Here is a 55988-nt window from a genome sequence, read left to right on the forward strand (position 1 = left end):
AGGGCGAGTTCTTCGGCGGCCGCCTGAACAGCAGCCTTGCCTACTTCGAAGTGCATGAAACCAACCGGCCCGTTGCAGACCTGCTGTTTAACTCCACCCCCGGTGCGGAATACTCCTACATCGGCACCAAGACCACGACCAAAGGGTACGAGGCAGAAATTTCCGGAGAGCTCAGCCCCGGCTGGCAATTGCAGGCCGGTTACACGCACAAAATCAGCCGCGACGACGACCACATAAAAGTCGCGACCTGGGAGCCGCAGGACCAGGTCAGCTTTTACAGCAGCTACAAACTCAAGGGTAATCTGGACAAACTCACCCTCGGTGGCGGCGCACGTTGGCAAGGTGCTGGCTGGCAGACGGTCTACAACTGGGGCTACGACAACCGCGCGGGACGCTACGAAAAATTCACCCAAGACCCGTACTGGCTGGTGGACTTGATGGCGCGCTACCAGTTCACCGACAACCTGTCGGCCACCGTCAACGTCAACAACCTGTTCGACAAAGCGTACTTCACCAACATCGGTTTTTATGACTCCGCCTACTACGGCGACCCGCGCAACGTGATGGTGACCACTCGCTGGGATTTTTAAGGCGGTAGGGCCCCACAAAAATCGGTACAAAAAAAACGCCCCGAACCAAACGGTTCGGGGCGTTTTTTATTCAGATGTCAGACCTGACTGGCAGGCCCGCGGCATCAGAAAATGCTGATTGGGTAATCAACAAATACACGGACTTCGTTACCGCCGACGTTGTAGTCGCTGGCGTTGTTGGAAACGCGCAACCACGAACCGCGCAGACGCACGCTCAGGTCTTTAACCGGACCGCTTTGTACAACGTACTTGGCCTGGTTGTAGATTTCGCGCTCGGTACCACGACCACGGCCTGAACCGTCGTCGATGTTGGTGCCGCGTACGTAGGCGATGTTGTAGGTCAGGCCTGGAATGCCAACCGCGCCGAAGTCGAAGCCGTAGCCCAACTGCCACGAACGCTCGTCTTTGGCGTTGAAGTCAGACCAGTAGGAGTTGGCCAGCAAGATAGTGTTGCCGCCGTCGCCCACGCCGCCCGCATTACGGTAGCCGCCGTATGGGTAGCCGATTTCGCCGGTGCTGCTCTGGTAAGCCAGAACCAGCGAGTGCGCGCCGAACGCGTAGGTGGTTGCCAGGCTCCAGATCTTGTTGTCGGTGCCGTCAACCTTCAGCACGTCACGCGCGTAGCCAGAATCTACGTGGGTGCGGTAGCCGTTGAAGTCAAACGTCAGGGACTGTTTGTCATCCAGTGGCAGGGCGTAGGTCATGCCCAGGTATTGCTTGCGCAGCTCGTCTTTCATCTCGGAGCCGTACAACGAGGCCGAGAAGCGCTCGGTGAACTTGTAGCTACCGCCGAACACGTTGATGCTCTTCAGGCCGCCGCTGTTACGCGCTTCAGCACTTTTACGCGACTCTTCGGTGAAACGACCCACGTTCAGTTCCAGGCCGTCGATCTCTTTGGAGGTCAACAGGGTACCGGTGAAGCTTTCTGGCATCAGACGGGAGTTGTCGTACATCAGTACCGGCAGAGCAGGCATTTGGTCACCGTATTTCAGCACGGTGTTGGAAATGCGGAACTTCACTGCAGCGCCAGCCTTGGCGATGTCGTGAGCGGCTTTGCCGTTATGGTCTTGCTTGAAGAAGTCGATGCCGCCTGCGCCGCTGCTGCCCTTGCCGCCGTCCAGACGCAGTGCGTAGATGCCGAAAGCATCCACACCCACGCCCACGGTGCCTTGGGTGAAGCCGGAGGTGAAGGTGCCGAGGAAGCCTTGGCCCCATTCAGCTTTGTCTTGCTGGTGATGTTTGTAGTCACGGCTGATGTAGGCGTTGCGCGCCAATACGTTCAGGTGGCTGTCTTCTACAAAACCTTTTGCGTCAGCTTGATCGTTAGCCATGGCCTGGGTAGCACCGAGTACGCCCAGAGCGAGTAGACCTATCCGTGTTTTTAACATTTTATTTTCCTTATTTCAGAATAGAGGCGCGCTGTGGGTTTCAAGCTGAAACATTGAGTGGTGGTTGCTTCACATAACAAAAAAGACCCACACGAGACACCGCGCGGGTCATTTAGAAAGTTGGTGCATGGCTTATCGCCACAGGCGTAGGCAGGGATCCTATCCGCCGTTAAGGCAAAGTGTCAATTTCGTGAAAAAATTGTTAATTGCCAGATATTCAAAGACCGTTGATCGCCCCTTAACCTTTTACTCGTCGCAGCCATTCAGGCCGCAGGCGGGCGCTGAATCGTTTGGGCTTTGGGCGGGTGCTCGCAACCATCGCGCAAAGGCATCTGGCTTACCGATAAACGCCCCAAAATCGACCACTTGGTAGCGCCCGTCGAGTTCCAGAACCAGGGTCGGAAAGCCCTGGCCACCCACCTGCCCGAGCAGTTTGCGGCTGTCTTTGATGTGAGTGTGGGTCGGTTCGCCACGGACCGCCTGGTAGGCCGCAACAAAGGCCTCGGTGGGCAGGCCGATTTCAGTGGCCAGTTCCACCAGCACATCCTTGTCGCTAATCCGCCGCCCTTCGACATAGTGCGCCGTCTGTAAACGCCCCAGCAGTTCAAGGCCACGCCCGGCCAGTTGCTCGGCGGCCAACACGGCAGTGATGGGCGGCGCCGAATCAAAGACCGCCGTGGTGTCGCGCAGCAGCCCTTCAAAGTAAGCCTCGCCAAACGGCTGGCCGGTGTATTCGGCAATCCGCTGGTCATGGGGCATGACGTAGTCACGCAGTTGCGCAGACACAGGGCGGCGCTGGGCGCCGGTCATCATCCCGCCGCCATGGGCCACCACCGGCACAATGCCGCGGGCAGCGTCAATCAGCGGCTTGGCGCCATAGCACCAACCGCACAGCGGGTCATAGATGTAATGCAGAACGGGGGTGGTCATGGAGCGCTCCGAAGGTTCAATCAATCAGAGCGTCAGACTAGCGGTAAGGCAAGAACAGAAAAACGCTGCCAGCGCTTTTAGTGTGTTGCGTGAACCGGGCAAATAAAGGACTTGTAGGAGCTGGCGCAGGCTGCGAGCTTTTTAGAAGATCAAAAGATCGCGAGGCGAGCTCGCTCCTACAGTTTTGGGTGGGGTCAGGCTTTGCGTGGGGCGGGTTGTTGCTGGGTCAGGCAGTGGATGTTGCCACCGCCCAGCAGCAGTTCACGCCCCGGGACCATCACCACTTCGTGCTGCGGAAACAGGTTTTGCAGGATGTCTTTGGCCTCTGCGTCCATCGGGTCGTCAAAGCTTGGGGCGATGATGCCGCCGTTGACGATCAGGAAGTTCACGTAAGATCCGGCCAAACGCTCCGACGGATTGCGGTCCTGGCTGCCAGCGACTTTATCCACACCGTCGCACTCTTCCTGGGTGGCGTACATCGGCCCCGGAATCGGCATTTTGTGCACAACAAAAGAACGGCCCTGGGCATCGGTGCTGGTGGCCAGCACTTTCATCGCTTCGTGGCAACGCACGTAGTTGGGGTCGCGCTCGTCGTCGGTCCAGGCCAGCAGCACTTCACCCGGCGCCACGTAGCAACAGAAGTTATCCACATGGCCGTCGGTTTCATCGTTGTACAGGCCATCGGGCAGCCAAATGATCTTATCCACAGCCAGTTGCGCGCGCAGCACGCTTTCAATCTCTTCACGGGACAGGTGCGGGTTACGGTTGCGGTTCAGCAGGCATTCGCCGGTGGTGATCAATGTGCCTTCGCCATCGACGTGAATAGAACCGCCTTCCAGCACAAAACCTTCGGTGTAGTAGCGCGCCGAGCGCTCGATTTCGAGGATCTTGCTGCCCACTTGCTGATCGCGGTTCCACGGGAAGTACAGCCCGCCGTCAAACCCGCCCCAAGCGTTGAAGTCCCAGTTCACGCCGCGCACTTCACCGGTGTCGTTGATCACGAACGTCGGCCCGCTGTCGCGCACCCAGGCGTCATCGTTGGAAAGCTCGACCACGCGGATGTTCGGCACATCGAGCTGTGCGCGTGCGTTTTCGTACTGTGCGGCCGACACCCCGACGGTCACCGGCTCGAAGCGGGCAATGGCCTTGGCCACCGCGGCGTGCGCGGCTTGCGCAGGCTTGCCGCCCAAACGCCAGTTATCCGGGCGCTCAGGCCAGATCATCCAGACTTGAGTTTGTGGAGCCCATTCGGCCGGCATGTGAAAGCCGTCAGCGCGGGGCGTGCTGTGCAAAGTAGTCATAACCGTCAGGACTCCAGGGAACCAAAAAAAAGGGGGATGGGCGCATCAATCAGGCTGGCCGGAAACAGTGGACGCCCGCCTGCCTTTCGTCAAGAAAGGCCCGCTTTATAGCCGATAAATATCCACAATAAAAACCATTTATCGGATTTAACCCCGACAAAAGCATTTTTAATACAGATATAAATCGAGATTTAAAATAGCGCTTGTAGCCTCGCTCCTACGGGGTTTAAGCGTAGGTATACTGCGCCCTATGAACTCGACTCCTGCAACTCCTCGCCGCCCCCGCTGGCGCAGCCTGGCCTTACTGGCGCTGTGCCTGGCGCCTTTGTTGTGGCCGCTGCAACACTTGGCCGAGCGCTATTACCGTAGCGAACTGGCCGGGCAGAACCGCCAGACCCTCGACCTGTACGTGGCCAACTTGCTGGGCACGCTGCACCGCTATGAGGTGCTGCCACAAATTCTGGGCGAGTTGCCCGCGCTGCGTAATTCGCTGGCCGACCCGGAAGACCCGCACACCCTAAGCACGGCCAATAAGTTGCTCGCGGAGATCAACAGCCAGACCGGCGCCGAGGTCATGTACCTGATTGATGCCGATGGCAACACAGTGGCGACGTCGAACTGGGACAAGCCCGACAGCTTTATCCGACGCAACTTTGCTTTTCGTCCGTACTTCAGCGAAGCAATGGACGGCAAGTTGGGGCGCTTTTTCGGCTTGGGCACTACGTCCGGCAAGCGCGGCTATTACTTTGCCGCCCCGGTGACCGAAGGCGATAAAAAGCTCGGCGTGCTGGTGGTCAAGGTAGACCTGGATCACACCGAGCGCTTGTGGGGCAACACCCCGGAGCAATTGCTGACAACCGACGACAACGGCGTGGTCATTCTCACGTCCCGCCCGGATTGGCGTTTCAAGGCCACGCGCAAACTGTCGCCGCAAGAGCAACAAGACATTTTCGCCATCCTGCCCTACCCGACGCGCAACCTGCAGCCGCTGAACATCAACCCGGATTCGTGGGTGGTACAAACGCAAAAAATCGACGAGACCGGCTGGAGCGTGAACATTCTCGCGCCCCGCACCTTGATCGATCGCCCGGTGCGGACCGTACTGGCCATTGGCGCGGCCACCCTGCTGGTGGTCATGCTGCTGATCAGCTTGATGATGCAACGCCGCCGTCATTACCTGGAGCGCATCGCCTTCGAAGCCAAGGCCCGGCGTGAACTCGAAGGCCGGGTGGCCGAGCGTACCAGCGACCTTGAAGGCCTCAACCAGCGCCTGCGCAAAGAAGTGCTGGAGCGCGAGCATGCCCAGCAAGAACTGGTGCGCGCTCAGGATGATCTGGTGCAGGCCGGCAAGCTGTCCGCACTGGGCACCATGTCGGCCAGCATCAGCCACGAACTCAACCAGCCGCTGGCGGCCATCCGCAGCTATGCGGAAAACGCCGAAGTGTTGCTCGACCATCAACGCACTGAAGACGCGCGCAGCAACCTCAAGCTGATCAACGAACTGACCGGGCGCATGTCTTCGATCATTGCGCACCTGCGCGCCTTCGCCCGGCGCGATCGCCATGCGCCTGAAAGCGTGGCGCTGCAACCGGCGCTGGACGATGCCCTGGCCTTACTGGCCAAACGTCGGCGCAGCATGGAGGTCGAACTGATCCGCGACCTGCCTGCGGCCACGCTGTGGGTCGAAGCCGGTGAAACCCGTTTGCGTCAGGTGCTGGGCAACCTGCTGGCCAACGCCCTCGATGCGCTCACCGAAAAAGGCCCGCCCCGGCGGTTGTGGCTAAGTGCCCAATCCACGCCCGAGGGCGTCACTGTGTACATTCGCGACAACGGCCCGGGCTTTTGCATGGAAGCGTTGGGCCGCGCCGGTGAACCGTTTTACACCACCAAAACCCGCACCCAAGGGTTGGGCCTGGGGCTGGCCATCTGCGACACATTAATCCGTGCGTTTGGCGGCGAATTGTTGTTCGCCAACCATAAAGAAGGCGGCGCCTTAATTACCCTACGACTGCGCGCCGGTGCACCGGGCGTAAGCTTACAAGCTTCAGAGGACTCCAGGTCATGAGCCAACCCATTGATCCGCGTGTACAGGTCATCTTGATCGATGATGATCCGCACCTGCGCCAGGCGCTCTGCCAAACCCTGGACCTGGCCGGGCTTAAAGTGCTGCCGCTGGCCGAAGCCAACGGCCTGGCCGAGCGCATCTCACGAGACTGGGCGGGCGTGGTGGTCAGTGACATCCGCATGCCGGGCATGGACGGGCTGGAGCTGCTCACCCATCTGCACGCGCAAGACCCCGAGCTGCCGGTACTGTTGATCACCGGCCATGGTGATGTGCCCTTGGCGGTGCAGGCCATGCGCACGGGCGCTTACGACTTTCTGGAAAAACCCTTTGCCAGCGACGCCCTGCTCGACAGCGTGCGCCGTGCCCTGGCCCTGCGCGCACTGGTGCTGGACAACCGCAGCCTGCGCCTGGCGCTCAGCGATCGCCAGCAACTGAGCGCACGGCTGGTGGGGCAATCTTCGGCCATGCTGCGCCTGCGCGAGCAAATCGGCGCCCTTGCCGGGACCAAGGCAGACGTATTGATTCTGGGCGAAACCGGCTCCGGCAAAGAAGTCGTCGCACGGGCACTGCACGACCTGTCGAGCCGCCGCAACGGCCCGTTCGTGGCGATCAACGCCGGGGCGCTGGCCGAGTCGGTGGTCGAAAGCGAATTGTTCGGCCATGAACCCGGCGCGTTTACCGGCGCGCAAAAACGCCGTATCGGCAAATTCGAGTTCGCCAATGGCGGGACATTGTTCCTCGACGAAATCGAAAGCATGAGCCTGGATGTACAGGTCAAGTTGCTGCGTTTGTTGCAAGAGCGCGTGGTTGAGCGTTTGGGCGGCAACCAGCTGATCCCGCTGGATATCCGGGTGATCGCCGCCACCAAGGAAGACCTGCGTCAGGCCGCCGACCAAGGGCGTTTTCGCGCCGACTTGTACTACCGGCTCAACGTCGCGCCGCTGCGTATTTCGCCATTGCGCGAACGCGGTGAAGACGTGCTGGTGCTGTTCCAGCACTTTGCCGACGAGGCCAGCGCCCGCCACGGTCTGGCGCTCAACGTGTTGCAACCGGGCCAGCGGGCGCAGTTATTGCGCCACACCTGGCCGGGCAATGTGCGTGAACTGCAAAACGTCGCTGAGCGCTTTGCCCTGGGTCTGGAATTGGCCCTGGACGAAGGCGCTAGCGACGGCACAACGTCGTCTGAACATGAAGTGTCTGGCAACTTGAGCGAGCAGGTCGAACACTTCGAAAAGAGCCTGATTGCTGCCGAGCTTGAGCGCTCACACAGCTCGATGCGCAGCCTCGCCGAAGCGCTGGGCGTGCCGCGCAAAACCCTGCACGACAAATTGCGCAAACACGGCCTGCACTTCGAGAGCGGCAGCCACCCTCACACCGATGAACTTGATTGACCTGAACAGGATCCGCGCATGAACCGCGACAGTCGTTATCTGGAATCCATCCTTCATCACGACATTCCGCTGACCCGTGAAATGGGCCTCAAAGTGGTTGGTTGGCAGGATCGGCAATTGCGTTTGCACCTGCCGCTGGACGCCAACATCAACCATAAAAGCACCATGTTTGGCGGCAGCTTGTATTGCGGCGCGGTGCTGGCCGGTTGGGGCTGGTTGCATCTGAGCCTGCGTGAGGCCGGGATCGAAGACGGGCACATCGTGATTCAAGAAGGCCACATCAGCTACCCGCTGCCGGTGATCCAAGACGCCATCGCGCTGTGCGATGCGCCAACAGACGCCGCGTGGAACAAGTTCCTGGCCATGTACAAACGCCACGGCCGCGCTCGTTTAACCCTTGAGACGCGGATGATCAACGCCGACGGCGGGGACGATGCGGTGCGGTTTAACGGGCAGTATGTGTTGCATCGCTAGCTTGCTGTTCGCCAACACCTTGTAGGAGCGAGCTTGTCTCGCGATCTTTTGATCGTTTAAAAGATCGCGAGGAGAGCTCGCTCCTACAGAGGGGTGGCTTTTAACCTTGCGCCAACGCCAACAACTGCTCACGCCATGGCGCTTTTGCAGGCAACGCCAAAAAATGGCCATTGAGCAGCGAGTCCCGCGCCGGATACGTGAACGGCTGGCCATCGAGCTGCAACACCACCCCGCCCGCCCCTTCAAGCACGCCTTGTGCGGCGGCTGTGTCCCATTGCGAGGTCGGCGCCAGACGCGGGTAACAATCTGCCGCGCCTTCGGCCAGCAAACAGAACTTCAATGAACTGCCAATGTTGGCGGTTTCTACCTTCCCGACGGCCGTCTCCAGCCCGGCCAGCAAGCGCTCTTGCTCGGGGCTTGAATGCCGGCGGCTGGCGACCACGATCAGCGGCTCACCGGCGGGCGGCACGTCGCGCACATTGATCGGCACGATCACGTCCGCATCCACCCGCCAGGCGCCCAGGCCCGTGCCACCGTAGTAGCAACGACCACTGGTGGGCATTGAAACCACGCCGAACACCACGCGACCGTCCTCGATCAGGGCAATGTTGACGGTGAATTCTTCGCTGCCGGAGATGAACTCCTTGGTGCCGTCCAACGGATCAACCAGCCACCAGCGTGTCCAGCCAGCGCGCACGCTCTGCGCGATGTTAGCGTCTTCTTCCGACAGCACCGGGATGCTCGGGTCCAACGCCGTCAGGCCATCAAGCAAAATGTGGTGCGCCGCAAGGTCAGCTGCGGTGACTGGAGAGTTATCGTCTTTGGCGGTGACGGCAACATCCGCACGCCAAAACGGCAAAATGGCCTCGCCCGCACGGTGCGCGAGTTCAATCACCGGGGCCAACAAAGGGTGGGCAAGGCTCACGGTTTGAACACTCCGCGCTGGGTCAACAGATCACGCGCCAGGTACAGCGCGGCCAAGGCACGGCCTTCGCTGAACTGCGGGTTTTGCACCAGGGCCGACAGCTCTCGCAAGTTGACGCGGTCAACCCGCATCGGCTCCGGCTCGTCGCCTTCGAGGTGGGCTTCATACAGGTCAGAAGCCAGCACCACCTGGATTTTCTGGCTCATGTACCCCGGCGACAACGACAGCTCAGTCAAATGCTCAAGCTGGCGGGCGCCAAAACCTGCTTCTTCTTTCAATTCACGCTCAGCGGCCGCCAGCACGTCTTCGCCCGGCTCGATCAAGCCTTTGGGCAACGAGACTTCATATTCGTCGGTGCCGCCACAATATTCTTCGACCAGGATGGCGTGTTCGGCATCGATCATTGCCACGATCATGACCGCGCCATAGCCGTTACCGCGCCCCACCAGCCGCTCGTAAGTGCGCTCAACGCCATTGGAAAAGCGCAGTTGCACTTCTTCGACCCGAAACAATCGGCTACTGGCAACAATTTCACGGGCAAGTACGGTGGGTTTTTGGCGCATAGCGGCTCCTCAATATGAACGGGTTACTATACCCCGGCTTTTCCGATTGTCTGTGTCGGATGTTTTTCTACTGTGGGAGAAGTTTTGCATGACAGCGTTACCTTGGCGCGACATTGATACCGTTCTGCTGGACATGGACGGCACACTGCTCGACCTGCACTACGACAACCACTTTTGGCTCGAACACCTGCCGCAGCGCTATGCCGAGCTGCATGGCATCAGCCGCGCCATGGCCGACCTGGAACTGACGCCGCTGTTTGAAAACAACGCAGGCCAGTTGAAGTGGTACTGCCTGGATTTCTGGAGCCGCGAGCTAAAGATCCCGGTGCGTGAGCTCAAGCTCGAAACCGCGCACCTGATTGCCCTGCGCCCGGATGCAGATACATTTTTAGCGGCGATCAAACAGGCTGGCAAGCGGGTGATTCTGATCACCAACGCGCACCGCGATTCGCTGTCATTGAAGCTGGAGCGCATCGAACTGGCGCCATATTTCGAGCGCCTGATCAGCTCCCACGATTACGGCTTCCCCAAGGAGAGCCCGGCGTTTTGGGATGCCCTGCAAGCTGATATCGGCTTTGACCCGAGCCGCAGCCTGTTTATCGACGACACCTTGCCGATTTTGCGCAGCGCCCGTGCATTCGGCATCGGTCACTTGCTGGCGGTCAAACAGCCAGACAGCAAAAAAGGCCCGAAAGACACCGAAGAGTTCGCAGCACTGGGGGATTATCGCGAGTTGCTGGAAGGGCTTTGAGTAACATACAAAACGTGTAGGAGCGAGCTTGCTCGCGATCTTTTGATCTTTTAAAAAGATCGCGAGCAAGCTCGCTCCTACAGTTTGTGCGGGGGTTACTCAGGAATACGCAGTGTCTGGCCCGGGTAGATTTTGTTCACGTCTTTGAGCAGCGGTTTGTTGGCTTCAAAGATTTTGTTGTACTGGTTGGCGTTGCCATACACCCGCAGCGAAATCGCGCTCAGGGTGTCGCCTTTTTGCACCACGACAAAACGCGAAGCCACAACAGCCGGTCCAGTCACGGTGATCTGGTCGTCAACACTGGCCACGCCTTCAATGTTGCCAGCCGCCAAGACGATTTTTTCTTTCTCTTCTTGCGACGCGGCTTCGCCGGTGAGGGTTATCTTGTCGCCCTCTACCTCGGCTTTGATATTAGGATTGCCCAAGCCCACGTCCGCTACGTGCTTTTTGAGTTCGTCCGAGGCATTGGCATTACCCGGTGTAAACAGGTGGGCTAGCTTTTCACCTGCTTCTTTCACAAAGCTTAAAAGGCTCATCGGTCACGCTCCTAAAGGTTGGAATATCCAGAGACCTAAGCGTAGACCATCATTCCTGGAGCAACGATGGACATCAAACAGCTGAAATTCCTCATTGCCCTGGATGAAACCCGGCATTTCGGCCAAGCCGCTGCCCGTTGCCACATCACCCAGCCCACGCTGTCGATGCGCCTGCGCAGCCTTGAACAAGAGCTCGACCTGCAACTGGTCAACCGTGGCCAACGCTTCGAAAGCTTTACCGCACCGGGTGAGCGCGTGCTCGCCTGGGCGCGTACGGTACTGGCGGCCTACGACGGCTTGCAGGCCGAAGCGGCGGCCTGTCGCGGCAATTTGATCGGTACGTTGCGCCTGGGCGTAGTGCCGCTGTCGAGCTTCGACCCGCTGCCTTTATTGCAGCGCCTGCACCAGCAACACCCCGAGCTACGCTTTGAGCTGTCGGCCCTGAGTTCGGAACATATCCTTGAGCAACTGGCCAGCAACCAGCTCGACATTGGTGTGTCGTATCTGGACCGCCTCGACCACGAACGCTTTGACTCACTGGCACTGGGCATCACCCGGATGGGCTTACTTTACGACCAACGGCATTTCAACTTTGGTGAACAGCCCCTGAGCTGGGAGGCGCTGATTGAGTTACCGCTGGGGCTGCTCAGCGGCGGTATGCACTTTCGCCAATCCATCGATCACAACTTCCACAGCCGTGGCCTCACACCCCGCCCTTTGTTACAAACTGATGCCGTGCATCAGTTGCTGCAAGCGGTCCACGCAGGGCTCTGCTGCGCAGTCATGCCGCTGGAAGGCGGGCTTGAGGCGCTGACGGACACCCTGCGCCTGCACCCCATTGAAGACGCACAAACCTTGTCCCAGCTGGGTTTGATCATGCGCCGGGAGGCGCCGCGTTCGGCGTTGGCAGAAGCCTGTTTTGCACTGTTTCAGAAATCACTCAACCCGTCTTGATCGACGCCCTCTATCAGCAGATCAACGCTAGCGATTAGACGCGACTTAGTGTCGCGCCTACGCTTAGGGTCATAGACCACGTTGGTAAAGCCCTATGAACGCCAAGCGCCCTTTGTGCGCGGCGCCCGCTCTCAGTACGCCCGCGCCTGCTGCCAGCCAGACTTATCAGTACGTCACGCTCGACCACGACAGTGGCGCAGAAACGGCGCTGGCTGAAGAAGTGGCCCTGGCGATTGCCTACAACGGCATCAGCCAGGCCGTGATGCTGGTGACGCCGACCGACCTTGAAGACTTTATCGTCGGCTTCAGCCTGGGCAGCGGCATCATCCATGACGCCAGTGAAATCTACGACCTCAAGCTCAGCGGCTCAGGCTCGGCGCAGTACGCGCAGGTCGAGATCGCCAGCCGGGCGTTCTGGAACCTCAAGCAGCAACGCCGCCAACTGGCCGGCACCAGCGGCTGCGGGTTGTGTGGCGTCGAAGCGGTGGAGCAAGCGTTGCCGGACCTCAAGGTGCTGCCCGGTGCGCCATTGCCGCCCGCCCAGTGGCTCGACGGTTTGCGCCAGCGCATCAGCGAATTCCAGCCCTTGGGCCAACACTGCGGCGCGGTGCATGCGGCCGTGTATATGGACGCCAAGGGCGAACTGCTGATGGGCCGCGAAGACATCGGCCGGCACAACGCCCTGGACAAACTGATCGGTGCGCTGGTGCGCCAACACATCGACCTGAGCGGCGGCGCAGCGATTGTCACCAGCCGCTGCAGCCTTGAGCTGATTCAAAAAGTGTTGCGCGCCGGGATCCAAACCCTCATCAGCCTGTCCTCGCCCACGGGCCTGGCGCTGCAATGGGCCCGGCGTCACAACCTCAACCTTATTCATCTGCCACAAAAAAGCGCGCCACGGGTGTACAGCCCTGCGCAGGAGATTCAATCGTGAGCCTTCATCATCAAGCCGACCAAACCCCGACTCCGCGCTACAAGCCTTACAAAGGCCCGGCCGGTGGTTGGGGCGCACTGATCAGTGTGGCGCAGGCCTGGTTGACCAGCGACAACGCACTGAAAAACCTGCGCATGATGCTCAAGACCAACCAGAACGGCGGCTTCGACTGCCCGGGCTGCGCTTGGGGCGACTCGCCCGAAAGCGGCATGGTCAAGTTCTGCGAGAACGGCGCCAAGGCAGTGAACTGGGAAGCGACCAAGCGCCGGGTAGATGCGGCCTTCTTCGCTAAATACAGCGTTAGCGCGTTGCTGGAGCAAAGTGATTACTGGCTGGAATATCAGGGCCGCCTGACCGAGCCAATGCGCTACAACGCCGAAACCGATCATTACGAGCCCATCAGTTGGGACGCGGCCAACAGCGTGATCGCCCGTCATCTGCTGAACCTGTCGAGCCCCAACGAGGCCGAGTTCTACACCTCGGGCCGCGCCAGCAACGAAGCGGCTTATCTGTATCAACTGTTTGTACGGGCGTTCGGCACCAACAACTTCCCGGACTGTTCGAACATGTGCCACGAAGCCAGCGGTGTGGCGCTGGCGCAAAGCATCGGGGTCGGCAAAGGCACCGTGACGTTCGACGACTTTGAACACGCCGACGCGATTTTCGTGCTGGGGCAGAACCCCGGCACTAACCACCCGCGCATGCTTGAACCGCTGCGTGAGGCGGTCAAACGCGGCGCTCAAGTGGTGTGCGTCAACCCGTTGAAAGAGCGCGGCCTGGAACGCTTCCAGCATCCGCAACACCCGCTGGAAATGCTCACCAATGGCGACCGCCCGACCAACACTGCCTACCTGCGCCCGGCGCTGGGCGGCGACATGGCGTTGCTGCGCGGCATGGCCAAGTTCCTGCTGCAATGGGAGCGCGATGCACAGGCGGCGGGCGAACCGGCAGTGTTCGATCACGCGTTTTTGAATGAACACACGGCGGGCATCCTCGATTACATCTCCAGCCTGGACGACACGTCGTGGGAGCATATCGTCGAGCAGTCGGGCCTCACCCTGGTGGACATCGAGCGCGCTGCGCGCATGTACCTCAAGGGCAAGAACGTGATCATGTGCTGGGCGATGGGCATCACCCAGCACCGCCATTCGGTCCAGACCATTCAGGAAATCGCCAACCTGATGCTCCTGCGCGGCAATATCGGCCGCCCCGGCGCGGGCCTGTGCCCGGTGCGTGGCCATAGTAACGTGCAGGGCGACCGCACCATGGGCATCAATGAACGCCCACCGGTGGCCTTCCTTGATGCGCTGGAGCGCCGCTTCAATTTCAAAGTACCGCGTGAAAACGGCCACAACGTGGTCGAAGCGATTCACGCCATGCTCGAAGGCCGGGCCAAGGTGTTTATCGGCCTGGGCGGCAACTTTGCCCAAGCCACGCCCGACAGCCCGCGCACGGCCGAAGCGCTGCGCAATTGCGACCTGACGATGCAGATCAGCACCAAGCTCAACCGCAGCCATTTGATGCATGGCAAAGAGGCGCTGATTTTGCCGTGCCTGGGCCGTACCGACATCGACCATCAGGCCGAAGGCCCGCAAGCGGTCACCGTTGAAGACTCGTTCAGCATGGTCCACGCCTCCAATGGCCAGCTCAAGGCACTGTCGAATCAAATGCGTTCGGAGCCTGCCATCATCGCCGGAATCGCCGCTGCCACATTGGGCACGCACCCTATCGACTGGAACTGGATCGTGGCCGACTACGGCCGCATTCGCGAGCTGATTGCCGACACCATTCCAGGGTTCAAAGACTTCAACACACGCATCCAGAACCCTGGCGGTTTCTACCTCGGCAACTCGGCCGGGGCGCGCCAGTGGAACACCCCGACCCAGCGCGCCAACTTCCGCATCAATGCGTTGCCGCAAGACCTGATCGACGCCCGCACCCGCGCCACGGGCAAGCTGCCAGACCTGATCCTGCAATCCATGCGCTCCCACGATCAGTACAACACCACCATCTACGGCCTCGACGACCGTTATCGTGGGGTCAAGGGCCAGCGCGACGTGCTGTTCGTCAACGAAGCCGACATCATCCGCCTGGGCTTCAAGCCGGGGCAGAAGGTCGACATCGTTTCGATTTGGGATGACCAGCATGAACGTCGGGTGAAGAACTTCACCTTGTTGGCGTTTGATATTCCGGCCGGGCAAGCCGCGGCTTATTACCCGGAGGTCAACCCGCTGGTGCCGCTGGAAAGCACCGGTGATGGCAGCCACACGCCAACGTCTAAATTCGTCGCGATATGCCTGGAAGCAGCCAGCCCGTCGAGATTGATCATGGCGAAGGCGAGCTAACCCCCGACAGGGGTTTCAAACTATTTCTTCAGACACAAAAAAAGGCTGCTTTGGTTAAAAGCAGCCTGTCTGAACGAGAGATAGACTCTCGAAAAGTTATTAAGTTCCCCATCAAAAACAATAACTTAGGTAATTGTGTACAACTCGTGTTACTGGTCGGATTCCGATTGTAACCAACCCTTTTGAGCCTCAGGATCGCCCCGTCATTCTTTTGAGGCTCACCCATGAAGCTCACCTCCATTCTCTTGTTGTCCCTTGGCCTGGTCAGTGGCGTAGCCTCGGCCGGTGGCACCACCGAAGCCGGTGTAGGCGGCGCATTGGGCGGGGTGCTGGGCGCCGTGGTCGGCCAGCAACTGGGCGGCTCTACCGGTTCAACCATTGGTGCTGGCGTAGGCGGCGCAGCAGGCAGCGCAGTGGGTGCAGACAAGCGCAGCCGTGGCGAAGCAGCCATTGGCGGTGCTTTGGGCGCAGCCGGCGGTAACGTGTTGGGCCGTGGAGTGGGCGGCAGCACGGGCGCTCTGGTCGGTTCTGCCGCAGGCGGCGGCGCGGGCGGCGCACTGGGCAACTACATGGGCAACAAAAGCGATGCCGATGATCGCCGCGCCCGTGACCGCGACGACCGCCGCTACTATCGTGACGACCACCGGGGCCGTGGCCATGCCTACGGTCATCATCAGAAAAGAAAGCACCGTCATCACTGATACCCCACAAACGGGAGGCCAAGGCCTCCCGTTTTGTTTGGCTCACCGCGTACGCCGGCAAATTGTTTCAATGCATTACGCCCGTCTTTATTTGCCCGAATCATGCAGGCTGCATGATTGTACGTTTTACTCAAAAACCTATCTTGTTGATAAACAAAGAGTTATTCACAAAACCCGGCTTGGCATGGCCCCTGCAATTCCCTGAATGAAGGCTGCACCTCATTTCATTTCAGGAGCACAACAATAATGATCGGGACGACAGAGCACTATCCTCCTGCCCCGCAGGATTCCTCCAACCAGTCAGGCGTGTCCTGGGCCGCTATTTTTGCGGGCGCCGCGGCCGCGGCTTCACTCTCTTTGCTGCTGATTTTGCTGGGTGCCGGATTGGGTTTTTCGGCCGTTTCACCGTGGGCAGATGAAGGCGTTGGCGCCAAGGCGCTGGGCTTTACTGCGATTATCTGGCTGGCCGTGACGCAAATCATTGCCTCAGGCATGGGCGGTTACCTGGCCGGTCGCCTGCGGGTCAAATGGTCCAGCATGCACGGCGATGAAGTGTACTTTCGCGACACCGCGCACGGCTTCTTGTCGTGGGCAGTGGCCACGCTGGTGTCTGCGGTACTGATCGCAAGCTCCTTGAGCAGTGTTGTCGGCAGCGGCGTTCAGGCGACGGCTAACGTGGCTTCCGGTGCGGCCTCAGCTGTCACCAGTGCAGCCGGTGAGCACATGCGCAAAGGCGGCGGCGATAAAGGCCCGGAATATTTCATCGACAGCCTGTTTCGCAATGACCAAGGCACAGCCCTCAGCGAGCAAGATGTGCGCAGCGTCGTAAGCCGCATCCTGGTGCGCGGCCTGCATGACGGCGAGCTGAACGCCGAGGACCGCAGCTACCTGGCGCAGATCGTCGCCCAGCGTACCAACCTGACTCAGCCAGAGGCCGAGCAACGGGTTGACCAAGTCTACGCCAAAGCCCATCAAGCCATTGAAGACGCCAAGGTCAAAGCCAAAGAAGCTGCTGACATGGCTGCCAAAGCGGCTGCCTGGAGCACCTTGTGGGCCTTTATCACACTGCTGCTCGGCGCGTTCTTTGCCAGCCTGTGTGCAACCTTTGGTGGTCGCCGTCGTGATGCCGTGACCTACCTCACCCCCACTGACCGTTAATTCTGGAGAATAAAAATGCGCTCGATTCTGTTGTTTTTTCTCGGCATCCCAATCCCGATCATCATCCTGATTGCGCTGTTTGTTCACTGACAGCCTGAACGATGGCCTTCCTCGCGAAGGCCATTTTTTTGCTTTGATTTAAACCGGCAGGCACGTGGTGGATTTGATTTCAGACAGCGCAACGATTGAGTTCACCTCCTGGATACCCGGCACCATCGACAGCTTTTCGAAGAAGAAGCGCTCATACGCCTCAATGTCAGCCGTGACGATACGCAGCAAAAAGTCCACCGCCCCCATCAGCACATAACACTCCAGCACTTCAGGAAACCCGCGAATGGCGTCGGTGAATTCGGTGAAGTTGGAGCGCCCGTGCGCGTTGAGTTTGATCTCGGCAAAGATCTGCGTGTTGAGGCCGATTTTCTTGCGGTCCAGCAAGGTCACTTGCCCGCGAATAATGCCCTCGTCTTTCATCCGCTGAATGCGCCGCCAGCACGGTGATTGCGACAACCCCACCTGTTCGGCGATCTGTGCGCTGGACAGCGAAGCGTCTTCTTGCAGCAGCGCGAGGATGCGCCGGTCGTAAGCGTCGAGTTCGCCTTGCATAAAAATACCTGTGGATAAGTTATTGACGATCTGAATAAGTCTTTATTTCGCGTAATCGCTGCATCTTAGATAAAAAAAACCGCGCCCGACGTGTAAATATTTCTCCAGCCTAATCAGGAGTCATCCCATGCCGCCGCTGGAAGCCGTCCCCCCCTCAATCCGCCCCGATGTCTGGGCCAACAATGCTGCTCCGTGTGCGGTGCGGTTTTGTATTCAGGCCGAGGCCGAGGCGGATGTGTTGTGCAGGGTGCTCAACCTGTTCGCCTTGCAGCAGCTCGTGCCCCGGCACGTTGAAGTACTGCGCGATGACGACAGTTTCAGCATCAACATCGTCAGTGACGAGCAAAGCTGGCACCGCGCCCAGGTGATTGGCGAAAAATTGCGCAACTTGGTCAGCGTCTTCGACATGACGCTCGAACTCGACCAGCCTGCAAGGTCGGCATTGACCGGGTAATAGCTGGCAACCATTGCGCAAGCCTTCATCAGCTCCAGGTGGCTAGGCTTCAAACACGCAGACAAGGATCCGTCTGCGCAGTGATTGAAGTCGCCCCAGGAGCTGTCTATGCGCAATGCCCCGCCTCATGACCAATGGCTTACCCTCAAACAGCTGCTGCCCGTATTGCTCGCTCAAGGTCGCCTCAAGCAAAGCTGCGCCGAACACGCCTTGATCAGCAGCCGCGAGCCACTCAATGCCCCGTTGCATCCGCTGGTGTTTCTGGCCAATCAACAGCTTGCAGACCCCACCCGCCCCGGCAAACACCTGGACCTCGAAACCCTGACCGCGTGGCTCGCTGAAGAATTCGGCCAACCGTACCTGCGCCTCGACCCGCTCAAGATCGACGTGGCGACGGTCACCGGGCTCATGTCATTTGCCTTCGCCCAGCGCCATCAAATCCTCGCCGTGGCCGCCGATGAACACACCATCACCATTGCCAGCGCCCAGCCTTGGGTCAGCAGTTGGGAGGCCGACCTCAAACAGGTGCTCAAGCGCCCCATCCGGCGGGTGATTGCCAACCCTCAAGAGATCCAGCGCCTGAGTGTGGAGTTTTTCAACGTGGCCAAATCGGTGACGGGGGCGGTGCTGAATGATCAAAAAACCAGCAACCCGGCCAACCTTGAGCAACTGTTAACGCTGGGCAGCGCCAGCCAGGAGCCCGACGCCAACGACGCGCACATTGTGAATATCGTCGACTGGCTGTTTCAGTACGCCTTTGAACAACGGGCCAGCGATATCCATATCGAGCCGCGCCGCGAACAGGGTGGCGCGCGTTTTCGTATCGACGGCGTGCTGCACACCGTTTACCAATTCCCGCCGCACGTCACCATGGCCATTGTCAGCCGCCTCAAGAGCTTGGGCCGGATGAACGTTGCCGAAAAACGCAAACCCCAGGACGGCCGTCTCAAAACCAAAACCCCGGCCGGGGCTGAAGTCGAACTGCGCCTCGCCACCTTGCCGACGGCTTTCGGCGAAAAGATGGTCATGCGTATTTTCGACCCGCAGGTCTTGCTCAAAAGCTTCGACCAACTGGGCTTTGACGGCGAAGACCTGCAGCGTTGGGAACACATGATCCGCCAGCCCAACGGCATCATCCTGATCACCGGCCCCACCGGTTCAGGTAAAACCAGCACCCTGTACGCCACGCTCAAGCAACTGGCCACCCCGCAAATCAACCTGTGCACCCTCGAAGACCCGATCGAAATGATTGAGCCCGCGTTCAACCAGATGCAGGTGCAAACCAATATCGACCTGACCTTTGCCAACGGCGTGCGCGCCCTGATGCGCCAGGACCCGGACATCATCATGCTCGGCGAAATACGCGACCTCGAAACCGCCGAAGTGGCCATTCAGGCGGCGCTGACCGGCCACTTGGTGCTGTCCACTCTGCACACCAACGACGCGCCCAGCGCCATCAGCCGCCTGCAAGAACTGGGCGTTGCGCCTTACTTGATCAAAGCCACGCTGCTGGGCGTGATGGCCCAACGACTGGTGCGCACCCTGTGCCCCGAGTGCAAGACCGAGCAGCCCGTTCAGGCACACGACTGGCAGCACTTCGCCCCCGATTGGCGCCACCCGCCTCCCGCTCATACCTACAAGGCCAATGGCTGCATGGCGTGCCGGGACACGGGGTATTGCGGGCGCTCCGGGGTGTACGAAATCATGCTGATGAACGACCGCCTGAGGGCGCTGATCAACCCGCAAACCGACATCAACGCCCTGCGTCGCGACGCCTGCACTGAAGGAATGCGGCCATTAAGAATCGCGGCTGCACAAAAAGTGACCAGCGGCATGACCACGTTGGAAGAAGCCTTGCGTGTAACCCCGGCGTGATGGACTTATCTTGACTAAAATTTAAACAGTTAAGCCGTTTGCAAGCAGGTTACCCTGCGTTCGGGCTCAGCTTTTATGAGTCGATCCATCACAAACAAGGAAGGGTTATGCAAGTAGGTACAGTGGTTCTGTTGTTTGTCGTACTGGCTATCGCGGTGCTCTTCATGGGCTTCAAGGTTGTCCCGCAGGGTTACCAGTGGACAGTGGAGCGTTTTGGCCGATACACCAACACCCTTAAGCCCGGCCTGAACATCATCATCCCGGTGATGGACCGCATCGGACGCAAGATCAACGTGATGGAAAGCGTGCTGGATATTCCGCCGCAGGAGGTCATTACCGCCGACAACGCCACCGTTCAAATTGATGCCGTGTGTTTTTTCCAGGTGGTCAATACGGCTCAGGCAGCGTACGAGGTTAACAACCTTGAGCACGCCATTCGCAACCTGCTGCAGACCAACATCCGCACAGTGCTCGGCTCTATGGAGCTAGACGCCATGCTCAGCCAGCGTGACGGGATCAACGAAAAGCTGTTGCGCACGGTCGATGAAGCAACTGCACCCTGGGGCATCAAAATCACCCGGATCGAGATCAAAGACATCAGCCCGCCCGCGGACCTGATGGCAGCAATGTCAGGGCAGATGAAAGCAGAGCGCATCAAGCGTGCACAGATCCTTGAGGCCGAAGGCCTGCGAGCCTCTGCGATCTTGACCGCCGAGGGTAAAAAACAGGCGCAGATCCTCGAAGCCGAAGGCGGTCGTCAGGCAGCGTTCCTGGAATCCGAAGCCCGCGAACGTCAGGCCGAAGCAGAAGCCCGCGCTACACAAGTGGTTTCCGAAGCCATTGCCACCGGCAACGTTCAAGCGATCAATTACTTTGTGGCGCAAAAGTATATTGATGCACTGGGCAAGCTCGCCTCTGCTGACAACAGTAAAGTTATCCTCATGCCACTGGAAGCGAGCCAGGTGATTGGCGCTGTAGGCGGCATCGGCGAGATCGTCAAAGCCACTTTCGACAACAAAAAGGCCTGAGGTATGTGGGAGTTCATGCAAAACCTCAGCTATTGGGACTGGTTGGCACTGGGCACCGTCCTGCTGATTCTGGAAGTGTTCGGCGCAGGCGGTTATCTGCTGTGGGTGGGCATTGCCGGGATTATTGTCGGTGTGGTGACCTTCCTGATACCCGCATTGTCTTGGGCGTTGCAACTCCCACTGTTTGGCATACTGGCGATCCTGACGGCGGTGTTCTGGTGGAAACGCCAGCGCAACATCGTCGCCAGCAGCGATCAACCTGAACTCAACAGTCGCGGCCACGAATTGATCGGCCGCACATTTGTTGTTCAACAAGCCATTGTGGAAGGTCGGGGCAAAATCAAGGTGGGTGACAGCGTGTGGATGGCGGTCGGTCCGGATGCTGAGGTAGGCACGCCGGTACGCGTTACGGGTCAGCATGGAACCGTGTTAAGCGTTGAAATTGTGACATGAGGTAACGGAACTCCCTGTCGGTTACTACAATCAAACAGGTAGCTAACCTCTTTGGAGTACCTCTCATGCGCCTCAAATATGCTGTCGCCGCTGCTGCACTGTTGTCCCTTCCTGTTTCAGCCATGGCCGACGGCTTTTGGCGTGATGTTTTGTCTTCTGGGGCGACGACCGGTTCGACATACCTGACCTTCAAAAAAGACCGCAAAGTGATTGCCGCGCAAGATGACGCGGGCAGCTTTGTCGCCAGCAACGGCGAAATCCGTGGGCCTTATCTGGAGTCGGCAATGCAACAAGTGCGCTCTGACAACCCGAACTTGAAGGTCAGCGATATGGACCTGGCGAACGCGATTCTGGTCAAGAACGCTACAGCTGAGTAAAGACGCACGCCACCTGTAGCCGCTGCCGAAGGCTGCGATAAGCTCCGCAGGAGCTTCACCCTTGGGGGTTCTGCGCAGCCCATCGCAGCCTGCGGCAGCGGCTACAAGTCTTCGCCTCGTACTTTTTCATTCAGCCTCTGTACAGAATTTTCACCGGCTGTGAACAACGCGCTGGGTATGCTTTACTCACCCAAATTCACATCGGACGTCTAGCCTCTATGAGTTCCCTGCCTTTCCTGCCGTTTTCCAAACCCACCATTGATGAAGCCACTATTGCTGCCGTCGGCGACGTGTTGCGCTCGGGCTGGATCACCAGCGGGCCAAAGGTTCAGGCGTTCGAGGCGCAGCTGTCCGAATACTTTGGCGGGCGCCCGGTGCGCACGTTCAACTCCGGCACCTGCACCATGGAAATCGCCCTGCGTATCGCCGGTATCGGTGCGGGCGACGAAGTGATCACCACGCCTATTTCGTGGGTGGCCACCGCTAACGTGATCATCGAAGTCGGCGCCACCCCGGTGTTTGCAGACATCGACCCGGTGACCCGCAACATCGACCTGGCCAAGGTTGAAGCGGCCATCACGCCACGCACCAAAGCCATTATTCCGGTGTACCTGTCGGGCTTGCCTGTCGACATGGATGCGCTCTACGCACTGGCGAAAAAACACAACCTGCGCGTTGTCGAAGACGCCGCTCAAGCCCTGGGTTCGAGCTGGCAAGGCCAGCGCATTGGCGCTCGCGGTGATTTCGTGTCGTTCAGCTTTCAGGCCAACAAGAACATCACCTCGTCCGAGGGCGGTTGTCTGGTCTTGAACAACGAAGAAGAAGCCCGTCTGGCCGAGAAGTATCGCCTACAAGGCGTGACCCGCACCGGTTTTGACGGCCTGGATGTGGACGTACTGGGTGGCAAGTTCAACATGACCGACATCGCTGCGGCGATCGGCCTGGGCCAATTTGCTCACATCGAAGCCATCACGGCCCATCGCCGTGAACTGGCCAAGCATTACTTCGACTGCTTCGGCGCGGATTTTGAAGCCGAGTACGGCGCACAACTGCCGGTGGCTGACTTCACCAACACCAACTGGCACTTGTTCCAACTGGTCTTGCCCGAGCGCAAAGACGGCCAGCCGGCACGTGCGACCTTTATGAAAGAAATGCAGGCATTGGGCGTCGGCATCGGTTACCACTACCCGCCGATTCACTTGCTGAGCTTGTACCGTGAGCGCGGGTTCAAGGAAGGGATGTTGCCGGTGGCCGAACGTGTAGGACGTTTAATCGTGTCCCTGCCGATGTTTACCGCCATGACCAAGGCTGATGTCGAGCGTTCAGTAGCGGCCGTTAAAGCCGTACTCAAAGACGCTTAACAGCCCATATCTGTAGGAGCGAGCTTGCCTCGCGATCTTTTGATCTTTTAAAAGATCTCGAGGCAAGCTCGCTCCTACAGAGGGTTTGTTTTACTCGCCGATCGCGGCTTTGTAGCCGGCAGCGTCCAGCAGTTTTTCCAGCTCGGCGGGGTTGGATGGCTTGAGCTTGAAGATCCAGTTGGCGTACGAATCGTCGTTCAGCCCTTCAGGGGCATCCGCCAGACCGTCATTGACGGCAATCACTTCGCCCGACACCGGCGAGTAAATGTCCGAAGCGGCTTTTACCGACTCAACCACGCCTGCTGTATCAGCTGCGGCGAACACTGTGCCCACTTCCGGCAGCTCAACAAACACCACATCCCCCAGCGCTTCTTGCGCGTGATCGCTGATACCGACGGTAATCGAGCCATCAGCTTCCAGACGTGCCCACTCGTGACTTTCAGCAAAGCGCAGGTCCGCAGGGATATTGCTCATATTCAGTGTCCTCAAGAAGAAATGTCAGCGGCTCACACGGTACGCGAGCCTGCCAGTAAACGTTAGATCAAGGCTTTGCCAAGACGAACAAAAGTCGGTTTAACCACGCGAACCGGGTACCACTTGCCACGAATTTCTACCTCGGCACGGTCGGCCGTTGCCATCGGAACTCGCGCCAATGCAATCGATTTGCTTAGCGTAGGAGAGAAGCTACCACTGGTGATCTCTCCTTCGCCAACATCTGCGATGCGAACGACCTGATGTGCACGCAGGACACCGCGCTCTTCCAGCACCAAACCCACCAGTTTGAGCCGTGAACCGCTGGCTTTTTCTGCCTCCAGCGCTTCGCGTCCGATGAAGTTGCGCGAGGCGGGCTCCCAGGCGACAGTCCACGCCATATTGGCTGAAAGGGGCGAAACAGACAGGTGAATATCCTGCCCATAGAGGTTCATGCCAGCCTCAAGACGCAAGGTGTCGCGCGCGCCCAAGCCTATTGGAGAAATGCCGGCGCCGACCAGATCGTTAAAGAACGCGGGCGCTTGATCGGCCGGGAGCACAATTTCCAGGCCGTCTTCACCGGTATAACCGGTGCGGGCGATAAACCAGTCGCCGCTGACCTGCCCTTCAAAGGGCTTGAGCTGCTGAATAAGCTGGCTACGAGACTGGCTCACCAGCTCGGCCACTTTGTGCCGGGCCTGTGGGCCTTGAATGGCCAGCAGCGCCAACTCGGGGCGCTCATGCAACTGCACGGCGTAGCCGCCCTGGTGGCTGTTCATCCAGGCCAGGTCCTGATCGCGGGTGGCGGCGTTAACGATAAGCCGATAACCCGTCGGCATCAGGTAGACGATCATGTCGTCCACCACCCCGCCGTTTTCGTTGAGCATGGCGCTATACAGTGCGCGGCCGGGTGTGTTCAGACGTTCGACATCGTTTGCCAACAAATGCTGTAGCCATTCCTTGGCCTGATCCCCGGTGACGTCAATCACGGTCATATGCGAGACATCAAAAACCCCACAGTCGCGGCGCACCTCATGGTGTTCCTCAACTTGCGAGCCGTAATGCAAGGGCATATCCCAACCGCCAAAATCGACCATTTTCGCGCCGAGGGCGAGATGCAGGTCATACAGAGGCGTACGCTGTCCCATGGGTTTCTCCTTCCGGGCTTGGCGAAGGTGCGGACAGGCTTGTAGAACGTTTGAGGCTGTTGAAACAGGCCTTTGCGCGTTTAACAAACGACCTGGCCTGACAGACAGACCGCACCGAATGCCGCGCATTGTAGCCGTATGCAGGAGGACTGGCACCTAACCGTTGCGATGGGCCGAGCGGCGAATCAGGCCGATCACCGGTAGCAAACCCACCAGCACCAAGGTCAATGCTGGCAGGGACGCCCGCGCCCACTCGCCCTCGCTGGTCATCTCAAAGATCCGTACCGCCAGCGTGTCCCAGCCAAATGGGCGCATGAGCAAGGTGGCCGGCATCTCTTTGAGGACATCGACAAACACCAGCAGCGCAGCGCTCAGGGTGCCCGGCAGGAGTAACGGAAGATACACTTTGAAAAACAGTCGCGGGCCACTCACACCCAGGCTACGGGCCGCCTCGGGCAAAGACGGTCGAATCCGCGCCAGGCTGTTTTCCAGCGGGCCATAAGCCACTGCGATAAAACGCACCAGATACGCCAACAGCAACGCCGACAAGCTGCCCAGTAACAGCGGCTTGCCCGCCCCGCCCAACCAGCCCGACACCGGCACCACCAGTTCGCGGTCCAGGTAGCTGAAGGCCAACATGATCGACACCGCCAACACCGAGCCCGGCAAGGCATACCCGAGGTTGGCCAGACTGACCCCGGCGCGAATCGCCGGAGTCGGCGCCTGACGCCGGGCAAACGCCAGCACCAGCGCCACGCAGACGGTAATCAGCGCGGCCATGCTGCCCAGATACAGGGTGTGCAGGATCAGCCCGGTGTAGCGCTCATCTAGATCAAAACGCCCGCGTTGCCAGAACCACACCACCAGTTGCAGCAGCGGGATGACAAAGGCGCAGGCAAACACCAGCAGGCACCAGCCGCTGGCCAGCCAGGCCTTGAGGCCGCGCAAGTGATACAAGGCCTTGACCCGTGGCCGCTCGTTGCTGGCCCGGCTGGCACCCCGCGCCCGGCGCTCACCGTAAAGCACGACCATCACCACCAGCAGCAACAGGCTGGCCAGTTGGGCGGCGGTCGACAGGCTGAAAAAGCCGTACCAGGTTTTGTAGATCGCGGTGGTAAAGGTGTCGAAGTTGAACACCGACACGGCGCCAAAATCAGCCAGGGTTTCCATCAACGCCAACGCCACACCGGCGCCAATGGCCGGGCGCGCCATAGGTAAAGCGACCCGCCAGAACGCCTGCCACGGGCTTTGCCCCAGAATGCGGGCGGCTTCCATCAGGCCTTTGCCCTGGGCCAAAAAGGCGGTGCGCGCCAGCAGGTATACGTAGGGGTAGAACACCAGAATCAACACGATGATCACGCCGCCGGTGGAGCGTACCCGAGGCAGCCGCAGGCCCATGCCAAACCATTCTCGCAACAGGGTTTGCACCGGCCCGGCGAAGTCCAGCAGGCCAACAAAGACAAACGCCAGCACGTAAGCCGGAATTGCAAACGGCAGCATCAACGCCCAGTCCAGCCAGCGCCTGCCGGGGAACTCGCAGAGGCTGGTCAGCCACGCCAGGCTGACCCCGAGCAAGGTCACCCCAATGCCCACGCCGACAATCAGCGTCAGCGTGTTGCCCAGCAGACGCGGCATCTGCGTGTCCCACAAATGGCTCCAGATCTGGCCGTCAATGTTTTGCCAGGACAGCAGCAAAACGCTCAGCGGCAGCAATACCAGAGCGGCAATGGTAAAGACCAGTGGATACCAGCGACGTTGGGCAGGATGGGCCACGAAAAACTCTCGCAAGGGTGTATGCAATGTTACAAAAACCATGTAGCCGCTGCCGCAGGCTGCGATGGGCTGCGCAGCGGCCCCGCTCTTTCAAGAACGAAGGTCCTGCGGCCCTTATCGCAGCCTGCGGCAGCGGCTACAAAAGCAATGCTTCGGGCTTTTTATCAATTCCAGCCAGCGCGGTCCATCATGCGGATCGCTTCAGCCTGGCGCTTGCCCGCCACTTCAACCGGCAGTTCGTCAGCCTTGAACTTGCCCCAGCTGGCCACTTCGGCCGAGGGCTCAACGCTCGGGTTGGCCGGGAACTCCTGGTTGGTGTCGGCAAAAATCGTTTGGGCTTCAGGGGTGGTCATCCACTCCACCAGCGCTTTGGCAGCTTCTGGATGAGGCGCGTACTTGGTCAGGCCAATACCCGACAGGTTGACGTGAACTCCGCGGTCGGCCTGGTTCGGCCAGAACAGTTTTACCGCCAGGTCAGGCTTTTGCTTATGCAGGCGGCCGTAGTAGTAGGTGTTGACGATGCCGACGTCACATTGCCCGGCGTTGATCGCTTCCAGCACCGCGATGTCATCGGAGAACACGTCGGTGGACAAGTTGTTAACCCAGCCCTTGAGGATCTCTTCAGTTTTTTGTGGGCCATTCACTTCGATCATGGTCGCGGTCAGTGACTGGTTGTAGACCTTCTTCGCGGTGCGCAGGCACAGGCGGCCTTCCCACTTTTTGTCTGCCAGCGCTTCGTAGGTCGACAGCTCGTCTGGCTTGACCCGGTCGGAGGCGTAAGCGATGGTCCGTGCGCGCAGGCTCAAGCCCGTCCACTCGTGGCTTGAGGAGCGGTATTGAGGCGGGATGTTTTTATCGATGATCTCGGACTTGATCGGCTGCAAGATGCCCATTTGCTCGGCTTGCCACAGGTTACCGGCGTCTACGGTGAGCAACAGGTCAGCCGTGGCGTTTTGGCCTTCAGCTTTGATGCGCTGCATAAGCGGCGCTTCCTTGTCGGTAATGAACTTGACCTTGACCCCGGTTTTCGCGGTGTAGGCGTCAAATACCGGCTTGATCAGCTCGTCGATGCGCGAGGAATAAACCACCACTTCATCGGCAGCAAAAACGCTGCTCCCGAACACGGTAAGGGCCAGGGCAGTCAGTAGACGCTTGGGTGCCAGCATGGAGGGCGGTCTCTCTAATGCGAATCGGGCGTAAATGGTAGTGAATCACATTTGCCAGCTCAACCGAACTCGCCCCCGAGGCGTTACCAGATGTTACAGATAAACAAAATCCCCCTGTAGGAGCGAGCTTGCTCGCGATCTTTTGGTCTTTAAAAGATCGCGAGCAAGCTCACTCCTACAGGGTCCGCGTTCGATTAGATGTATTCCTACAAAGCCTTGGCCAACGGCGGCAGGTCGCCGGTGAGGCCCAGCGCCTGGCGCACGAACAGGGCTTTGGCTTCGGGCATTTGGTTGATCCATTTCAAGCCGGTGTTGCGCACCAGCCGTGCCGTCAGCGAGTCCGACTGGAACAAGCGTTCAAAGCCTTCCATGGCCGCCATCAGCGCCAGGTTGTGGGGCATGCGGCGCCGCTCGTAGCGGCTCAGCACCCGAACATCGGCCAGTCGCTCACCACGGTCCGCCGCGTGCAGCAGTACATCGGCCAGCACGGCGGCATCCAGAAAGCCCAAATTCACGCCCTGCCCGGCCAGCGGGTGAATGGTGTGCGCCGCATCACCGATCAGCGCCAGGCCTTCGGCTACGTAGCGTTTGGCATGGCGTTGGCGCAGCGGCACGCACACTCGCGGGTCGGCACTGAGCACCGTGCCCAAGCGGCCTTCAAAGGCAAATTCCAGTTCGCGGCAAAACCCCTCGTCGTCCAGCGACATCAACGCCTGCGCGTGTTCCGGGGTGGTCGACCAGACGATTGAACACCAGTCTTGCTGCCCTTCGCGCTCCAGCGGCAAAAACGCCAGCGGGCCATGGTCGGTAAAGCGCTGCCAGGCAGTCTGCTGATGCGCCTGTGCGCAACGCACGCTGGTGACGATGGCATGATGCTGATAATCCCACTCACGGGTCTCACAGCCGGTGAGGCGGCGTACAGCCGAGTTGGCGCCATCGGCGGCGATCACCAGCGGCGCGCGCAAGGTGCGGCCATCGGCCAGGGTCAGCAGCCAGTCATCAGCCGAACGGCGCATTTGTTCAAGACGTGCATTGGCCAGCATCTGGATGCCGGAGTCTTGCAGACGCTCCAGCAACGCGTCCTGCACCACACGGTTTTCAACGATATGGCCCAGCACGTCGGCGTGCACACTGGTCGCCGAAAAGTGGATGTGCCCGGTGCCGCTGCCGTCCCACACGTGCATGTGCGAGTACGGGCTGGTGCGCCGTGCGCGAATACCCTCCCAGGCGCCAAGGCGTTGCAGGATGCGCTGGCTGGCGGCCGACAAGGCGCTGACCCGGGGTTCAAAGGTGTCTTGAGCGGTGAAGGGTTTGACGCTGAGCGGGCTGCCGTCGAGCAGCACCACGTTCAGCCCGCTGTCTTTGAGCGCCAGCGCCAAAGCGCTTCCGACCATTCCGGCCCCGACAATCAGCACATCTGCGCGCATTTCCATGCTTTAAGCCTGTCTCGCAAGCGGCCTGCGCCGCATCTAAAAAGGGTCGACACGGGGCACTGTAAACGCCCCGGCCGCTATCAGCTGTCTGCGCGCGTGCCCAGGCCCATGGCCTGACGGGCAAACCAGCGCTTGGCAGGCGGCAGTACATCGAGGCCCAGCAACCCCAGATTGCGGCCAAACGAAATCAGCGTCTGGTCACTGCCAAAAAGCCGCGTCACTTGATCGGAGAAGCCAATGGTCAACTGCTGGTCCAGTTGCTGGCGCTGTTGATAACTCAGCAAGGTGGCCAGCTCGCCGGGCTTTTGCTCGCTGCCCAGCAAGGTATCGGCCAACGCCTGGGCGTCACGCAACGACAGGTTGAAACCCTGGCCGGCAATCGGGTGCAGGCTGTGCGCTGCGTTGCCCAACACCACCAGGTGCGGGCGTACCTGCTCTTCGGACTCAACCAGCACCAGCGGGTACAAGTGGCGGGCGCCGACTTGTTCAAGGGTGCCCAGGCGATAGCCAAAAACGGCCTGCAACTCGCTGAGGAAACTGCGCTCATCAAGTGCCGCCAGACGCTGAGCGTCCATGCCCAGGCGGGTCCAGACCAGCGCGCAGCGGTTGTCTGCCAACGGCAGCAAGGCCATCGGCCCTTCGTCGGTAAAACGCTCAAACGCCATGCCGTCATGGGGCTGGCTGGTGGTGATGTTGGCGATCAGGGCGCTCTGGTCATAAGGCCGTTTGCGCACATGAATGCCCAACTGCTCGCGCAGGCCGGAACGCCCGCCATCGGCCAGCACCGCCAAGTCGCAATCGAGGGTGGTTTCATCATTGAGGGTCAGGCGATAGCCATCTTCAAGCGGCTGCATGTGGATAACTTCAGCCGGGCAACGCCAACTGATGACGTCCGGGTCCAAACTTTTCCACAGGCATTGGCCGAGCCAGGCATTTTCGACCACGTAACCGAGTGCGGGCACGCCTTCATCGCTGGCCGACAAGCGCGCGGTAGAGAAACGCCCGCGATCAGACACGTGAATGTCTTTGATCGGCTCGCCCCGTTCAACAATTGATTCCCACACGCCCAGGCGCTCATAAATAAGCCGGGCGCCATAGCTCAGCGCCGATGAACGGGCGTCGTAGCTCGGCTGGTAGGTGTTGCCGGGGGCGAAGGGTTCGATCAGCACGATCTTCCAGCCGCGCGCCTTGGCACCGGCCTGCAACGCCAAAGCCAAACTGGCACCGACCAGGCCGCCGCCAATAATTGCCAGATGGACGCGACTCATGCCGCGTTCGCCCGTGCGGCCGCCATCAAGGCTTCAATCTCGGCGACGGTTTTGGGCACGTCGCCAGTCAGGATTTCACAGCCATTTTTGGTGACCACCACGTCGTCCTCGATGCGCACGCCAATCCCGCGCCATTTTTTGGCGACGTGCGGGTTGTTCGGGCTGATGTAGATGCCGGGCTCAACGGTCAGGGTCATGCCGGGTTCCAGCACGCGCCACTCACCGCCCACTTTGTATTCGCCAACGTCATGCACATCGAGCCCCAGCCAATGGCCAGCCCGGTGCATGTAAAACGCTTTGTAGGCTTCGCTCGCAATCAACTCGCCAACGTCACCTTGCAACAGACCCAGTTCAACCAGCCCGGCGGTGATCACCTGAACGGTTATTTCGTGGGCCTGGTTCCAGTGTTTGTTCGGCGCGATTTCGCTGAACGCGGCTTCTTGCGCGGCCAGCACCAGCTCATAGATGGCTTTTTGCTCGGGGGAAAACTGACCGCTGACCGGGAACGTACGGCTGATGTCACTGGCGTAGCAGTCGATCTCGCAGCCCGCATCGATCAGCACCAGGTCGCCGTCCTTGAGCGGGGCGTCGTTTTCCTGGTAGTGCAGGATGCAGCTGTTATCACCCGATGCGACGATCGAGCCGTAAGCCGGCATTTTCGCGCCACTTTTACGAAATTCGTAATCCAGCTCGGCCTCCAGGCTATATTCGTGCAGCCCGGCGCGGCTGGCCTGCATCGCACGGATGTGCGCGCGGGCCGATATTTGCGCCGCGTGGCGCATGACCTTGATCTCTGCCGCCGATTTATACAGACGCATGTCATGCAGCAGATGATCCAGCGCAACGAATTCGTTGGGCGGCTGGGCGCCGAGGCTGGCCTTGGAGCGAATGGTGTTGATCCACTCCATGAGGTGACGGTCGAACTCGGGGTTGCTGCCCATCGCCGAATACACCCGGTCGCGGCCTTCAATCAGCCCCGGCAAAATGTCGTCAATGTCGGTAATCGGGAAGGCATCGTCTGCGCCATAGTCACGCATGGCGCCTTCTTGCCCGGCGCGCAAACCGTCCCACAATTCGCGTTCGGCATTGCGTTCGCGGCAAAAAAGCACGTACTCGCCGTGGGCACGACCGGGGATCAGGACGATCACCGCCTGTGGCTCGGGGAAACCGCTCAGGTACTGGAAGTTGCTGTCCTGGCGGTACACATATTCAACGTCGCGATTGCGCACAGCCACTGCGGCAGCGGGCAGGATCGCAATGCTGTTGGGCTCCATCTGCGCCATGAGCGCCTTGCGGCGGCGGGTGTATTCCGATTTCGGGATATGGATCATGGGCAGACGGATTCCTTCTTGAAGATCAATCAGTGCAGCGAAGGTTTCGCAGCGACAGCCTCAGCAGGCTTTTTAGTCTCGGTGAACAGCAGCAGCGGCGCGACGCGCAGGTATTCCATGACTTCCATGTAGTCGCTTTCGCCGTCGTCCGACTCTTCCAGGGCGTCTTGCACCTGGGCAATGGCGGCCAGGTCCTGCAGCACTTCCTTGCCTTCTTCGCTCAAGGCATTGTCACGGTAGTTCAGGCCAAAACCGGCCAGGAAACCCTGGCACCATTCGCCCAGCGCAGCCGCGCGCTCGGCCAGTGGCACGTCATCGGACGGCAACAGCAGCACGACGGTCATGTCGTCACCGGTCAGTTCACCCTTGACCATCTCTTGCAAACCGATCAAGGCATTGCGTACGTTGTCACTGATTTCATTTTCGCTTTGGAACAGTTCGGTCGCGTCAGCCAGCCAGCCGTCGTGATCGAAGCCGGCGCCAGCCGCGCTGCGACCCAGCAACAGGCCGTGCAGTTCTGCAGGCGAAACAGTGTGGCCGCTGGTAGACAGCAGGTTGGCAAAGGCGTGATACGGGGAGTTCTGAATAGGCATGGTCAGCTAGGCGCCAAGCGGCGCTATGTCTAGAATGGAGGCCTTGTATCCTAGCATCGGCAGACGGGCTAGACCATCGAGGCGTCAACTGGCTTGGCAGTCCCCTCCATCAGAAAATACACAGTAGGACACAATGGAAGACAGCGACCTGCATGCACTGATGGCTAGACTCGAGTTGCTGATTACACGAGTCGAGCAACTTAAACGCCAAAACGGACTCTTAGTAGCTCAGGAAAAGACTTGGCGCGAAGAACGCGCGCACCTCATTGAAAAAAACGAAATCGCCCGGAACAAGGTGGAATCGATGATTTCGCGTCTCAAAGCCCTGGAGCAAGACTCATGAGTACAAGCAGTAGCGTCACCGTACACATCCTCGATAAAGAGTATTCGATCATGTGCCCCCAGGAAGAGCGCGCCAATCTGGTGAGTGCTGCACGTTACCTGGACGGCAAGATGCGTGAGATCCGCAGCAGCGGCAAAGTCATCGGGGCTGACCGTATCGCCGTGATGGCCGCACTCAACATCACCCACGACCTGCTGCACAAGCAGGAAACACCCGAAGTACAGACCAGCAGCGCAACGCGTGAACACGTCCGCGACCTGCTCGATCGCGTCGATCTGGTGCTGGCCACTGATCCGAACGAACGTCAGAGCTGATTCAAAACGTTTCTTTGGGGTATACTCTCGCCACTCCCTGGAGTATTCGCCAGTTAGCGATGTCCCTGAGCCGATTCGCAATACCCTGGAGCTTGCACGTTGGGCCGGTGTGCATGTCCGCTAGACGGAAAGCCTTAAGGTCTACTGCAACTTCCACCTTGAACTTTCGGGTTCAAGGGCCAAGCCGACAGCGGTACGTCGGGGAGCCTGATTTCCAAGTGCAATGCCAGCCTGCTGCTGGCATTGGCTGACTACGAGCCAACCGCCCGGTGGGCTCGATCTCAAACAGCACGCCATCATGACCGAACCTGCGACGCCCTCCCGCCCGCAACTTCGCCGACTGCTGCGCAAAGCCCGCCGCGAATTGTCGCCCTGCGAGCAACGTCAGGCAGCCCGTGGCCTGTATCGGCAGCTGGCGCAGCATCCGCTGTTTCGCCGCGCCAAACACATCTCGCTGTACCTGCCCACCGACGGTGAAATAGACCCGCGCCTGTTGCTGCGTGAAGCACAGCGCCGGGGCAAGATCACCTACCTGCCGGTGCTCAGCGCCTGGCCCAGAACCAAGATGGTGTTCCAGCGTTATGCGCCGGGCGAAAAGCTGATCCCCAATCGCTTCCGGATTCTGGAGCCGCGTATCAATCGCGCACGCCAACGCAAAGTCTGGGCTCTGGACCTGGTGTTGCTGCCGTTGGTGGGGTTTGATGCGAAGGGTGGCCGACTGGGCATGGGCGGCGGTTTTTATGACCGCAGCCTCGCGTACCTGGCGCGCCGCCAAAGCTGGCGCAAACCGACGCTGCTGGGCCTGGCCCATGAATGTCAAAAAGTCGGGAGTCTGGCTCAAGCCAGCTGGGACGTACCGTTACACGGCACGGTCTCGGACACGCAGTGGTACGTCGCGCACTGACCCTCAAGGCATCACGTTGCAGCGATGCCTTCGTTCATGAGTGGTTAGCGTTTGAAAGGTTGTACTTGCTGTTGCGCCAGTTCAATCGGTGAATCGTTTGAAGTTGACCAGAGGCTTTGCGCATAACCGGTTGTCACCACGCCCAGGCCGAACAAAATAACCAGCACCCACAGTAAATCCGGTTTGCGTTTCATCGATTGCCCCCCTTCAGGCACATCAACACGATGACAGCAACGGTTTTTGTTATAGGCCGTGCAGCAACGTCAAGCTTAAAATGGCGGCATTCTGAGGCAACACGAACAGACACGCAAACGCTGGTGTCAACCGATTGTCGGTTTATCCAAATGTTGCCCGGCAAAATAACTACGCCATGTTTCAGGAGCCCAAAGAATGGCCTATTGGTTGATGAAATCCGAGCCTGACGAGTTTTCAATCAAGGACTTGCAGAAGATCGGCGAAGCTCGCTGGGACGGCGTGCGCAACTATCAGGCGCGCAATTTCATGCGTGCCATGGCCGTGGGCGACGAGTTTTTCTTTTATCACTCAAGCTGCCCGGAGCCGGGTATTGCTGGAGTCGGCCGAATCGCCCAGGCTGCTTACCCGGATCCGACCGCCCTCGATCCCGAAAGCCATTATTTCGACCCCAAGGCCAGCCCCGAGAAAAACCCGTGGAGCGCACTGCAAGTCGCCCACGTGCACACCTTCCCCAGGGTGATCAAGCTCGACTACCTCAAACAGCAAAGTGCACTGGCTGAAATGCCGCTGGTACAAAAAGGCAGTCGCTTGTCGGTGATGCCGGTGACGGCTGAACAATGGGCGGTGGTGATGGGGTTGCTGTAGGCAATTGCTACGCACTTCGCACACCATCAATCTATTTCATATCAAGCAACATCCTGTATTCACGTCTACGCTACTGACTTCCTTTGACTGGCATCAAGTGCCCTGCGCCTTGAAACCGTCAAACTAGAGCGCTCTGTGACCAGGATGTCGGCATGTCGAAGAATCACCGCATTTCCCATTATTTCGTTATCCCTTTGGCGATTCTGCTGGTGGCAGCAGGCGGGTTTGGTTACTGGAAATCCCAGCATGACCGGCTCCCCGAAGGCATCAGCATGGGCAATGGCCGACTTGAATCCACAGAAGTCCAGATCGCCGCCAAGATCCCCGGCCGCCTGGCCGAAGTGCTGGTTGATGAAGGTGACCGTGTCACCAAGGGCCAATTGCTGGCCCGCATGGACACCCGCACGCTGGAGGCCAGCCGCGTCCAGGCCCAGGCCGAAGTGCAGCGCGCCCGCCAGGCCATGGCTGCCAACGAGGCCAACGTGCAATTGCGCCAGAGCGAAAAACTGCTGGCCAGCCAGGAACTCAAGCGCACCCGCCAACTGTCGCAACGCGGCTTTGCCAGCGGCCAGCAAGTCGACCAGCAGCAAGCCCAATTCGACACCAGCAATGCCGCTGTGACCGCCGCCCAGGCCCAGGTCGCCGCAGCCAAAGCGGCCATCGCGTCCAGCGAAGCCCAAGTGGCGCAACTCACCAGCGAAATCGAAGACAGCAGCTTGCGCGCGCCTATCAACGGCGTGATCCAGTTGCGCCTGGCCGAGCCCGGTGAAGTGCTGGGTTCGGGCGGCCGGGTGTTCATGATGATCGACCCGAGCGACCAGTACATGAACCTGTACCTGCCCGCCGCCGTGGTCGGCAAACTGACCGTGGGCGCCGAAGCGCGCATCGTGCTCGATGCCTTGCCCGATCAGGCGTTGCCCGCCAAGATTTCCTTTGTCGCGGCCAAGTCGCAGTTCACCCCCAAAGAAGTTGAAACCCGCGATGAGCGCCAAAAACTGGTGTTCCGCGTCAAATTGCGCCTGACCGATCCTGAGGCCGTGCCCCAGGCCAAGCCAGGCATGCCGGGCGCAGGCTACGTGCGAACCGCCGATGTGGACTGGCCGGCTAATCTGCAATGAGCGACTTGGCGCTCGACGCCAGTGGCATCAACCACTGGTACGGCAAACAACAGGCGCTGATCGATGTTGCGTTCAGCCTGCCCAAAGGCACACGCTGCGGCCTGATTGGCCCGGATGGCGCGGGCAAATCGAGCCTGCTCGGGCTGATTGCCGGGGTCAAAAAACTCCAGCAAGGCACCCTTGAGGTACTGGGCGGCCCGATTGATGACCGCCATCACCGCAACACGCTGTACCCGCTGATTGCCTTTATGCCCCAAGGGCTGGGCGGCAACCTCTACCCCGAATTGTCCATCAGTGAAAACATCCGCTTTTTCGGCACGCTGTTCGGTCTGTCGAAAAAAGAATGCGAAGAACGCATGGAGCAGTTGCTCAAGGCAACTGACCTGGAGCGCTTCGCCGATCGCCCGGCGGGCAAGCTCTCGGGCGGCATGAAACAAAAGCTCGGGCTGTGCTGCGCACTGATCCACGAGCCTGATTTGCTGATTCTCGATGAACCCACCACCGGCGTTGACCCGCTGTCGCGGCGGCGCTTTTGGGAGTTGGTCGAAGACGTACGCAGCCAGCGCCCGCAACTGACGCTGCTGGTGGCCACGGCTTACATGGAAGAGGCTGAGCAATTTGAACACTGCCTGATGCTCGACCGGGGCAAGCTGATTGCCGCAGGCTTGAGCGAAGAGCTGGCCGCCGCATCGCCCAACGGCAAGCTGGATGAAGCCTTTACCCACTACCAGGGCGACAGTGGTCACAGCAACGAGCCGCTGGTGATTCCGCCCCGGGTCGGCGACAACAGCGACATCGCCATTGAAGCCCACGACCTGACGCTTAAGTTCGGCGATTTCACCGCCGTGAATAAAGTCAGCTTTGCCATTGGCCGAGGGGAGATTTTCGGCTTTTTGGGCTCCAACGGCTGCGGCAAAACCACCACCATGAAAGTGCTGACCGGCTTGATGCCGGCCACCGAAGGCAGCGCCAAACTGCTGGGCAACCCGGTGAACGCCAAAGACCTGGCCACCCGCAAGCGCGTCGGCTTTATGTCGCAAAGCTTCTCGCTGTACGGCGAGTTGAGCGTGCGCCAGAACCTGGTGCTGCACGCGCAGTTATTCGACCTGCCCAAAGATGAAAGCCAGGCACGCATCGAAGAGCTGATCGAGCGGTTCGACCTGGGCGACGTCGCTGATCAACAGTCCGGCGAATTGCCGCTGGGCCTGCGTCAGCGTTTGTCTTTGGCGGTTGCCGTGCTGCACCGCCCCGAAGTGCTGATCCTCGACGAACCGACCTCCGGCGTTGACCCCGCCGCTCGCGATGACTTTTGGCGATTGTTGATCGAACTGTCGCGGGACCAGGGGGTGACGATCTTTTTGTCGACCCACTTCATGAACGAAGCCCAGCGCTGCGACCGCATCTCGTTGATGCACGCGGGTAAGGTACTGGCCTGCGATACGCCTGATGCGCTGCAACAGCAGTTCAAGGGTGAAACCCTGGAAGCCGCGTTTGTGACGTGCCTGGAGCAGGCGCAAAACGATCAGGGCGCCGCCACCCCGCCGCCCGACACCGAAGCCATCGCCGCGCCAGCCGCCCATGCGCCGCCCCCGCCGAGCAAGAGCGGGTTCAGCCTGACGCGGTTGATTGCCGTAGCCAGCCGTGAATCCAAAGAACTGTTGCGCGACAAGGTGCGCATGGCCTTCGCCTTGCTGGGCGCCGTGTTCATGATGGTGATCTTTGGCTATGGCATTTCGCTGGACGTGGAAAACCTCGCGTTCGCCGTCTACGACCAGGACCAGACACCGCAAAGCCGGGCCTACCTTGAGGCATTCCGCAGTTCGCGGTATTTCGAAGAGCACGCACCCATCCAGAGCCCCGAAGAACTGCACAAACGCTTGCAACGCTCAGAGATCAAAATCGCCCTGGAGATACCGCCGGGCTTTGGCCGCGACCTGTATGCCGGGCGCCAGCCCACGGTGGCGGCCTGGATTGATGGCGGCATGCCGTTTCGTGCAGAAACCAGCCGCAGCTACGTCCAGGCGGTGCACCAGGGCAACCTCGAACAGTTGAGCGCTCTGAGCAGCCTGGCGCAAAACAAACAGTCTGCGGCCAAACTCGAAGTGCGTTTTCGCTACAACCAGGACGTTATCAGCGTGAACGCCATCGGCCCCGGCGTGATGGCGCTGATTCTCGCGTTTATCCCGGCCATGCTCACCGCGCTTGGGATCGTGCGTGAAAAGGAGCTGGGCTCCATTACTAACTTTTACGCCACGCCGTTGACCCGCCTGGAATTTTTGCTGGGCAAACAGGCGCCGTATCTGGCGGTCAGTCTGGTCAACCTGGCGTTGCTGGTGGCCATGAACCGCTGGCTGTTTGGCGTTCCGTTTAAAGGTAGCGGCCTTACCCTGGCGTTGGGCGGCGTGCTATATGTGCTGTCGACCACCAGCATGGGCCTGCTGATTTCGGCGTTCACCCGCACCCAGATTGCCGCCATCCTGGGCACCATGATCATCACCAGCCTGCCGACCATTCAATTCTCCGGGCTGATCGTGCCGCGCTCTTCGCTGGACGGTTCAGCGGCGCTGATGGGCATGTTGTTCCCCGCCGGGCACTTCCTTGATATTGCCGTGGGCACCTTCACCAAAGCGCTGGACCTTCGCCAGCTATGGCCGCAATGCCTGGCGCTGTTCGGGTTCTTCGTCGCCTTTACCGGCCTGAGCCTGATCATGCTCAAGAAGCAGGAGGTCTGATGCATAAGCTCTCGCACATCCTGCGCCTTGGCCTCAAAGAACTCACCAGCCTGCGTCACGACAGCGTGTTGCTGCTGTTCTTGCTGTACGCCTTTACGGTGGCGATTTACATGCCGGCGGCGGGCTCCATCATTGGCGTGCATAACGCCAGCGTGGCGATCATCGATGAAGACCACAGCGCGCTGTCACGCAAGCTCAGTGAGTCGCTGTTGCCCCCGGAATTCAAAACCCCGCAAGCCCTGCCCTATGACCAACTCGATGAAGCGTTGGACAAAGGCGAATACACCTTCGTGATCAACGTACCCGCCAACTTCCAGGCCGATTTACTGGCCGGCCGCGAGCCCGCTGTACAGCTCAACGTGGATGCCACCGCCATGAGCCAGGCGTTTATGGGCGCGGGGTATATCGGGCAGATCTTCCAGCGCGAATTGCTCGATTACGCGGGGCAAGCCAACGCGGGCGCGAAAGCCCCGGCACTGATCAGCAGCCGCCCATTGTTCAACCCGAACCTGGAAGGCGGCTGGTTTTTGGCGGTGATTCAAATCGTCAACAACATCACCATTTTGGCCATCGTACTGACCGGGACCGCGCTGCTGCGTGAGCGTGAACACGGCACCCTGGACCACTTGCTGGTGTTGCCGCTGACTGCACTGGAAATCATGCTCGCCAAGATCTGGAGCAACATGCTGGTCGTGGTGGTGTGCACCTGGCTGTCACTGGAGATCATCGTTAAATGGGCGCTGGGCGTACCGCTGTCGGGTTCGCTGGCGTTGTTTTTGATGGTCACCGCGCTGTACCTGTTTGCCAGTACCGCGCTGGGGATCTTCCTTGCCACATTGGCCCGCTCAACACCGCAGTTTGGTCTGTTGGCGATACCGGTGATCATCCCCATGCTGCTGCTCTCGGGCGGCAGCACACCGCTGGACAGCATGCCCGAATGGCTGCAATGGGTCATGCAATGCTCGCCCTCCACCCACTTTGTGAGCTTGAGCGCGGCTATCTTGTTCCGGGGTGCGGGGGTTGATGTGGTGTGGCCGGACCTGCTGGCCCTGACGGCGATTGGCCTGGTGTTCTTTGCTGTCGCGCTGGCGCGGTTTCGCAAGAGTTTGGCGTCGTAAGGCCACCCAAACCTGTAGCCGCTGCCGAGGTACGAGGCTGCGATGCGGGCCGCAGGACCGCCATGCGGGTCGCTTCGCAACCCATCGCAGCCTTCGTGCCTCGGCAGCGGCTACAAGGCTGTGGGTTTACTGAACAATCAAATTATTGAACAGCAGGTCTTCCACCATCGGCTTGCCGGTCTCGTCCGTCATCACTTGCTGCACCTGTTTCAGTGCTTCCTGGCGCACTTTCTCTTTGGCTTCGACACTGCCCAAGCTTTCGCTGGTTTGCTGGGTAAACAAGCCCACCAACTGGTTACGGATCAACGCGTCATTGGCCTTGACCGCCTTCGCCGCTTCGTCACTCGACACGCGCAGCGAGATATCGGCCTTGTACACCTTGAGCTTTGCGCTGCCGTCCAGCCCGTAATTGCCCACAAACGGTGGGCTCATGGTGATGTAGCTAACCTTCGCGGCGCCTTCTGCAGCTTCTTCGGCAAGCGACGTCATCGGCAAGGTCAGAGCCAGCAGCAATACAATCCACGCTTTCACAATTCGCTCCTTTGTTCGAGATGGCGGTAAGCATACCGGGGCAGCTTACAAACCTGTCTACCGTTATCGGCCAGCGCTGCAAAAGCCGTAGGTTTACTCGCGTTTAATCACCATGCCCCCGGACTCCAACAAGGCTTTGACGCTGGGCGGTAGCAGGTCGACAAATGTGCGGCTGATTCTGCGCTGACAGATATTCGTCACGTTGAGCATGCTTTGGGAAAGGTCGAACAAGCCCAGCGCTAACGATTCATTGTCGTACTTGCCCGCAAAAAACCCGTCCATCAAGTGCTTTTGGGTGAGTTCAAACAATGTCAGTTCCGCCAGTGGCATATACAGATCCCTGCGAAGGTAGTGACTCATCTCCCGGTTGAGCTGAAGGCAGGTGGCGGTGGCAATATTTTGCAGCGCCTCCGTGCGTTTAGCTCGGCGCTCACGTTCAATCTCAAACATCAATGGCACAGAGACGACTAACTGTTGCGGGTTATCGCCGGTCAACGGCCGACTCGCGAACCGCCACTCACCCATGACCTTAAGGGCTGCGCCGGCAAAGAGGGGGTGGGTGCTGTAAACGATTTTCGGATTGGCCACCGTGCCATCGGCGTTGACGTCAACCTTGACCTGCACCATCCCGGTCAAGCCCATGCGCCGAAGTTCCATGGGGTATTCAGGCTTGACCATGTGCTTAACGTCAGGGAGCCACGTCTGCGCCCACGCACTCAGTGCCATGAACATCGCCACAAACCCGACTAAGCTTTTCATCACCTTCCCCCCGTACGCTGCGCTCACATGAGCTCAGAGGGGAAGCATGATAGGAGTGTGTCGCCAGGTTTCTCAGCCCATGGGCTCTGATCCTGTTGTGGGATGGCTCCGATTAAACGGACAGAACCCTCAAACTAACCCTTACGGCTTGGCCAACACACAGCGCTTGAGGCGCGCCTCCAGGTTGCGGTCTGGCATGGCGTGGCTGCGCAAGGCGCTGATGGTCTGTTCGACGTAGTCACGGGTGGTACCGTAGCGACCGCTGGCGTTGGCCAGCACCTGGCTGAGTACGCCGTCCGGGAGGTTGCCCGCGTAGCTAGGCAAATGCCGCTCCAGTACAAACCCCAACGCCTGGACCTGGTTACCGTCTTCAAGCCGGCAGTTCAGCCAGTGCGGCCGATAGGAAGGCACGGGCATTTCACGCCGCCACAAGGCGTTGAGCGCCGCTTCAAGGTTGTCTTCAGGCAGGCGATAGGCAAAGCCACTGCACGAGCCACCACGGTCCAGGCCAAAGACCAGGCCGGGCAGTTGCGGCGTGCCTCGATGCTCGTGGGACCACAAATACAAGCCGCGATGGTAGCCATGCACCCGGCCCCGCACCCGCTCGACAGCTGTGCATTCAGGACGCCAGATAAGCGAGCCGTAGGCAAACAGCCAGACCGGACCGCCTTGATGGCACGCCATGGTGGCCTGCAAGGATTGCTGAAGTTGTTCTGGGGTCAGGGGCGCCCCAAGATCGAGTCGCGGAGGGTAAATAACGTTTGTACACGCTGATTCAGAAACAGTTATCACAGAAGGCATGGAGTCCTACAGGCATTGCATGCGGCGTACTAGAAAATAACGTTATGAATCTTATAGCAGTAAAAATGAAATAACCCGCGCGGCAAGACGGATGGCGGCCAGTAATCCGATTTCTTGTAAATCAAGAGCCCCTCACCACCCCTCTCCCGGAGGGAGAAGGAGCTGATTGGGGGATGCTGACGATTATCGGTGGCCTGCTTGCTGCGCGACAGAGCGGCGTCGAAGACGGGGTTACGTCAAGGACGGGGCGCGTAGGCAAACACGTCAGCGCGCATTTGGTGCGCGTCCATGCCCGCTTCAACCAGCGCGTCGAGGGTGCCGTAGATCATGGCAGGCGAGCCGCTGGCATACACCGAGACAGCGCTAAGGTCGCTGATGTCTTCGCACACCGCTTCGTGCAACAACCCGCAACGCCCTTCCCAGCCGCACAAATCACTGACGACCTTGTGCAAGAACAGGTTGGGGATCTGCTGCCAGGCGTCCCACTCTTCCAACGCGTAAAAGTCTTCAGGGCGACGCACGCCCCAGTACAAATGCACCGGATGCTTGAACCCTTTGGCACGGCAATGCTCGATCAGGCTGTGCATTTGCGCCATGCCGGTGCCCGCGGCGATCAGCACCAGCGGCCCGTCCGGCAATTCAGATAAGTGCGTGTCGCCAAACGGCAGCTCCAAACGGATCATGTTGTTGCGTTGCAACTGCTCGATCAGGCTGCGGGCGCTGTCTTCGCGCACCAGCACGTGCAGCTCAAGGTCGCGCCCCGAGTGCGGTGCGCTGGCCAGTGAAAACGCCGACTTCTCGCCGTTTTCACGCTCCAGCATCACGTATTGCCCGGCGTGATAACGCGGCAGTTTGCCCGCCGGTGCACGCAAGCGCACCCGCCACACATCACCACCCAATTCGACACATTCGGTCAACTGACAGGCCAGACTACGCACCGGTAATTCTCCCAACGCAAGGACGCCATCCCACAACACCACGCAGTCTTCCAGCGGCGCCGCCAGGCAGGTGTAGACCTCGCCATGGTCACGGACTTCACCCGCCTGCTCCACCTGCCCTTCAACCAGCAAGGCTGCGCACACGTGGCAATTACCATTGCGGCAGCTTTGCGGGCATTCATAGCCCAGGCGCTGCGCCGCATCCAGAATCCGCTCGCCAGGCAAGGTGTCCAATACGGCGCCTGAAGGCTGCAAGGTTACACGCATCAATCTATTCCTAATTGATTCCAGATGTCATCGATCCGGCGAGTCACGGCCTCATCCTTGACGATGACCCGACCCCATTCACGGGAGGTTTCGCCTGGCCATTTGTTGGTTGCATCCAGCCCCATCTTCGACCCCAGGCCCGAAATCGGCGAGGCAAAGTCGAGGTAGTCGATTGGCGTGTTGTCGATCATCACCGTGTCGCGCTTGGGGTCCATGCGTGTGGTGATGGCCCAGATCACGTCGTTCCAGTCGCGCGCGTTGATGTCGTCGTCGGTGACGATAACGAACTTGGTGTACATGAACTGGCGCAAAAACGACCACACACCGAGCATTACGCGCTTGGCGTGCCCCGGGTACTGCTTTTTCATGGTCACGATGGCCATGCGGTACGAGCAGCCTTCAGGCGGCAGGTAAAAGTCAGTGATTTCCGGGAACTGCTTTTGCAGAATCGGCACGAACACTTCGTTGAGTGCCACGCCCAGAATTGCCGGCTCATCCGGTGGACGGCCGGTGTAGGTGCTGTGGTAAATCGGTTTGATCCGGTGGGTGATGCGCTCAACGGTGAACACCGGGAAGCTGTCGACCTCGTTGTAGTAACCGGTGTGGTCGCCATACGGGCCTTCCGGGGCCATTTCGCCGGGGTGGATCACGCCTTCGAGGATGATCTCAGCCGTGGCCGGCACTTGCAGGTCGTTGCCACGGCACTTCACCAGCTCGGTGCGGTTGCCGCGCAGCAGCCCGGCGAAGGCATATTCAGACAAGCTGTCTGGCACGGGGGTGACGGCGCCCAAAATGGTGGCCGGGTCAGCGCCCAGCGCCACGGACACCGGAAATGGCGTACCGGGGTGTTTTTCGCACCACTCACGGTAGTCCAGCGCACCGCCACGGTGGCTCAACCAGCGCATGATGACTTTGTTGCGGCCAATCACCTGCTGGCGATAAATGCCCAAATTCTGGCGGTCCTTGTTCGGACCTTTGGTCACGGTCAGGCCCCAGGTAATCAGCGGCGCCACGTCTCCCGGCCAGCAATGCTGAACCGGCAACAGGCCGAGGTCGACATCGTCGCCCTCGATGACCACTTCCTGGCACACCGCGTCTTTGACGACTTTCGGGGCCATGGAAATGATCTTGCGAAAGATCGGCAACTTGGACCACGCGTCTTTCAGACCTTTAGGCGGCTCGGGTTCCTTCAGAAACGCCAGCAGCTTGCCGATTTCACGCAGCTCACTCACCGAGTCAGCGCCCATGCCCAGGGCCACGCGCTCAGGCGTGCCGAACAGGTTGCCGAGCACAGGGATATCGTGACCCACCGGGTTTTCAAACAGTAAGGCCGGACCTTTGGCGCGCAATGTGCGGTCGCAGATTTCGGTCATTTCCAGTTTGGGTGACACCGGAACCTGGATGCGCTTGAGTTCGCCGCGCTGTTCCAGGCCGCTGATAAAGTCACGTAAGTCGCGGTACTGCATGCTTGAGCCTCATGTTGGCCGTGGCGTTGGGGCACCGAGTGTAGCGCCCAAGCCGCGTGATCTGAAGGGAGAGCTGCCCAAAATCAAGAAAGGTTAGACAGCAAAAAGCCGGGTTTCCCCGGCTCTTGCTTAACTTCCGGCGATTTACTTGCGCTTCATCGACAGGAAGAACTCATCGTTGGTCTTGGTCTGCTTCAGCTTGTCGATCAAGAACTCGATGGCTGCCACTTCGTCCATCGGGTGCAACAGCTTGCGCAGGATCCACATGCGTTGCAACTCGTCGTCAGCGGTCAGCAACTCTTCACGGCGGGTGCCGGAACGGTTGATGTTGATCGCCGGGAAGACGCGTTTTTCAGCGATTTTGCGGTCCAGAGGCAGTTCCATGTTGCCGGTGCCTTTGAACTCTTCGTAGATCACTTCGTCCATCTTCGAACCGGTTTCAACCAGTGCGGTGGCGATAATGGTCAGCGAGCCGCCTTCTTCGATGTTGCGCGCAGCACCGAAGAAACGCTTTGGTTTCTCTAGGGCGTGGGCATCAACACCACCGGTCAATACCTTGCCGGAGCTCGGGATCACGGTGTTGTAGGCACGGGCCAGACGGGTGATGGAGTCGAGCAGGATCACCACGTCTTTTTTGTGTTCGACCAGGCGCTTGGCCTTCTCGATCACCATTTCGGCAACCTGCACGTGGCGGGTTGGCGGCTCGTCGAAGGTGGAGGCAACCACTTCGCCGCGCACAGTACGCTGCATTTCGGTTACTTCTTCCGGGCGCTCGTCGATCAGCAGAACGATCAAGTGCACTTCCGGGTTGTTACGCGAAATGTTCGACGCAATGTTCTGCAGCATGATGGTCTTGCCCGCTTTTGGCGGAGCAACGATCAGACCGCGCTGACCTTTACCGATCGGGGCGCAGAGGTCGATTACACGACCGGTCAAATCTTCGGTGGAACCGTTACCGATTTCCATCTTCATGCGCACGTTCGGGAACAGCGGGGTCAAGTTCTCGAAGAGAATCTTGTTTTTCGCGTTCTCTGGACGATCGAAGTTGATCGTGTCGACTTTCAACAGTGCGAAATAACGCTCGCCTTCTTTTGGCGGGCGAATTTTACCGACGATGGTGTCGCCGGTGCGCAGGTTGAAACGTCGAATCTGGCTAGGCGAGACGTAGATATCGTCCGGGCCGGCCAGGTAAGAGGCGTCAGCAGAGCGGAGGAAGCCGAAGCCGTCCTGGAGGATCTCCAGCACGCCATCACCGGAGATTTCCTCGCCGCTTTTCGCGTGCTTTTTCAGCAGGGAGAAAATCACGTCCTGCTTGCGCGAACGGGCCATATTTTCTATGCCCATCTGTTCGGCCAATTCGAGCAGTTCGGTAATCGGCTTTTGCTTGAGTTCAGTCAGGTTCATATAGGAATGACGTAATCATTTATGGAGGGGGAAATTAAGCTTTTGGCTTAATGAGGCCGCGCCGCAGAGAAGGCGACAGGATCGCGTACTAATTCGATAAGGAGTGCGTCGGCGACGGCTTGCAGGGGGCAGTGGAGAAACCAGTGCGGGGCCGAATGTACCACTTGAGTTTCATAGCGTCTAGTCCTTGAGCCATGAAAAAGCCCCGCAATTTGCGGGGCTTTTAACAACGCTTAGATATTAGCGTCGAGGAATGCAGCCAGCTGCGACTTCGACAGCGCACCGACCTTGGTGGCTTCAACGTTGCCGTTCTTGAACAGCATCAACGTTGGAATACCACGAACGCCGTGCTTGGCAGGGGTTTCCTGGTTTTCGTCAATGTTCAGCTTGGCAACAGTCAGCTTGCCTTTGTAAGTCTCGGCGATCTCATCCAGAACTGGCGCGATCATTTTGCAAGGGCCACACCATTCAGCCCAGTAATCGACCAATACAGCGCCTTCAGCCTTGAGAACATCGGCCTCAAAGCTAGCGTCGCTAACGTGTTTAATAAGATCGCTGCTCATGGAAGTCTCCGTGGTTGTAAGCAAAAACGTAGCACATCATAGCCGTCATCACCGCGTTCAGGAAGCTGACGGATGATTGTCTATTACTATGGCCGCACATGAGCCTGAGTATGAGCCCTTTCAAAACACGCCGGAGGTGACAAATGCGATCCCGGTGCGTGAAGCCGCCTGGCGTATGTGCTCGCTCATGGCTTTGTGCGCAGGCCCGCTGGCGTGGCGCGCCAATGCGCGAAGGATTTTGCGGTGTTCTTGCCAGGTTTCCATCGCGCGCTCAGGGCGAATAAAGGGCAATTTCTGGCTTTCAAGAAAGATATCGGCCCGGGTTATCAGAATATTCGCCATGGTCTGGTTGCCACTGGCGCGCAAAATAATCTGATGGAACTCAAAGTCCAGTTGCGCCGCCCGGGCGAAGTCCTCGGCGCGCAACTCCAGGCGCATGGCCTCGACATTGTCTTGCAGCACGTCGAGTTCATCACGGGTCAGCCTCACGGCGGCCAATCCTGCCGCCAACCCCTCAAGCGCGTAACGCAATTGAAAGATGTCCTCAGGGCAGGCCTGCGCCGCAAAAGGCCAGTCAGACGCAGTGGCGATCGCTGCGGGCTCGCCTACCGTTTGCACGTACACCCCTTTGCCGGGCTGGACGCTGACCACGCCCAACGCACTCAATGACGACAGCGCCTCACGCAATGATGCCCGGCTGACCCCCAACTGCACCGCCAGATCGCGCTGCGAAGGCAATGCATCCCCCGGCACAAAGCCGCGCTCATCGATCAGTTTACGAATGGCTAACAGCGCCACTTCGGGTACCGCGCGTGCGCTTGAATTCATCACAAATCGACTTGATCGGCTGAGGTTGGAACGTAGTTGTAAAGCTATTGCCGGCGCTCGGCAAGTCACGCCCCACGGCGGTTCAAGCCGTGTACGCAACGCCCGATTGAGGTGCAAAAAGCCCGACAACTGTTCAGACCAGTCCGACCGCCGCAAGCCTTCTGAACCCGGCCTCCCAGCCCTGAAACCGCTGTTGGCATGGCCTGTGCTCTGTCCGATAGCAGACATCACCGTCCGCCCGTTTTGGAGAGTTGCCATGACCCAGCGCTACAGCGCCCTGATATGTGCCATGTTCGCCAGCCTGGTGCTGTTTCAGGCACCGGCCCAGGCCAATCAACTTGATGACGTGATGGCTCGTGGCACCTTGAAGGTTGCCGTCCCGCAAGACTTTCCGCCGTTTGGCTCGGTCGGCCCTGACATGAAACCCCGCGGCCTGGACATTGATACGGCAAAACTGTTGGCCGACCATCTCAAGGTCAAACTGGAACTCACGCCGGTCAACAGCACCAACCGCGTGCCGTATCTGACCACGGGTAAAGTCGACCTGGTGATTTCCAGCCTGGGTAAAAACCCGGATCGCGAGAAAGTCATCGACTTCTCCCACGCCTACGCGCCCTTCTACCTCGGCGTGTTTGGTCCGCCAGACGCAGAAATCAAGACGCTGGATGACCTCAAAGGTAAAACCATCAGCGTCACCCGTGGCGCCATCGAAGACATCGAGTTGACCAACGTGGCGCCTGCCGGTGTCACGATCAAACGCTTTGAAGACAACAACTCGACCATCGCCGCCTACCTGGCCGGGCAAGTAGACCTGATCGCCAGCGGCAACGTGGTGATGGTGACCATCAGCGAGCGCAACCCTAAACGCATCCCGGCCATGAAGCTAAAGCTCAAGGACTCGCCGGTGTATGTCGGGGTCAACAAGGGCCAGCCTGAGTTGCTGGACAAGGTGAACCAGATTCTGAGCGCCGCCAAAGCCGACGGCAGCTTGGAAAAGAATGCGCTGCAATGGCTTAAAGAGCCGCTGCCAGCCGACCTCTGATCACCCGCAACGAGGTCATCATGGCTTATCAGTTCGACTTTTTACCGGTCCTGCAAAACACTGACCTGTTGCTGCGCGGCGCCTTGTTCACCCTGGAACTGACCGCCATCGGCACGCTGTTTGGCGTCAGCCTGGGGATAGTCGGCGCGGTGGTCCGGGCCTGGAACATCCGCCCTTTCGCCGCCTTGTTTGGTCTGTACGTTGAAGTGATTCGCAACACACCGTTTTTGGTGCAGTTGTTTTTTATCTTCTTCGGCTTACCGGGCCTTGGCGTGCACATCAGCGAATGGCAAGCCTCGGCACTGGCCATGGTGATTAACCTCGGCGCTTACTCCACCGAGATTATCCGCGCCGGCATTCAGGCCATCCCCAAAGGCCAACTGGAAGCCGCCGCGGCGCTGGCCATGTCGCGTTTTGAGGCGTTTCGCTATGTGGTCTTGCAGCCCGCGCTGGCCAAAGTGTGGCCGGCACTGAGCAGCCAAATCATCATCGTGATGCTCGGCTCGGCGGTGTGTTCGCAAATTGCCACCGAAGAGCTGAGCTTTTTCGCCAACTTCATTCAGTCGCGCAACTTCCGGGCCTTTGAAACCTACGCCCTGACCACCCTGATCTACCTGTGCATGGCGCTGTTGATTCGCCAGTTACTGAATGCCTTCGGCCGCCGCTACCTGAGCAGGAGTCGCTGATGGACTTTACCTTCTGGGACATCGTGCGCAATTTGCTGGCGGGCCTGCAATGGACCGTCGCGCTGTCCGTCGTGGCCTTTATCGGTGGCGGTCTGATCGGCCTGCTGGTGTTGCTGATGCGCATCTCCAAGAGCCGCTTCGCCCGCACGCTGGCACGCGGCTATATAGAGCTGTTTCAGGGCACGCCCTTGCTGATGCAACTGTTTCTGATCTTTTTTGGCATCGCCTTGCTCGGCATCGACATTTCGCCGTGGATGGCCGCCGCCCTGGCGCTGACGCTGTTTACCAGCGCTTACCTGGCAGAGATCTGGCGCGGCAGCGTCGAATCCATCGCCAATGGCCAGTGGGAAGCGTCAGCCAGCCTGGCGCTAAGCCCGCAGGAACAACTGCGTTACGTGATTTTGCCGCAAGCCTTACGGGTGGCCATCGCGCCCACTGTAGGGTTTTCGGTGCAGGTGATTAAAGGCACCGCCGTCACCTCGATCATTGGTTTCACCGAGCTGACCAAGACCGGCAGCATGCTGGCCAACGCCACTTTTGAGCCTTTTATGGTCTACGGCTTGGTGGCGCTCGGTTACTTCCTCTTGTGCTACCCCTTGTCGCTCAGTGCGCGCTATCTGGAAAGGAGACTGCATGCCTCTGCTTAGAGTTACCGCCCTGCATAAATACTACGGCGACCATCACGTGCTTAAAGGCATCGACCTGAGCGTTGAACAAGGCCAGGTGGTCGCGATCATTGGCCGCAGCGGCTCGGGCAAAAGCACGCTGCTGAGAACTTTGAACGGCCTGGAGTCGATCAACGACGGGGTCATTGAAGTCGATGACGAATACATGGACGCCGCCCGCGCCGACTTGCGCAGCCTGCGCCAGAAAGTCGGCATGGTGTTTCAGCAGTTCAATTTGTTCCCGCACTTGAGCGTCGGCGAAAACGTCATGCTGGCCCCGCAAGTGGTGCAAAAAGTGCCCAAGGCCAAGGCCGCGCAACTGGCCCGCGAGATGCTGGAGCGTGTGGGCCTGGGCGACAAGTTTGATGCCTTCCCCGAACGCCTGTCGGGCGGGCAGCAACAGCGCGTGGCCATTGCCCGGGCGCTGGCCATGTCGCCCAAAGTGCTGCTGTGTGACGAAATCACCTCGGCCCTCGACCCCGAACTGGTCAACGAGGTGCTCAACGTGGTGCGCCAATTGGCCCGCGAAGGCATGACGCTGATTATGGTGACCCACGAAATGCGCTTCGCTCGCGAAGTCGGCGACAAACTGGTGTTTATGCACCAGGGCAAGGTGCATGAGGTGGGCGACCCCAAAGTGCTGTTCGCCAACCCGAAAACCCCTGAGCTGGCGAATTTTATCGGTTCGGTTGAGGTTTAACCCCTGTAGGAGCGAGCTCGCCTCGCGATCTTTTAAAGATCAAAAGATCGCGAGCAAGCTCGCTCCTACATGTTGTGGCGGGGGCTTTTACAGGGGATGTGTGACAAAAATTAGATTGTTTTAAAAATACGAGTTGTCAGGAACAAGCTAACGTCATCTCTTACGTGCTCCATATCAATGCATCGCACATCACGCGTTGGCGCGAGCGTTTGATCGTGGCACGATGGCGAAGTTATCGACCGAGACTCCTCAAACATGCCCCAATCCAAAAGCAAGAATCCGTCCCTGATCGCCGCTATAGACTTGGGTTCTAACAGCTTTCACATGGTGGTGGCCAAGGCTCAGAACGGCGAAATCCGCATTCTTGAACGTCTTGGCGATAAGGTGCAGCTGGCTGCCGGTATCGACGAAGAACGCCACCTCAACGAAGAGTCCATGCAGCGTGGCCTCGATTGCTTGAAGCGTTTTGCGCAATTGATCAAAGGCATGCCCTTGGGCGCCGTACGCATCGTGGGCACCAACGCCTTGCGTGAAGCCCGCAACCGCAATGAATTTATCGTGCGCGCAGAACAAATTCTGGGCCACACCGTAGAAGTCATTTCTGGACGTGAAGAAGCGCGCCTGATTTATCTGGGCGTTTCGCACACCCTCGCCGACACACCGGGCAAGCGCCTGGTGGCCGACATCGGCGGTGGCAGTACCGAATTCATCATCGGCCAACGTTTTGAGCCCCTGCTGCGAGAAAGCCTGCAGATGGGCTGCGTGAGCTTCACCCAACGCTATTTCCGCGACGGCAAGATCACCCCGGCACGTTATGCCCAGGCATACACCGCGGCGCGCCTAGAGCTCATGAGCATTGAGCACGCGCTGCACCGCCTGACGTGGGATGAAGCCATCGGCTCTTCCGGCACCATCCGCGCGATTGGCCTTGCACTCAAAGCCGGTGGCCACGGTGCAGGCGAAGTGAATGCCGAGGGCTTGGCCTGGCTCAAGCGCAAGCTGTTCAAACTGGGCGAAGTGGACAAAATCGACTTCGAAGGCATCAAGCCAGACCGTCGGGCGATTTTCCCGGCCGGGCTGGCGATTCTTGAGGCGATTTTTGACGCCCTTGAATTGCAACGCATGGACCACTGCGACGGCGCCCTGCGTGAAGGCGTGCTCTACGACCTGTTGGGTCGCCATCACCACGAAGACGTGCGCGAGCGCACCCTGAGTTCGCTCATGGAGCGTTACCACGTTGATCTTGAACAAGCCGCACGGGTTGAACGCAAAGCCCTGCGCGCGTTTGACCAGGTGGCCAAGTCGTGGGAACTCGAAGACGGGGTCTGGCGCGAGCTGCTGAGCTGGGCAGCCAAAGTGCATGAAGTCGGCCTGGACATTGCCCACTACCACTACCACAAGCACGGTGCTTACCTGATCGAGCACTCTGACCTTGCCGGTTTCTCACGTGAAGACCAGCAAATGCTCGCGCTGCTGGTGCGCGGTCATCGCCGTAACATTCCAAAAGACAAGTTCGCCGAGTTTGGCGCCGAAGGCATCAAGCTGATTCGCCTGTGCGTGCTGCTGCGTTTTGCGATTTTGTTCTACCACATCCGTGGCAACCAGGAAGCGTCGCAAGTGAAGCTGCGCGCCGATGGCGATCACCTGGAAGTGATCTTCGCTGAAGGCTGGCTTGAACAGAACCCGCTGACCAAAGCCGACTTCGAACAAGAAGCCCAATGGCTGACGCGCGTCGGGATAGTGCTGACTATTTCGTAAGTCGCCCTGCTTTCAAACACATGTGGGAGCGGGCTTGCTCGCGATGGGATCGACGCGGTTTGTTTGAAACACCGCGCCGCCTGAATCGCGAGCAAGCCCGCTCCCACAGGGTTATGTAGGGTTTACACCGACGGGCCGGTGCTGACGGTCAGTACCGGCAGGCTCAGGCGCTCCAGCAGGGTCGCTTGGGCGCTGCGCGGGTTCTGGTTGCCGGTCGGCGTGTTGCGCACGTAACGGCCGTCAGACTGCAGGCTCCAGCTGTGGGTGTTGTCGGTCAGGTAGCATTCCAGCTCCTTCTTGACCCGCAGAATCAGCTTTTTGCCCTCTACCGGGAAGCACGTCTCGACACGTTTATCGAGGTTGCGCTCCATCCAGTCAGCACTCGACAGGAACATCTGCTCTTCGCCGCCATTGAGGAAGTAGAACACCCGTGTGTGCTCCAGGAAGCGGCCAATGATCGAGCGCACGTGGATGTTGTGCGAGACGCCCGGAATGCCCGGACGCAAGCAGCACATGCCACGCACCACCAGATCAATGCGCACGCCGGACTGGCTGGCCTTGTACAGCGCGCGGATGATTTTCGGGTCGGTCAGCGAGTTGAACTTGGCGATGATGTGCGCAGGCTTGCCCTCTAACGCAAACTGCGTTTCGCGGGCAATCATGTCGAGCATGCCTTTTTTCAGGGTAAACGGCGCATGCAGGAGCTTTTTCATGCGCAGGGTCTTACCCATGCCGATCAGTTGGCTGAACAACTTGCCGACGTCTTCGCACAGTGCATCATCCGACGTCAGCAAGCTGTAGTCGGTGTACAGGCGCGCGTTGCCGGCGTGGTAGTTACCCGTACCCAAATGCGCGTAACGCACGATCTCGCCCGCTTCACGGCGCAGAATCAGCATCATCTTGGCGTGGGTCTTGAAGCCCACCACCCCATAGATCACCACGGCACCGGCGGCTTGCAGACGGCTGGCCAGTTGCAGGTTGGACTCTTCGTCAAACCGCGCACGCAATTCGATCACCGCGGTCACTTCTTTACCGTTACGCGCGGCATCCACCAGCGCATCGACGATCTCAGAGTTGGCGCCGCTGCGGTACAGGGTCTGGCGTACAGCCAGTACATGCGGGTCTTTGGCCGCCTGACGCAGCAGATCAACCACCGGGGTGAAGGACTCAAACGGGTGCAGCAGCAAGATGTCCTGCTTGCTGACCACGCTGAAAATGTTCTCGCTGTTCTGCAACAGCTTCGGAATCGCCGGGGTGAACGGCGTGTATTGCAGCTCCGGGTGGCTGTCCAGACCGGTGATGCTGAACAGACGCGTGAGGTTTACCGGGCCGTTAACCTGGTACAACTCGGTCTCTTGCAGGTTGAACTGCTTGAGCAGGTAGTCTGACAGGTGTTTCGGGCAGGTGTCGGCCACTTCCAGACGCACCGCATCGCCGTAGCGACGCGAGAACAGCTCGCCGCGCAGGGCACGGGCCAAGTCTTCTACATCTTCGGTGTCCACGGCCAGGTCGGCGTTACGGGTCAGACGGAACTGGTAGCACCCCTTCACCTTCATGCCCTGGAACAGGTCATCGGCGTGGGCGTGAATCATCGACGACAGGAACACATAGTTGTCGCCTGGGCCACCGACCTCTTCAGGCACTTTGATCACACGTGGCAACAAGCGCGGTGCCGGGATGATCGCCAGGCCGGAATCGCGGCCAAAGGCGTCGATGCCTTCAAGCTCAACGATAAAGTTGAGGCTCTTGTTCACCAGCAGCGGGAAAGGGTGCGTCGGGTCGAGACCGATCGGGGTGATGATCGGCGCGATTTCATCGCGGAAGAACTTGCGCACCCAGACCTTGATCTTGGTGTTCCAGTAACGGCGACGGATAAAGCGCACCTGATGCTTTTCAAGCTCAGGCAGCAGAATGTCGTTGAGGATCGCGTATTGGCGATCAACGTGGCCGTGTACCAGCTCGCTGATCCGGGCCAGCGCCTGGTGCGGCTGCAAGCCATCGGCGCCCGCTTGTTCGCGGGCGAAGGTAATTTGTTTCTTCAGGCCCGCCACACGAATTTCGAAGAATTCGTCCAGGTTGCTGGAGAAAATCAACAGGAACTTCAACCGCTCAAGCAGCGGGTAGGACTCATCCAGCGCCTGCTCAAGCACCCGGATGTTGAATTGCAACTGCGAGAGTTCACGGTGGATATACAGGCTGCTGTCATCCAGACCCGGAATGGCAATGGCTGGTTGCGCCGCCGCTGGCGCTTCAGGCGCAGCAGGTGCGTGAGCTTCCGGCACGGGCGGTGTCTCAGTGGCCTGCTCCACAATGGGCTCAGCCTCAGTAGCAACGAGTTCTGTCTGTCCTTCGGTATTCATTGAATGTTCCTGTAAGAGCGGGTTTGACTCTCGTGACCGTTTAGCGGCGCGTGCAATCAAGCTGCCAGAATGCCACCAACGCCAATGGGTTTAAACCGCTCATAGGCGCTTTATGCGGGCTGGAGCCGATTAGAGGGCTTTTTGTCAATTTTGTTCTGCAACGATGCTTATTGTGGGAGCGGGCTTGCTCGCGATGGCATCGCCGCGGCGATCCTGAAGAACCGCAGCGGCTGAATCGCGAGCAAGCCCGCTCCCACAGATGTTGAGCACTGTCCATCTACGCGCGACCGTTATAGCAATGTGTCATGAATCCTAGATGACAACCCTTATGATGTAGGTCAAATACTTACGATTTGTAGGAATTGTTCATGAGAAGACACAGTTCGATACTTTCCTGAACGTCCCTTAAGGCGTAGGCTGCGCGTTCATTTCTCCAGCATCCAGACAATGCTCCAACAATTTCTTCAAGAATTCGGTTACTTCGCCCTGTTTCTAGGGACGTTCTTTGAAGGTGAGACCATCCTGGTTCTCGCAGGCTTCTTGGCGTTCCGCGGATACATGGACCTTAAACTGGTCATGATCGTGGCGTTCCTCGGCAGTTATGCCGGCGACCAGCTGTGGTACTTCCTGGGGCGCAAACACGGCCGCAAATTGTTGGCGCGCAAACCGCGCTGGCAACTCATGGGCGACAAGGCGCTGGAGCATATCCGCAAGCACCCGGACATCTGGGTATTGAGCTTCCGCTTTGTGTACGGTCTGCGTACCGTCATGCCCGTGGCCATTGGCCTTTCGGGCTACCCGCCGGGCCGCTACCTGCTGCTCAACGGGATTGGTGCCGCCATTTGGGCCGTTGCCCTGGCCACCGCCGCCTACCACTTTGGCGCCGTGCTGGAAGGCCTGCTAGGCAGCGTCAAAAAGTACGAGCTGTGGGTACTGGGCGCCTTGCTGGTGCTGGGCGGCTGCCTGTGGCTGCGCCGGCGCTTCAAAAACGCACGCCTGGCCAAACAGACCGCGCTGGAAGAAAAAAACAAAGCCGCTGAAGTTAACACCCCACCAGCGGAATAAGCCGGTGTGTGCGCTCGCACACACCCTCTCCCTGGGCGCTGCACCGCAGCGCCTGCGTGATCGCGGAACCTCCCACTGGCATCAGTTGCCAAATAAAGAGACAGTAACGCCACGAACAAGGAGACCCACCATGACCACCAAAAATATTGCCGTTGTTCTTTCCGGCTGTGGCGTCTATGACGGCACCGAAATCCACGAAAGCGTGATCACCCTGCTGCGCCTCAGTCAGCGTGGCGCCCACGTGCAATGCTTCGCGCCGAACATTGCGCAACTGCACGTCATCAACCACCTGACCGGCGAAGAAATGCCCGAATCGCGCAATGTGCTGGTCGAGTCGGCGCGGATCGCCCGCGGCGAGATCAAGGACATTCGTGAAGCCAAGGTGGACGACTTTGACGCACTGATCGTACCCGGCGGGTTTGGCGCCGCCAAAAACCTTTCTAGCT

Annotated in this window: 55 protein-coding genes and 1 other RNA gene (2 of these 56 cut by a window edge); 31 read left to right on the forward strand and 25 right to left on the reverse strand. The window is 59.3% G+C overall.

The annotated features are described in order from the left end of the window. A protein-coding gene (locus tag AAEZ03_RS06880; RefSeq protein ID WP_350577165.1) for a TonB-dependent siderophore receptor crosses the window boundary here: on the forward strand, window positions 1-590 show its end. Its footprint begins 1834 nt before the window's first position; the window shows 590 of its 2424 coding nt (coding positions 1835-2424); its start codon lies off the left edge, out of view; the stop codon is at window positions 588-590. Window positions 591-694: 104 nt separating this feature from the next. On the opposite strand, the gene AAEZ03_RS06885 is transcribed toward AAEZ03_RS06880, so the two are convergent. The 3 genes from AAEZ03_RS06885 to aguA all read right to left on the reverse strand — a co-directional run bounded on the left by AAEZ03_RS06885 (window position 695) and on the right by aguA (window position 4209). After that, window positions 695-1978, reverse strand: coding sequence for an OprD family porin (locus tag AAEZ03_RS06885; RefSeq protein WP_048366850.1), 1284 nt, complete (start codon window positions 1976-1978; stop codon window positions 695-697). A gap of 246 nt (window positions 1979-2224) precedes the next feature. Next, on the reverse strand, window positions 2225-2908 hold the full coding sequence (locus AAEZ03_RS06890) for a DsbA family protein (RefSeq protein WP_350577169.1): 684 nt from the start codon (window positions 2906-2908) through the stop codon (window positions 2225-2227). A gap of 194 nt (window positions 2909-3102) precedes the next feature. Continuing rightward, window positions 3103-4209 carry an agmatine deiminase gene (aguA, locus tag AAEZ03_RS06895; protein WP_048366852.1) on the reverse strand — a complete coding sequence of 369 codons (1107 nt, stop codon included), beginning with the start codon at window positions 4207-4209 and terminating at the stop codon, window positions 3103-3105. A 250-nt stretch (window positions 4210-4459) separates the two neighbouring features. Here aguA and AAEZ03_RS06900 point away from each other — a divergent pair, with 250 nt between their 5' ends. Genes AAEZ03_RS06900 through AAEZ03_RS06910 form a run of 3 tightly spaced genes read left to right on the forward strand, consistent with a single transcriptional unit; the run spans window position 4460 to window position 8139 of the window. Next, window positions 4460-6274 (forward strand): sensor histidine kinase, encoded by a 1815-nt coding sequence (locus AAEZ03_RS06900; RefSeq protein ID WP_153392682.1) that lies wholly within the window; start codon window positions 4460-4462, stop codon window positions 6272-6274. Further along, the gene (locus AAEZ03_RS06905) at window positions 6271-7665 is read left to right on the forward strand and encodes a sigma-54-dependent transcriptional regulator (RefSeq protein WP_350577174.1); all 1395 of its coding nucleotides are present in this window, start codon (window positions 6271-6273) and stop codon (window positions 7663-7665) included. Before AAEZ03_RS06900 ends, AAEZ03_RS06905 begins: the two co-directional genes overlap by 4 nt. Window positions 7666-7683: 18 nt before the next feature. Next, a complete protein-coding gene (locus tag AAEZ03_RS06910; protein WP_350577177.1) occupies window positions 7684-8139 on the forward strand; it encodes a thioesterase domain-containing protein in 456 nt (151 codons plus the stop codon). Window positions 8140-8239: 100 nt separating this feature from the next. On the opposite strand, the gene cysQ is transcribed toward AAEZ03_RS06910, so the two are convergent. Both cysQ and nudE read right to left on the reverse strand, forming a co-directional pair. Further along, window positions 8240-9064 carry a 3'(2'),5'-bisphosphate nucleotidase CysQ gene (gene cysQ / locus AAEZ03_RS06915; RefSeq protein WP_350577179.1) on the reverse strand — a complete coding sequence of 275 codons (825 nt, stop codon included), beginning with the start codon at window positions 9062-9064 and terminating at the stop codon, window positions 8240-8242. After that, window positions 9061-9627: an ADP compounds hydrolase NudE gene (gene nudE, locus AAEZ03_RS06920; protein WP_350577181.1), complete on the reverse strand. Its 567-nt coding sequence runs from the start codon at window positions 9625-9627 to the stop codon at window positions 9061-9063. The genes cysQ and nudE overlap by 4 nt, the downstream gene beginning before the upstream one ends. An 88-nt stretch (window positions 9628-9715) precedes the next feature. On the opposite strand from nudE, the gene yrfG reads away from it, so the two are divergent. Next, on the forward strand, window positions 9716-10378 hold the full coding sequence (yrfG, locus tag AAEZ03_RS06925) for a GMP/IMP nucleotidase (RefSeq protein WP_314917481.1): 663 nt from the start codon (window positions 9716-9718) through the stop codon (window positions 10376-10378). Window positions 10379-10473: 95 nt separating this feature from the next. Here yrfG and lysM read toward each other — a convergent pair whose 3' ends face one another. Further along, window positions 10474-10914, reverse strand: coding sequence for a peptidoglycan-binding protein LysM (gene lysM / locus AAEZ03_RS06930; protein ID WP_048366859.1), 441 nt, complete (start codon window positions 10912-10914; stop codon window positions 10474-10476). Window positions 10915-10980: 66 nt separating this feature from the next. Between lysM and AAEZ03_RS06935 the strand changes: the two genes are divergently transcribed. The 5 genes from AAEZ03_RS06935 (at window position 10981) to AAEZ03_RS06955 (ending at window position 17006) form a co-directional block, all read left to right on the forward strand. After that, a complete protein-coding gene (locus AAEZ03_RS06935; RefSeq protein ID WP_350577184.1) occupies window positions 10981-11868 on the forward strand; it encodes a LysR family transcriptional regulator in 888 nt (295 codons plus the stop codon). A gap of 94 nt (window positions 11869-11962) precedes the next feature. Continuing rightward, complete coding sequence (fdhD, locus tag AAEZ03_RS06940) at window positions 11963-12802, forward strand: formate dehydrogenase accessory sulfurtransferase FdhD (RefSeq protein ID WP_262124959.1); 840 nt, start codon at window positions 11963-11965, stop codon at window positions 12800-12802. Beyond that, complete coding sequence (locus tag AAEZ03_RS06945; RefSeq protein WP_350577188.1) at window positions 12799-15147, forward strand: FdhF/YdeP family oxidoreductase; 2349 nt, start codon at window positions 12799-12801, stop codon at window positions 15145-15147. Before fdhD ends, AAEZ03_RS06945 begins: the two co-directional genes overlap by 4 nt. A 224-nt stretch (window positions 15148-15371) precedes the next feature. Further along, window positions 15372-15848 (forward strand): YMGG-like glycine zipper-containing protein, encoded by a 477-nt coding sequence (locus AAEZ03_RS06950; protein ID WP_123750987.1) that lies wholly within the window; start codon window positions 15372-15374, stop codon window positions 15846-15848. 246 nt (window positions 15849-16094) lie between these two features. Then, the gene (locus tag AAEZ03_RS06955; protein ID WP_048388852.1) at window positions 16095-17006 is read left to right on the forward strand and encodes a hypothetical protein; all 912 of its coding nucleotides are present in this window, start codon (window positions 16095-16097) and stop codon (window positions 17004-17006) included. A 138-nt stretch (window positions 17007-17144) separates the two neighbouring features. On the opposite strand, the gene AAEZ03_RS06960 is transcribed toward AAEZ03_RS06955, so the two are convergent. Next, window positions 17145-17609: an Lrp/AsnC family transcriptional regulator gene (locus AAEZ03_RS06960; RefSeq protein WP_048366866.1), complete on the reverse strand. Its 465-nt coding sequence runs from the start codon at window positions 17607-17609 to the stop codon at window positions 17145-17147. A 127-nt stretch (window positions 17610-17736) separates the two neighbouring features. Here AAEZ03_RS06960 and AAEZ03_RS06965 point away from each other — a divergent pair, with 127 nt between their 5' ends. From AAEZ03_RS06965 to AAEZ03_RS06990, 6 genes are all read left to right on the forward strand, one after another. Continuing rightward, the gene (locus AAEZ03_RS06965; RefSeq protein WP_350577193.1) at window positions 17737-18063 is read left to right on the forward strand and encodes an ACT-like domain-containing protein; all 327 of its coding nucleotides are present in this window, start codon (window positions 17737-17739) and stop codon (window positions 18061-18063) included. Between the two features lie 108 nt (window positions 18064-18171). Beyond that, on the forward strand, window positions 18172-19938 hold the full coding sequence (gene tfpB, locus AAEZ03_RS06970; RefSeq protein WP_502947906.1) for a type IV pilus assembly ATPase TfpB: 1767 nt from the start codon (window positions 18172-18174) through the stop codon (window positions 19936-19938). 107 nt (window positions 19939-20045) lie between these two features. Then, window positions 20046-20966 carry an SPFH domain-containing protein gene (locus tag AAEZ03_RS06975; RefSeq protein WP_123750984.1) on the forward strand — a complete coding sequence of 307 codons (921 nt, stop codon included), beginning with the start codon at window positions 20046-20048 and terminating at the stop codon, window positions 20964-20966. Between the two features lie 3 nt (window positions 20967-20969). Then, the gene (locus AAEZ03_RS06980) at window positions 20970-21419 is read left to right on the forward strand and encodes an NfeD family protein (protein ID WP_153336494.1); all 450 of its coding nucleotides are present in this window, start codon (window positions 20970-20972) and stop codon (window positions 21417-21419) included. 65 nt (window positions 21420-21484) lie between these two features. Further along, window positions 21485-21796 carry a DUF2388 domain-containing protein gene (locus tag AAEZ03_RS06985; RefSeq protein ID WP_048366871.1) on the forward strand — a complete coding sequence of 104 codons (312 nt, stop codon included), beginning with the start codon at window positions 21485-21487 and terminating at the stop codon, window positions 21794-21796. Between the two features lie 218 nt (window positions 21797-22014). Then, the gene (locus tag AAEZ03_RS06990; RefSeq protein ID WP_048366872.1) at window positions 22015-23157 is read left to right on the forward strand and encodes a DegT/DnrJ/EryC1/StrS family aminotransferase; all 1143 of its coding nucleotides are present in this window, start codon (window positions 22015-22017) and stop codon (window positions 23155-23157) included. Between the two features lie 90 nt (window positions 23158-23247). On the opposite strand, the gene gcvH is transcribed toward AAEZ03_RS06990, so the two are convergent. The 8 genes from gcvH to AAEZ03_RS07030 form a co-directional block, all read right to left on the reverse strand. Continuing rightward, window positions 23248-23631: a glycine cleavage system protein GcvH gene (gene gcvH / locus AAEZ03_RS06995; protein ID WP_123750981.1), complete on the reverse strand. Its 384-nt coding sequence runs from the start codon at window positions 23629-23631 to the stop codon at window positions 23248-23250. A gap of 62 nt (window positions 23632-23693) precedes the next feature. Beyond that, window positions 23694-24776 (reverse strand): glycine cleavage system aminomethyltransferase GcvT, encoded by a 1083-nt coding sequence (gcvT, locus tag AAEZ03_RS07000; RefSeq protein WP_123750980.1) that lies wholly within the window; start codon window positions 24774-24776, stop codon window positions 23694-23696. Between the two features lie 156 nt (window positions 24777-24932). After that, window positions 24933-26549 carry an ABC transporter permease gene (locus AAEZ03_RS07005; protein WP_123750979.1) on the reverse strand — a complete coding sequence of 539 codons (1617 nt, stop codon included), beginning with the start codon at window positions 26547-26549 and terminating at the stop codon, window positions 24933-24935. Between the two features lie 164 nt (window positions 26550-26713). Continuing rightward, window positions 26714-27715, reverse strand: coding sequence for an extracellular solute-binding protein (locus tag AAEZ03_RS07010; protein ID WP_153333939.1), 1002 nt, complete (start codon window positions 27713-27715; stop codon window positions 26714-26716). A 206-nt stretch (window positions 27716-27921) separates the two neighbouring features. Beyond that, the gene (locus AAEZ03_RS07015) at window positions 27922-29148 is read right to left on the reverse strand and encodes a 2-octaprenyl-3-methyl-6-methoxy-1,4-benzoquinol hydroxylase (RefSeq protein WP_350577200.1); all 1227 of its coding nucleotides are present in this window, start codon (window positions 29146-29148) and stop codon (window positions 27922-27924) included. Window positions 29149-29228: 80 nt separating this feature from the next. Continuing rightward, window positions 29229-30416 (reverse strand): 2-octaprenyl-6-methoxyphenyl hydroxylase, encoded by a 1188-nt coding sequence (ubiH, locus tag AAEZ03_RS07020; protein ID WP_350577202.1) that lies wholly within the window; start codon window positions 30414-30416, stop codon window positions 29229-29231. Further along, window positions 30413-31747, reverse strand: coding sequence for a Xaa-Pro aminopeptidase (gene pepP, locus AAEZ03_RS07025; RefSeq protein WP_350577204.1), 1335 nt, complete (start codon window positions 31745-31747; stop codon window positions 30413-30415). The genes ubiH and pepP overlap by 4 nt, the downstream gene beginning before the upstream one ends. A 29-nt stretch (window positions 31748-31776) precedes the next feature. After that, window positions 31777-32340 (reverse strand): YecA/YgfB family protein, encoded by a 564-nt coding sequence (locus AAEZ03_RS07030; protein ID WP_048366880.1) that lies wholly within the window; start codon window positions 32338-32340, stop codon window positions 31777-31779. A 133-nt stretch (window positions 32341-32473) separates the two neighbouring features. Between AAEZ03_RS07030 and AAEZ03_RS07035 the strand changes: the two genes are divergently transcribed. The 4 genes from AAEZ03_RS07035 to AAEZ03_RS07050 all read left to right on the forward strand — a co-directional run bounded on the left by AAEZ03_RS07035 (window position 32474) and on the right by AAEZ03_RS07050 (window position 33901). Beyond that, on the forward strand, window positions 32474-32683 hold the full coding sequence (locus tag AAEZ03_RS07035) for a TIGR02449 family protein (protein ID WP_048366881.1): 210 nt from the start codon (window positions 32474-32476) through the stop codon (window positions 32681-32683). Beyond that, complete coding sequence (locus AAEZ03_RS07040) at window positions 32680-32997, forward strand: cell division protein ZapA (RefSeq protein ID WP_048366882.1); 318 nt, start codon at window positions 32680-32682, stop codon at window positions 32995-32997. Before AAEZ03_RS07035 ends, AAEZ03_RS07040 begins: the two co-directional genes overlap by 4 nt. 31 nt (window positions 32998-33028) lie before the next feature. Then, window positions 33029-33206, forward strand: a non-coding RNA gene (gene ssrS, locus AAEZ03_RS07045) — 6S RNA. 89 nt (window positions 33207-33295) lie between these two features. Then, on the forward strand, window positions 33296-33901 hold the full coding sequence (locus tag AAEZ03_RS07050; protein WP_153326039.1) for a 5-formyltetrahydrofolate cyclo-ligase: 606 nt from the start codon (window positions 33296-33298) through the stop codon (window positions 33899-33901). 44 nt (window positions 33902-33945) lie between these two features. On the opposite strand, the gene AAEZ03_RS07055 is transcribed toward AAEZ03_RS07050, so the two are convergent. Next, the gene (locus AAEZ03_RS07055) at window positions 33946-34095 is read right to left on the reverse strand and encodes a hypothetical protein (RefSeq protein WP_088500273.1); all 150 of its coding nucleotides are present in this window, start codon (window positions 34093-34095) and stop codon (window positions 33946-33948) included. A 196-nt stretch (window positions 34096-34291) separates the two neighbouring features. Between AAEZ03_RS07055 and AAEZ03_RS07060 the strand changes: the two genes are divergently transcribed. From AAEZ03_RS07060 to AAEZ03_RS07075, 4 genes are all read left to right on the forward strand, one after another. Further along, the gene (locus AAEZ03_RS07060) at window positions 34292-34741 is read left to right on the forward strand and encodes an EVE domain-containing protein (RefSeq protein ID WP_048388833.1); all 450 of its coding nucleotides are present in this window, start codon (window positions 34292-34294) and stop codon (window positions 34739-34741) included. 152 nt (window positions 34742-34893) lie between these two features. Beyond that, entirely contained in the window at window positions 34894-35859 is a 966-nt protein-coding gene (locus tag AAEZ03_RS07065) for an HlyD family secretion protein (RefSeq protein ID WP_048366884.1), read from the forward strand. Then, window positions 35856-38591: a ribosome-associated ATPase/putative transporter RbbA gene (rbbA, locus tag AAEZ03_RS07070; protein WP_278942032.1), complete on the forward strand. Its 2736-nt coding sequence runs from the start codon at window positions 35856-35858 to the stop codon at window positions 38589-38591. The genes AAEZ03_RS07065 and rbbA overlap by 4 nt, the downstream gene beginning before the upstream one ends. After that, a complete protein-coding gene (locus AAEZ03_RS07075) occupies window positions 38591-39709 on the forward strand; it encodes an ABC transporter permease (protein ID WP_048366886.1) in 1119 nt (372 codons plus the stop codon). The genes rbbA and AAEZ03_RS07075 overlap by 1 nt, the downstream gene beginning before the upstream one ends. Window positions 39710-39835: 126 nt before the next feature. Here AAEZ03_RS07075 and AAEZ03_RS07080 read toward each other — a convergent pair whose 3' ends face one another. The 8 genes from AAEZ03_RS07080 to AAEZ03_RS07115 all read right to left on the reverse strand — a co-directional run bounded on the left by AAEZ03_RS07080 (window position 39836) and on the right by AAEZ03_RS07115 (window position 47266). Next, window positions 39836-40240 carry a flagellar basal body-associated protein FliL gene (locus tag AAEZ03_RS07080; protein ID WP_350577212.1) on the reverse strand — a complete coding sequence of 135 codons (405 nt, stop codon included), beginning with the start codon at window positions 40238-40240 and terminating at the stop codon, window positions 39836-39838. A gap of 93 nt (window positions 40241-40333) precedes the next feature. Further along, window positions 40334-40999, reverse strand: a complete 666-nt coding sequence (locus AAEZ03_RS07085; protein ID WP_185059648.1) for an energy transducer TonB — start codon at window positions 40997-40999, stop codon at window positions 40334-40336. Between the two features lie 141 nt (window positions 41000-41140). Beyond that, window positions 41141-41800, reverse strand: coding sequence for a gamma-glutamylcyclotransferase (locus AAEZ03_RS07090; RefSeq protein ID WP_153326046.1), 660 nt, complete (start codon window positions 41798-41800; stop codon window positions 41141-41143). 236 nt (window positions 41801-42036) lie between these two features. After that, window positions 42037-43005 (reverse strand): CDP-6-deoxy-delta-3,4-glucoseen reductase, encoded by a 969-nt coding sequence (locus AAEZ03_RS07095; RefSeq protein ID WP_153326048.1) that lies wholly within the window; start codon window positions 43003-43005, stop codon window positions 42037-42039. Then, on the reverse strand, window positions 43005-44471 hold the full coding sequence (gene ubiD / locus AAEZ03_RS07100) for a 4-hydroxy-3-polyprenylbenzoate decarboxylase (RefSeq protein ID WP_048390472.1): 1467 nt from the start codon (window positions 44469-44471) through the stop codon (window positions 43005-43007). The genes AAEZ03_RS07095 and ubiD overlap by 1 nt, the downstream gene beginning before the upstream one ends. 144 nt (window positions 44472-44615) lie before the next feature. Continuing rightward, window positions 44616-45875, reverse strand: coding sequence for a transcription termination factor Rho (gene rho / locus AAEZ03_RS07105; protein ID WP_048366890.1), 1260 nt, complete (start codon window positions 45873-45875; stop codon window positions 44616-44618). A 233-nt stretch (window positions 45876-46108) separates the two neighbouring features. Then, window positions 46109-46438, reverse strand: a complete 330-nt coding sequence (gene trxA, locus AAEZ03_RS07110; protein ID WP_003206727.1) for a thioredoxin TrxA — start codon at window positions 46436-46438, stop codon at window positions 46109-46111. Between the two features lie 120 nt (window positions 46439-46558). Next, window positions 46559-47266, reverse strand: coding sequence for a FadR/GntR family transcriptional regulator (locus AAEZ03_RS07115; RefSeq protein ID WP_123750970.1), 708 nt, complete (start codon window positions 47264-47266; stop codon window positions 46559-46561). A gap of 256 nt (window positions 47267-47522) precedes the next feature. On the opposite strand from AAEZ03_RS07115, the gene AAEZ03_RS07120 reads away from it, so the two are divergent. The 5 genes from AAEZ03_RS07120 to ppx all read left to right on the forward strand — a co-directional run bounded on the left by AAEZ03_RS07120 (window position 47523) and on the right by ppx (window position 52117). Continuing rightward, the gene (locus AAEZ03_RS07120) at window positions 47523-48308 is read left to right on the forward strand and encodes a transporter substrate-binding domain-containing protein (protein ID WP_123750969.1); all 786 of its coding nucleotides are present in this window, start codon (window positions 47523-47525) and stop codon (window positions 48306-48308) included. A gap of 20 nt (window positions 48309-48328) precedes the next feature. Continuing rightward, entirely contained in the window at window positions 48329-48994 is a 666-nt protein-coding gene (locus AAEZ03_RS07125; RefSeq protein ID WP_048366893.1) for an amino acid ABC transporter permease, read from the forward strand. Beyond that, a complete protein-coding gene (locus AAEZ03_RS07130; RefSeq protein WP_350577238.1) occupies window positions 48991-49641 on the forward strand; it encodes an amino acid ABC transporter permease in 651 nt (216 codons plus the stop codon). The genes AAEZ03_RS07125 and AAEZ03_RS07130 overlap by 4 nt, the downstream gene beginning before the upstream one ends. Next, entirely contained in the window at window positions 49628-50359 is a 732-nt protein-coding gene (locus AAEZ03_RS07135; RefSeq protein ID WP_048390478.1) for an amino acid ABC transporter ATP-binding protein, read from the forward strand. The genes AAEZ03_RS07130 and AAEZ03_RS07135 overlap by 14 nt, the downstream gene beginning before the upstream one ends. 255 nt (window positions 50360-50614) lie before the next feature. Beyond that, on the forward strand, window positions 50615-52117 hold the full coding sequence (gene ppx / locus AAEZ03_RS07140) for an exopolyphosphatase (RefSeq protein WP_048366896.1): 1503 nt from the start codon (window positions 50615-50617) through the stop codon (window positions 52115-52117). 122 nt (window positions 52118-52239) lie between these two features. Here the strand turns inward: ppx and ppk1 are convergent, their stop codons facing one another. Further along, window positions 52240-54477, reverse strand: coding sequence for a polyphosphate kinase 1 (ppk1, locus tag AAEZ03_RS07145; protein ID WP_048366897.1), 2238 nt, complete (start codon window positions 54475-54477; stop codon window positions 52240-52242). A gap of 447 nt (window positions 54478-54924) precedes the next feature. Here ppk1 and AAEZ03_RS07150 point away from each other — a divergent pair, with 447 nt between their 5' ends. Next, the gene (locus AAEZ03_RS07150) at window positions 54925-55542 is read left to right on the forward strand and encodes a DedA family protein (protein ID WP_048366898.1); all 618 of its coding nucleotides are present in this window, start codon (window positions 54925-54927) and stop codon (window positions 55540-55542) included. Window positions 55543-55672: 130 nt separating this feature from the next. Beyond that, window positions 55673-55988: the 5' portion of an isoprenoid biosynthesis glyoxalase ElbB gene (gene elbB, locus AAEZ03_RS07155; protein WP_048366899.1), read on the forward strand. It continues 350 nt past the right edge of the window; only the first 316 of its 666 coding nucleotides appear in the window; it begins with the start codon at window positions 55673-55675; its stop codon lies off the right edge, out of view.

This window comes from Pseudomonas sp. HY2-MNA-CIBAN-0224, from assembly GCF_040310285.1.
Lineage (GTDB): Bacteria > Pseudomonadota > Gammaproteobacteria > Pseudomonadales > Pseudomonadaceae > Aquipseudomonas > Aquipseudomonas helleri.

Bases quoted from the DNA above. Each gene is read 5' to 3' on its own strand.
- ubiH (WP_350577202.1), bottom strand. From the start codon at position 30,416: ATGAGTCGCGTCCATCTGGCAATTATTGGCGGCGGCCTGGTCGGTGCC.
- AAEZ03_RS07060 (WP_048388833.1), top strand. From the start codon at position 34,292: ATGGCCTATTGGTTGATGAAATCCGAGCCTGACGAGTTTTCAATCAAG.
- AAEZ03_RS06910 (WP_350577177.1), top strand. From the start codon at position 7,684: ATGAACCGCGACAGTCGTTATCTGGAATCCATCCTTCATCACGACATT.
- AAEZ03_RS06975 (WP_123750984.1), top strand. From the start codon at position 20,046: ATGCAAGTAGGTACAGTGGTTCTGTTGTTTGTCGTACTGGCTATCGCG.
- AAEZ03_RS07120 (WP_123750969.1), top strand. From the start codon at position 47,523: ATGACCCAGCGCTACAGCGCCCTGATATGTGCCATGTTCGCCAGCCTG.
- ppk1 (WP_048366897.1), bottom strand. From the start codon at position 54,477: ATGAATACCGAAGGACAGACAGAACTCGTTGCTACTGAGGCTGAGCCC.
- AAEZ03_RS07125 (WP_048366893.1), top strand. From the start codon at position 48,329: ATGGCTTATCAGTTCGACTTTTTACCGGTCCTGCAAAACACTGACCTG.
- AAEZ03_RS06950 (WP_123750987.1), top strand. From the start codon at position 15,372: ATGAAGCTCACCTCCATTCTCTTGTTGTCCCTTGGCCTGGTCAGTGGC.
- pepP (WP_350577204.1), bottom strand. From the start codon at position 31,747: ATGATCCATATCCCGAAATCGGAATACACCCGCCGCCGCAAGGCGCTC.
- AAEZ03_RS07010 (WP_153333939.1), bottom strand. From the start codon at position 27,715: ATGCTGGCACCCAAGCGTCTACTGACTGCCCTGGCCCTTACCGTGTTC.
- ppx (WP_048366896.1), top strand. From the start codon at position 50,615: ATGCCCCAATCCAAAAGCAAGAATCCGTCCCTGATCGCCGCTATAGAC.
- AAEZ03_RS07050 (WP_153326039.1), top strand. From the start codon at position 33,296: ATGACCGAACCTGCGACGCCCTCCCGCCCGCAACTTCGCCGACTGCTG.
- AAEZ03_RS06985 (WP_048366871.1), top strand. From the start codon at position 21,485: ATGCGCCTCAAATATGCTGTCGCCGCTGCTGCACTGTTGTCCCTTCCT.
- AAEZ03_RS07015 (WP_350577200.1), bottom strand. From the start codon at position 29,148: ATGGAAATGCGCGCAGATGTGCTGATTGTCGGGGCCGGAATGGTCGGA.
- lysM (WP_048366859.1), bottom strand. From the start codon at position 10,914: ATGAGCCTTTTAAGCTTTGTGAAAGAAGCAGGTGAAAAGCTAGCCCAC.
- AAEZ03_RS07075 (WP_048366886.1), top strand. From the start codon at position 38,591: ATGCATAAGCTCTCGCACATCCTGCGCCTTGGCCTCAAAGAACTCACC.
- AAEZ03_RS07090 (WP_153326046.1), bottom strand. From the start codon at position 41,800: ATGCCTTCTGTGATAACTGTTTCTGAATCAGCGTGTACAAACGTTATT.
- AAEZ03_RS07055 (WP_088500273.1), bottom strand. From the start codon at position 34,095: ATGAAACGCAAACCGGATTTACTGTGGGTGCTGGTTATTTTGTTCGGC.
- trxA (WP_003206727.1), bottom strand. From the start codon at position 46,438: ATGAGCAGCGATCTTATTAAACACGTTAGCGACGCTAGCTTTGAGGCC.
- AAEZ03_RS06890 (WP_350577169.1), bottom strand. From the start codon at position 2,908: ATGACCACCCCCGTTCTGCATTACATCTATGACCCGCTGTGCGGTTGG.
- AAEZ03_RS07115 (WP_123750970.1), bottom strand. From the start codon at position 47,266: ATGAATTCAAGCGCACGCGCGGTACCCGAAGTGGCGCTGTTAGCCATT.
- AAEZ03_RS06980 (WP_153336494.1), top strand. From the start codon at position 20,970: ATGTGGGAGTTCATGCAAAACCTCAGCTATTGGGACTGGTTGGCACTG.
- AAEZ03_RS07085 (WP_185059648.1), bottom strand. From the start codon at position 40,999: ATGAAAAGCTTAGTCGGGTTTGTGGCGATGTTCATGGCACTGAGTGCG.
- AAEZ03_RS06885 (WP_048366850.1), bottom strand. From the start codon at position 1,978: ATGTTAAAAACACGGATAGGTCTACTCGCTCTGGGCGTACTCGGTGCT.
- AAEZ03_RS07095 (WP_153326048.1), bottom strand. From the start codon at position 43,005: ATGCGTGTAACCTTGCAGCCTTCAGGCGCCGTATTGGACACCTTGCCT.
- AAEZ03_RS07030 (WP_048366880.1), bottom strand. From the start codon at position 32,340: ATGCCTATTCAGAACTCCCCGTATCACGCCTTTGCCAACCTGCTGTCT.
- AAEZ03_RS07150 (WP_048366898.1), top strand. From the start codon at position 54,925: ATGCTCCAACAATTTCTTCAAGAATTCGGTTACTTCGCCCTGTTTCTA.
- fdhD (WP_262124959.1), top strand. From the start codon at position 11,963: ATGAACGCCAAGCGCCCTTTGTGCGCGGCGCCCGCTCTCAGTACGCCC.
- AAEZ03_RS06990 (WP_048366872.1), top strand. From the start codon at position 22,015: ATGAGTTCCCTGCCTTTCCTGCCGTTTTCCAAACCCACCATTGATGAA.
- AAEZ03_RS06935 (WP_350577184.1), top strand. From the start codon at position 10,981: ATGGACATCAAACAGCTGAAATTCCTCATTGCCCTGGATGAAACCCGG.
- AAEZ03_RS06965 (WP_350577193.1), top strand. From the start codon at position 17,737: ATGCCGCCGCTGGAAGCCGTCCCCCCCTCAATCCGCCCCGATGTCTGG.
- AAEZ03_RS07040 (WP_048366882.1), top strand. From the start codon at position 32,680: ATGAGTACAAGCAGTAGCGTCACCGTACACATCCTCGATAAAGAGTAT.
- AAEZ03_RS07065 (WP_048366884.1), top strand. From the start codon at position 34,894: ATGTCGAAGAATCACCGCATTTCCCATTATTTCGTTATCCCTTTGGCG.
- aguA (WP_048366852.1), bottom strand. From the start codon at position 4,209: ATGACTACTTTGCACAGCACGCCCCGCGCTGACGGCTTTCACATGCCG.
- AAEZ03_RS07035 (WP_048366881.1), top strand. From the start codon at position 32,474: ATGGAAGACAGCGACCTGCATGCACTGATGGCTAGACTCGAGTTGCTG.
- gcvT (WP_123750980.1), bottom strand. From the start codon at position 24,776: ATGGGACAGCGTACGCCTCTGTATGACCTGCATCTCGCCCTCGGCGCG.
- AAEZ03_RS06905 (WP_350577174.1), top strand. From the start codon at position 6,271: ATGAGCCAACCCATTGATCCGCGTGTACAGGTCATCTTGATCGATGAT.
- ubiD (WP_048390472.1), bottom strand. From the start codon at position 44,471: ATGCAGTACCGCGACTTACGTGACTTTATCAGCGGCCTGGAACAGCGC.
- rho (WP_048366890.1), bottom strand. From the start codon at position 45,875: ATGAACCTGACTGAACTCAAGCAAAAGCCGATTACCGAACTGCTCGAA.
- nudE (WP_350577181.1), bottom strand. From the start codon at position 9,627: ATGCGCCAAAAACCCACCGTACTTGCCCGTGAAATTGTTGCCAGTAGC.
- AAEZ03_RS06960 (WP_048366866.1), bottom strand. From the start codon at position 17,609: ATGCAAGGCGAACTCGACGCTTACGACCGGCGCATCCTCGCGCTGCTG.
- yrfG (WP_314917481.1), top strand. From the start codon at position 9,716: ATGACAGCGTTACCTTGGCGCGACATTGATACCGTTCTGCTGGACATG.
- AAEZ03_RS06955 (WP_048388852.1), top strand. From the start codon at position 16,095: ATGATCGGGACGACAGAGCACTATCCTCCTGCCCCGCAGGATTCCTCC.
- gcvH (WP_123750981.1), bottom strand. From the start codon at position 23,631: ATGAGCAATATCCCTGCGGACCTGCGCTTTGCTGAAAGTCACGAGTGG.
- AAEZ03_RS07135 (WP_048390478.1), top strand. From the start codon at position 49,628: ATGCCTCTGCTTAGAGTTACCGCCCTGCATAAATACTACGGCGACCAT.
- AAEZ03_RS06900 (WP_153392682.1), top strand. From the start codon at position 4,460: ATGAACTCGACTCCTGCAACTCCTCGCCGCCCCCGCTGGCGCAGCCTG.
- tfpB (WP_502947906.1), top strand. From the start codon at position 18,172: ATGCGCAATGCCCCGCCTCATGACCAATGGCTTACCCTCAAACAGCTG.
- rbbA (WP_278942032.1), top strand. From the start codon at position 35,856: ATGAGCGACTTGGCGCTCGACGCCAGTGGCATCAACCACTGGTACGGC.